This is a genomic window from Janthinobacterium sp. SUN026, assembly GCF_030397625.1.
Lineage (GTDB): Bacteria > Pseudomonadota > Gammaproteobacteria > Burkholderiales > Burkholderiaceae_D > Janthinobacterium > Janthinobacterium kumbetense.
Window position 1 is genome coordinate 285,902 of sequence record NZ_JAPQNU010000003.1, and the last position, 56,131, is coordinate 342,032.

A 56,131-nucleotide genomic window follows, 5' to 3' on the forward strand; every position below is an offset into this window, starting at 1 on the left:
CCCAGCCACATGCATGATCAAACACACTGATGCGGTTAGGCGCTAGTCTGATTTGGTTTCAATCAGACGGTGGCTGAAAACGAAAAACCCGTCAAACAGAATTTGACAGGCAAGAACAGCCGGGCAGTATAACCGTTTCCGGCTCCCTGCTCCAGCGTTTTCACACAACTGTACTGAGTTACAACAGACAGCAAAGCAGCTGGCGCCGAAGCGCCCTCTGCAACACTATCTTAGATACGACGACGTTTCGGTGGACGGCAACCGTTGTGCGGTACCGGCGTCACGTCCTGGATCTCGGTGATCTTGATGCCCAGGTTGTTCAGCGCGCGAACGGCGGATTCACGACCAGGACCTGGGCCCTTGATACGTACTTCCAGGTTCTTCACGCCACACTCAACAGCCACTTTACCAGCGGCTTCCGCGGCGACCTGCGCTGCGAATGGGGTCGATTTACGCGAACCCTTGAAGCCTGCACCGCCGGAGGTAGCCCACGACAAGGCATTGCCTTGACGATCGGTGATGGTAATGATGGTGTTATTGAACGAAGCGTGGACATGTGCGATGCCTTCAGCGACGTTCTTTTTAACTTTTTTACGCACGCGTGCTGATGCGGCGTTATTTTGCGACTTAGCCATAATTATTCCCTAGCGGATTATTTTTTCAGCGATTGAGCGGCTTTACGCGGTCCCTTGCGGGTACGTGCGTTCGTACGCGTACGCTGGCCACGGCAAGGCAGACCCTTACGATGACGCATGCCGCGGTAGCAACCCAGATCCATCAAACGCTTGATGTTCATGGACAGTTCACGACGCAGATCGCCTTCGACGATGAATTTACCTACTTCATCGCGCAGCTTTTCCAGTTCGCTGTCATCCAGATCTTTGATCTTTTTGTTGGTTGCTACACCGGTCGATGCACAGATTTTCTCTGCGCGTGGACGGCCCACACCGTAGATGGCCGTCAGGCCGATAACGGTATGCTGATGATTTGGGATATTAACCCCTGCAATACGTGCCATTTGTTATTCCTCGATTAACCTTGACGCTGCTTGTGACGTGGTTCCACGCAGATAACGCGGACTACGCCTTTGCGCTTGATGATCTTGCAGTTGCGGCAGATCCGCTTGACTGATGCGAGAACTTTCATTTTTGGGCTCTTTCTTTCGCTTCTTTGGTTTGATTCAGTGTGTTACTTGGTACGGAACACAATGCGGGCTCGGCTCAGGTCGTACGGCGTTAACTCCACCGTCACCTTGTCTCCAGGGAGAATGCGAATATAGTTCATCCGCATTTTACCTGAAATATGCCCGAGCACCACGTGTCCGTTCTCCAGCTTCACTCGAAATGTTGCATTTGGGAGATTCTCAAGAATCTCGCCCTGCATCTGTATGACGTCGTCTTTTGCCATTCGGTATGTTTACCGCGCTTAACGCGTCGGAATTCCGCCCTTGAAATTTGCTTTGCGCAGCAGTGAATCATATTGCTGCGACATCACGTAGTTCTGTACTTGCGCCATGAAATCCATGGTGACAACTACAATAATCAATAAAGAAGTACCGCCGAAATAGAATGGTACTTTCCACTGGGCTTGCATAAATTCCGGCAATAAACACACCAGGGTGATGTAGACTGCGCCGGCAAGTGTCAAGCGTGTCAGGATCTTGTCGATGTAACGGGCTGTCTGTTCGCCTGGACGGATCCCGGGAATGAACGCACCGCTTTTCTTCAAGTTATCCGCTGTTTCCTTGCTGTTAAAGACCAGCGCTGTATAGAAGAAACAGAAAAACACGATCGCCACTGCGTACAACAGCGCATGGATAGGCTCACCAGGCCCCATCGATGCTGCCAAATCTTTCAAGAACCGCACCGCAGGGTTAGCGTTGTCGGCGCCCTTTGAAAACCAGTCCACGATAGTGGCCGGGAACAAGATGATCGAAGAAGCAAAGATCGGCGGGATCACGCCGGCCATGTTCAGCTTCAACGGCAAATGGCTGGTTTGACCGCCATAAATCTTGTTGCCTACCTGGCGCTTCGCGTAATTGACCAATATTTTGCGCTGACCACGTTCGACGAATACAACGAAGTACGTTACCAGTGCTACCAGGATCACGATGAAAATCGCGCTGAAGCTGCCGATCGAACCATTCGACACCTGAGTGAACAAGCCACCCAACGCCGACGGCAGACCTGCTGCAATCCCGGCAAAAATGATGATCGAGATGCCATTACCCAAACCACGCTCGGTAATTTGCTCACCCAACCACATCAAAAACATTGTTCCGGTCAACAAAGTGACGACCGTCACGAAGCGGAATGCAAGACCAGGTTCCAACACCAGACCAGCTTGCGACTCCAGTGCGACTGCAATGCCTAACGCTTGGAACAGTGCCAGGGCAACCGTGAAATACCGGGTGTACTGGGTGATCTTGCGACGACCTGCTTCGCCTTCTTTTTTCAACGCTTCCATCTGCGGTGACACGATCGACAGCAATTGCATGATGATCGAGGCCGAGATATAAGGCATGATACCCAGCGCAAACACTGTAAAACGAGACAAGGCACCGCCCGAGAACATGTTGAACATGCCCAGGACGCCGCCTTCGTGCTCCTTGAACAGCGAGGCTAATTGTGTCGGGTCAATCCCGGGAACCGGGACGTGAGCACCGATACGATAAACCACCAATGCGCCAAGCAAAAACCAGAGCCGTCCCCAAGGGAAACCGGCCGCTGCACTTTTAGCAAGTTGTGGATTAGTCGCCAATTTTCGCTCCGATCAAGCTGTTAGCGGTCAACTCAGGCTACCGAGCCGCCGGCTGCTTCGATGGCTGCTTTCGCGCCAGCGGACACTTTCAAGCCCTTCAAATTCACCGCTTTGGTGATTTCGCCGGACAAGATCACGCGCACGTCACGGGCCAACACGCCCAGAACGCCAGCTTGCTTCAAGACCAGAATGTCGACATCGCCAACAGCCAGGTTGTTCAGATCGGACAGGCGCACTTCAGCTTTGAAGGTTGCGTGCATCGATTTGAAACCGCGCTTAGGCAGACGGCGTTGCAGAGGCATCTGACCGCCTTCGAAACCGACTTTATGAAAGCCGCCCGAACGCGATTTCTGACCTTTGTGACCACGACCCGAGGTTTTACCCAGGCCGGAGCCGATACCGCGACCGACGCGACGCTTGTAGTGCTTAGCGCCTTCGGCTGGTGCAATAGTATTCAATTCCATGATTTGCTCCGTTCGTGTAAGCCCGAAGGCTTACCCGACAACTTTAACGAGATACGATACTTTATTGATCATGCCGCGTACGGATGGGGTGTCTTGCAATTCGGAAACCGAATTTACACGACGCAGACCCAGACCGCGCACGGTAGCGCGATGCGATTCGCGCGTACCGATCAAGCCCTTGACCAATTGCACTTTGACTGTGTTTGTCATTTTGTCCACCTTAAGCCAGAATGTCTTCGACCGACTTGCCGCGTTTGGCAGCGATATCGGAAGCAGTGCTCATTTTCGACAGGCCGTCCAGCGTAGCGCGTACCAGGTTGTATGGGTTGTTCGAACCGGTGGATTTCGCCACCACGTCCGTCACGCCCATCACTTCGAAGATAGCGCGCATTGCGCCACCAGCGATAACGCCAGTACCAGGCTTAGCTGGGTTCATCAGGACCTTGGAGGCGCCGTGACGACCAACAACCGTGTGATGCAAGGTACCGTTTTTGAGCGGTACTTTGATCAGGTTGCGACGGGCTTCTTCCATTGCCTTCTGCACGCCAACTGGCACTTCTTTCGATTTGCCCTTGCCCATGCCGACGCGGCCATCGCCATCACCAACTACGGTCAGCGCGGCGAAACCCATGATACGACCACCCTTGACCACTTTGGTCACGCGGTTGATCGCGATCATTTTTTCGCGCATGCCATCATCCGGCTTGTCGCTTTGCATTTTTGCTTGCATTTTTGCCATGATTGATCCTTAGAACTTCAGACCGGCTTCGCGTGCGGCTTCTGCCAACGCTTTCACACGGCCGTGGTAACGGAAACCGGAGCGGTCAAACGCAACTTCGGTAATCCCTGCTTTCAACGCTTTTTCAGCGACGCGCTTGCCGATCAAGGCTGCAGCAGCGGCATTGCCGCCTTTGCCGGATTGGCCTGCCAGTTCAGCGCGAACTTCCGCTTCAGCCGTCGAGGCCGAAACCAGGACTTTAGCGTCCGGGCTGATCAGGTTGGCGTAAATGTGCAGGTTGGTGCGATGCACCGACAAGCGATTTACTTTCAATTCCGCAATCTTGATGCGGGTTTGGCGTCCGCGGCGAAGCCGTGATTCTTTCTTATCCATCGTCAGCCCCTAATTACTTCTTCTTGGTTTCTTTAAGCTTAACCACTTCGTCCGCATAGCGAACGCCCTTGCCTTTATAAGGCTCAGGAGCGCGGTAAGCACGAACTTCAGCGGCTACCTGGCCAACCTGTTGACGGTCGATACCTTTAATCAGGATCTCGGTCGGGGTTGGTGTTGCGCAGGTAACGCCAGCTGGCATGTCATGCACTACAGGGTGCGAAAAACCCAGGGACAGATTCAGCTTGTCGCCTTGAGCTTGCGCCTTGTAACCCACGCCTACCAGGTTCAGCTTTTTCTCGAAACCCTTGGTGACGCCAACAACCATGTTGTTGACCAGTGCGCGCAGCGTGCCGGACATGGCATTGGCTTCGCGGCTGTCGTTCGCCACGTCGAAACTCAGGGTTCCTGCATTGTTTTCCACTTTGACCTGGCCGGTGAGGGCCTGGGAAAGTACGCCCAGCGGGCCTTTTACGGTGATCGCTTGTGCGGAGATGGCGACTTCGGCGCCAGCTGGCACTACGATAGGCATTTTAGCTACTCGAGACATGTGTAACTCCTTAAGCCACGTAGCAAATAACTTCGCCGCCGACACCGGTAGCGCGTGCTTTGCGGTCAGTCATGACGCCTTGCGGAGTCGACACGATCGCCACACCCAAGCCATTCATCACAACAGGGATCTCGTCTTTACCCTTGTAGACGCGCAGACCCGGACGGGACACGCGCTCCAAGCGCTCAATGACGGGACGGCCAACATAATACTTCAAACCGATTTTCAGTTCCGCTTTGCCACCAGCTTCGGCAACAGCGAAATCTTCAATGTAACCCTCGTCCTTCAGGACGCTGGCAATCGCAATTTTGACTTTCGACGATGGCATGGCCACGGTCGTCTTTTGCACGCCTTGTGCATTGCGAATGCGGGTCAGCATATCGGCGATAGGATCGCTCATACTCATTGCATATTCTCCTATTACCAGCTTGCTTTTGTCATACCCGGAATTTCACCACGCATGGCGAATTCACGGAGCTTGATACGACCCAGACCGAATTTACGGAATGTGCCGCGCGGACGACCAGTGATGGCGCAACGGTTACGTTGACGCGTCGGGTTCGAGTTACGTGGCAGCGCCTGCAGTTTCAGGCGAGCTTCGTAGCGCTCTTCTTCCGATTTCGATTGGTCATCGACGATGGCCTTGAGAGCTTCGCGCTTAGGGGCGAATTTCGCCACCAGGTCAGCACGCTTGATCTCACGATTAATCAGTGACAGTTTGGCCATGATCAGTTCCTGAAAGGGAATTTAAAGGCGGCGAGCAAAGCTTTGGCTTCGTCATCGGTCTTAGCGGTTGTCGTGATGCTGATATTCATACCGCGCAACGCGTCAATCTTGTCGTATTCGATTTCAGGGAAAATGATCTGTTCCTTGACACCGATGTTGTAGTTGCCACGACCATCAAATGCACGGCCATTCACACCACGGAAATCGCGTACGCGCGGCAGAGCCACGGTAATGAAGCGATCCAGGAACTCGTACATGCGAGCGCCGCGCAGGGTGACCATCGTACCGATCGGGTAACCTTCACGGATTTTGAAGCCTGCGATCGCTTTGCGGGACTTGGTGGTCACTGGCTTCTGGCCGGCGATCTTGGTCAAGTCAGCAACTGCGTGCTCGAGAACTTTTTTATCCGCGATAGCCTCACCAACACCCATGTTCAGGGTGATCTTGGTCAGGCGTGGAACTTCCATTACCGACTTGTAACCAAACTTGCTGGTCAGGTCGGCAACGACTTTTTCTTTATAGAATTCTTGGAGACGTGCCATGATTTCTTAAGCCTTCACTACTTCGCCGGAGGATTTAAAGATGCGAACTTTCTTGCCGTCCACTTCTTTGAAACCCACGCGATCTGCCTTGCCAGTCGCTGCATTAAACAATGCAACGTTGGACACGTGAATTGGCATGGTCTTATCGACGATACCACCAGTTACGCCAGTCATCGGGTTTGGCTTAGTCGCTTTTTTTGCGATGTTAATGCCGTCAACCACGATATGTTCAGCATCGATACGCTGCTGTACCACACCACGTTTGCCCTTGTCTTTCCCGGTCAGAACGATGACTTCGTCGTTTTTACGAATCTTATCCATTACGACTCCTTACAGGACTTCCGGTGCCAGGGACACGATTTTCATGAACTTCTCAGTGCGCAGTTCGCGCGTGACAGGTCCAAAAATACGGGTACCGATCGGTTCCAGCTTGGCGTTCAACAGAACGGCGGCATTGCCGTCGAACTTCACCAGGGAACCGTCTTGGCGGCGAACACCTTTAGCGGTGCGCACAACCACGGCGTTATAAATTTCACCTTTTTTGACACGGCCACGTGGCGCAGCAACCTTAACGGTTACCTTGATCACATCGCCAATGCCAGCATAACGGCGCTTGGAGCCGCCCAATACCTTGATGCACATTACTTCTTTAGCACCGGTATTGTCAGCCACTTCGAGCCGGCTTTCAGTTTGAATCATAGTATTCTCTTTCCCAACTTAAGCCGAAGAATCCACACAATGTAGACCCACGGTCAGTCTTGGTCCCGCCAGAGCCGCCCTGCTGGGCTTCACTGTTTGGGTGCATGACCTTCATACATCAACTGACCGCGAATGCTACTGTCTGTGGCCAGACACTTTGCGGCGTTACATGAACGAAGCCCGCAAGTATTACATACAATTTGCGGGCCTGCAAGTACTAATTAAAAGCCACCGCCGAAACGGTGGTTTTTATTTAAACGGTTGGTGCGGCTTGAACCACACGTGTCACCGTCCATGCCTTCGTTTTGGAGATCGGGCGACCTTCCTGGATCTCGACCGTGTCACCGGCCTTGACTTGGTTGGTCTCGTCATGCGCGTGATACTTGTTCGAACGCATGATGATCTTGCCATACAAAGGATGTTTTACGTGGCGCTCGATCAGAACGGTAACGGTCTTGTCCATCTTGTCCGAAACCACTTTACCGATCAGCGTGCGCTTGAGCGACTGTTTCACTGGTTCGTTCATTTGGCTTCCTTCAGATTCATTACCGTCTTCACACGCGCGATATCGCGGCGTACCTTCTTGAGCTGCGAAGTGTTGCTCAGCTGCTGCGTAGCGATTTGCATGCGCAGGCCGAACTGTGCCTTCAACAGGTCATTCAGCTCTTTTTGCAGAGCTGGCTGGTCCTTGCCGCGGAGTTCAGATGCTTTCATATACAACTCCAATTATTGGCCGACTTGGCGGATGACAAACGTCGTCGCCAGTGGCAGTTTAGCGGCGGCAAGACGGAATGCTTCCCGTGCCAGCGCTTCATCAACGCCATCCATTTCGTACAGTACTTTGCCTGGCTGAATTTCAGCGACGTAGTACTCAGGATTACCTTTACCGTTACCCATACGGACTTCAGCCGGTTTGTTCGAAATCGGTTTGTCCGGGAAAATACGGATCCAGATACGGCCACCGCGCTTGATGTGACGCGTCATTGCACGACGCGCCGCTTCAATTTGACGCGCAGTGATACGACCGCGCGCAACTGCCTTCAGACCGAATTCGCCAAACGACACGGCGGTGCCGCGGCTGTGCGAAATACCGGTATTACGGCCTTTCTGCTCTTTACGATACTTTCTGCGTGCTGGTTGCAGCATGATTATTCTCCTGCTTTCTCAGCTGGTGCTGCTGCGGCGGCCGGTTTAGCGGCGGTACGCACACGTGCACCTGGTGCTGTGGATGGTTTCGCACCGGCACCGGCTGGACGTGGACGGCCAGCTGGCTTGCCATCGTCACGGCGTGGGCCGCGGCTTTTCTTCTCGTCAGCTGGGGTATCGATGACTGGTGCATCGCCGTTAGGCGCGCGGTCACCTTTGTATACCCACACCTTGACACCGATGATGCCGTAGGTGGTCGACGCTTCGCTGGTACCGTAGTCGATATCGGCGCGCAGGGTATGCAGAGGCACGCGGCCTTCGCGGTACCACTCTTTACGTGCGATTTCGATACCGTTCAAACGGCCGGACGACATGATCTTGATACCGAGAGCACCCAGGCGCATTGCATTTTGCATTGCACGCTTCATGGCGCGGCGGAACATGATCCGTTTTTCCAGCTGCTGAGCGATCGAGTCGGCGATCAGTTGCGAGTCGATTTCTGGCTTGCGAATTTCTTCGATGTTCACGTGAACAGGCACGCCCATGATCTTGGTCAGCGCGGACTTCAGTACTTCGATGTCTTCGCCTTTTTTACCAATGACCACGCCTGGACGCGAGCTGTAGATCGTGAAGCGCGCGTTCTTGGCTGGGCGCTCGATAACGATGCGGCCAACGGAAGCGTTCTTCAGTTTCTTTTTCAGGTAAGCACGTGCTTTCAAGTCTTCGTTCAGCATGGCAGCGAAATTACCGTTGCCTGCATACCAGCGCGAAGCCCAGTTACGGGTGACCGCCAGACGGAAACCGGTTGGATGAATTTTCTGACCCATCGTGGCTCCTTAGTTACCGACAGTCACGTAAACGTGACAGGATTGTTTCGAAATACGGTCGCCACGGCCTTTTGCACGCGCGGTGAAGCGCTTCAGGACGGGGCCCTTTTCGACGTAGATCGTTTTCACGAACAATTCGTCGATGTCCGCGCCATCATTGTGCTCGGCATTCGCAATAGCGGATTCCAGAACGCGTTTGATGATCGCAGCACCTTTTTTCGGGCTGAATTGCAAGATGTTGAGTGCAGCGTCAACTTTCTTGCCACGGATCAGGTCAGCAACCAGGCGGCCCTTTTGGTCCGACAGGCGCACACCTTTGAGGATAGCTTTAGTTTCCATTATTTCTTAGCCTTTTTGTCAGCTGCATGGCCCTTGAACGTACGGGTCAGTGCGAATTCGCCGAGCTTGTGACCAACCATGTTTTCGGAAACATAAACCGGCACGTGCAGCTTGCCGTTATGCACCGCGATCGTCAGGCCGATGAAGTCAGGCATGATTGTCGAACGACGCGACCAGGTTTTGATTGGCTTTTTGTCTTTGGCTGCTTGCGCGGCTTCAACTTTTTTCACCAGGTGGGCGTCACAGAACGGCCCTTTTTTCAATGAACGTGTCATGTGCTACCCCTTATTTCTTGCCGCGGCGCGAGACGATCATGGAAGTAGTACGCTTGTTGCTGCGTGTCTTCTTACCCTTAGTCTGTTGGCCCCAAGGCGAAACTGGATGACGACCAGCTGCTGTTTTACCTTCACCACCACCGTGCGGGTGATCGACCGGGTTCATGACCACACCGCGAACGGTAGGACGAACACCGCGCCAGCGCATCGCACCAGCTTTACCGATTTTACGCAGGCTGTGCTCGGCATTGCCGACTTCACCAACCGTTGCACGGCACTCGATGTGCACGCGACGTACTTCGCCCGAGCGCAGACGCACTTGAGCGTAGGTACCTTCACGCGCCATCAGCACAACGCCAGCGCCGGCGGTACGTGCCATTTGGGCACCTTTACCTGGCAGCATTTCGACGCAATGCATCACGGTACCGACTGGGATGTTACGGATTGGCAAGCAGTTACCCGATTTGATCGGTGCTTCCGAACCGTTCATCACGCTGTCGCCAACGGCCATGCCTTTGGTTGCGATGATGTAGTGACGTTCGCCGTCGGCGTAGCACAACAGAGCGATATTCGCGGTGCGGTTTGGATCGTATTCGATACGTTCCACTTTCGCTGGAATACCATCTTTGGTGCGCTTGAAGTCGATCAAGCGATAGTGTTGCTTATGACCACCACCGATATGACGGGTGGTGATGTGACCGTTGTTGTTACGACCAGCGGTCTTGGATTTCTTTTCAACCAGGGCAGCGAACGGACGACCTTTGTACAGGTCGGCATTCACCACCTTTACCATGCCGCGACGGCCTGGCGAGGTTGGTTTCATCTTAACGAGTGCCATTATGCAGCCTCCTCGGAGAAGTTGATTTCCTGGCCAGGCTTCAGGCACACGAAAGCACGCTTGGTATGGTTACGACGACCGTTGAACTTGCCGGTGCGCTTTTGCTTACCTTCGCGGTTTGCAGTTTGCACGGACAGAACTTCAACCTTGAACAGCAGTTCGACCGCTGCCTTGATTTCAGGCTTGGTTGCATCCGGCAATACGCGGAATACAATTTGCTCGTTCTTTTCCGCGACCATGGTGGCCTTTTCGGAAATCACGGGCGCCAACAGCACCTTCATCAAGCGTTCTTCGCTATGTTTCAAAATCGCGCTCATGCCAGCATCTCCTCAATCTTGGCCAATGCAGCTTTGGTGACCAGGATCTTCTTGTAGAACACCAGGGACATCGGGTCTGCGTGACGTGGCTCAACGACGAGTACGTTAGGCAGGTTGCGCGATGCCAGTTCCAGGTTTTCGTTCAGAACGTCGGTGATGATCAGAACCGAATCAAAGCCCAGGCCGTTCAATTTTTGCGACAGCAGCTTGGTTTTTGGCGCGTCGATCGTCAGATCGTCGATGACGATCAGGCGCTCTTCGCGAGCCAGCTGCGACAGGATCGAGCAGATACCTGCGCGATACATTTTTTTGTTCACTTTGTGGGTGAAGTTTTCGTCAGGCGAGTTCGGGAAAATCCGACCACCGCCGCGCCACAGTGGCGACGACGACATACCAGCACGAGCGCGGCCGGTACCTTTTTGGCGCCATGGCTTTTTCGTCGTGTGATGAACTTCTTCACGGTCTTTTTGCTTGCGGTTACCACTACGTGCATTCGCTTGATAAGCGATGACGACTTGGTGGATCAGCGCTTCATTGTAGTCACGGCCGAAAATCGTATCGGCTGCAGCAACGTTCGAGGCGGCTTGACCTTGCGCATTCAGAAGCTTGAGTTCCATCGTTTAAGCTCCCTTCTTGGCTTTGGTTTTGATGGCTGGCGAGACAACTACCTGGCCATTTTTCGCACCTGGAATCGCGCCTTTGACCAGCAACAGCTGACGGTCGGCATCGATACGGGCGATCACGAGGTTCTGGATCGTACGGTTAACGTCACCCAGATGACCGGTCATGCGCTTACCAGGGAAAACGCGACCTGGATCTTGTGCCATACCGATGGAACCTGGAACGTTATGCGAACGCGAGTTACCGTGCGTTGCACGGCCAGAAGCGAAGTGGTAACGTTTGATAACGCCTGCATAGCCTTTACCGATGGTAACGCCTTGCACGTCGATCTTTTGACCGACTTCGAACAGGGAAGCAGCGACAACATCGCCAGCTTTCAGTTCAGCGGCTTTAGCAGCGTCAACGCGGAACTCTTTCAACAGAGTACCGGCTTCAACACCAGCTTTAGCGTGATGACCAGCAACAGCTTTGGTCACGCGGGAAGCGCGACGTTGACCGAATGCGACCTGAACAGCGGAGTAACCATCTGTTTCAGGGGTTTTGATTTGCGCAACACGGTTGTTCGATACGTCCAACACGGTGACAGGAATCGAATCCCCTTCATCCGTGAAAATGCGCATCATACCAACCTTGCGACCGAGAAGGCCTAGGCTCATTTTTTCTCCATTCCCACCTGCGATTGGGCGGGGCTTGTTTAACTACAAAGTAACGTAGGACTCAAAAAAGACGAATCCATACCGAAGCCGGCTAGTATATAGCACAAAAACCCTTGACGCAACAAGTTAACACGAGGTATGTCAAAGTGTTGCGCGACGCCCCTGCAGGAGTTGTCGGCGCGCCTGAAAAACCCTGCCGTAAGGCAACTTAACGGGCACAATGCACGGCGGCATGCGCCCTGGCGCACCGGGCGCCCTCGGCGGCAAGTCACTGGCAACTGCAGAAACAACAAGGGCGCATACACGGCGTACGCGCCCTCTTTCCCTCATGAATCAGGCTTGGCGCCCCCTTGTGGGCGGCTCAGCTCAGACCTTGCACTGCTCGATGCAATGCTTGTAGATCATCTCACAGATAGGGCTCGAGGCCGAACCGGGCATGCCGCCCGAGCACGTATTGGCCCGGATGGCGCACTCCAGCGTGCAATCATTGCCAGCCATGGCATACGAGGCGCTCATACCCAGCGCAAATAGGAAAGCCATCGTCTTCTTGATCATAGTTCATCTCCGTTTATCAGATGGAAGAACAACCAGGACGACACGCCACCCTCGCACCGCCCCGGGCAGGCGCCGCGGCACCGCCATTACTTAAAAAGCAATGCCAATAGAATACCGTAAACAATACCAACCAGCTACCAATTAACGGCGCCGCGTTTTTCCGGCGCCAAATAAAAAGCCAGCCCGGACATCTCTCCGTCCGGGCCGGCTGCAAGGCAACGCATGGCGCCCGAGTGGCCCTTACTCTTGCGGCGCTCCTTTGCCAATCTGATACCAGTCCACCTTGCGCGTCGCCACCATGATGACGGCCAGCACGGCGAACAGCAGGATGCTGCCCATTACCAGCGCATTGTTTTCCGAGCTCAGCAAACCATACAGGGCGCCATACAGCAAGGTCAGCGCCACGCCGAAGCCGATGCCGCGCCAGGCGTTGTGCAGCACGTGCACCAGGTAAAAGCTGGTCAGCACGATACAGGCGGCGCTGGCGATCAGATAGGCGGCCAGGAAGGCGATATGCTCGGCCAGGCCCACCAGCAGCAGGAAGAAGATCACCAGCGCCAGGCCCACCAGCAAATATTGCACCGGGTGGATCGGCAGGCTTTTCAGGATTTCAAAGATGAAGAAGGCGGCAAAGGTCAACGCCACAAACAGCAAGCCATATTTCGTGGCCCGGTCCGATTGCGAATACACATTGACCGGCTCGATGAAGCCCACGCTGAAGCGGTCAATCTGGCCCAGCGGGGCGCTGTCGGGCACCTTGAATTCCCCTTCGATCGTGCTCAGCTGCGTTTGCGCATTGGTGGCCAGCGACGAGATGTTCCACGCTACATTGAAACCCTGGGCATCGATCTGGCGATTCTTCGGCGACGGCAGGAAGCGCCCGCCAAACTGCGGATGGGGCCAGTTCGACTTGATCTGGATCTGGCTGTTCTTGGCCACCGGCACGAAATGCTGGCGTTCGATGCCATCGAGGCCCAGGTCAAAGCTGAAGCGCACCTGCTGCGGTGCCGCCAGAGGCATGGCGCCCAACGGCGCATGCAAGCCGCTGCGGAAGGCAAACAGGTCGGTACCCTGCTCGAACTCGATCTTTTGTCCGCCCCAGTCGATTTTCGGGATATTGCGGATGCCGCGCACGTCCTCGATGGAGAGGGCGACGAAAGGCTGACCCAGGGTCACGCGCGAGTCCGGCGACTTGCGCGGCAACTGGCTGCTGGCCGGCACCGTGAAGTCGCCCTTGAACGCATGCTGGCCGCTGTAGACCAGCACTTGGTGGATGCCGCGGTAACGGCGGTCCGTCTCGATGTTGCCGTTGATCTGCAAATCGTTCGGGTACACGATAAGGCGGCGCTGCACCAAGCGGCGCAGCAACTCCGTGCGCACAGGCGCTTTCGCTTCCTTGTCATCGCCCTTGGCCACTTCCACGCGCTCGTCGTACTGCTCCGTGTAGGGAATCACGAGGATGGGGCCGATAATGGTTTGTTCGCGCACCGAATCGGCGGCGATGCTATTGACGGCTTCCTGGCGGAATTCCATCCGCTCCTTGATCGTTTCCTGAATCATCAGCAAAGGCAGGCCGATCAGCAACATCAGGCCGAACACGATCAACGCTTTGACTAAGAGAGTTTTTTGCATGGCGCATCCTTGAAGTAAGGCGGCCAGTGTAGGGAAGCTGTATGCGCTGACGATGCAGTCTGTGTGAAGCCTGTAAATAAAGTGCGCTAAGCCAGCGGCAGACACAGGCGCGCGCAGGCACCGCCTTCCACATGATTGAGCACCTCGACCGTGCCGCCATGCAGGGAAGCGACCTCGCGCACGAAGGGCAGGCCCAGGCCCGTGCTCTTGCCGGCGCTCGGGCGCGGCAGGGAGTAAAAGCGCTCGAAGACGCGTTCGAGCGCATATGCGGGGATGCCCGCGCCGCGGTCACGCACGGCAATTTCCACCTGGCTACCCTGGCGCCGCGCCGTCAGGTCGATGCAGCTGCCGGGCGGGGCAAAGCCGGCCGCGTTATCGAGCAAGTTGCCCAGCGCCTGGCGCAGCAACAGGAGGTCGCCCGCCACGCTCGCCTCGTCGTGCTGCAATTGCAGACGCACGCCGCGCGCCGCTAAGGTGGCAGCCACATCCTGCGCCACTTGCGCCAGCAGGGGCGCCAGCGCGATACGCTCGGGGTTATCCAGGCGCTGCTGCTTTTCCACGCGCACCAGGGCCAGCAGCTTGTCGATCAGTTGCCGCTGGCGCGCATTCTGCTCCAGGATGCTGGCGAGGAACTGGCGACGTTCGGCCGGCAGCATGTCTTCCTGCAGCAACTCGGCCGAGGCCTGGATGGCGGCGATCGGGCTCTTCAATTCATGCGCCAGCGTGTGCATCAGCTGCTCCACATACTCCTTGCCCTCCAGGCGCGTGCGCATCGCCTCCAGCGCCCGCCCCAGGGTGCCGATCTCGTTCTGGCCCAGCGCCGGCAGCGCCACCTTGCGCCCTGCTTCCACATCGCCGATGTAATGCATCAGCTTGCCCAGCGCATGGTGCAGCCACCAGGCGAATGCCAGGCCGATCAGCAGCGACAGCAGCAACAGCACGGCACCGCGCTGCAGTATCTTGCGCTGGCTGCGCTCGACAAACGCCTGCACGCTGGCATTCGGCTTGGCCACCGTCAGCACGCCGATCACCTCATTGCCGTCGCGAATCGGCGCGGCCACGTGCATGACCGTCGACATTTCGTCGTCTGGCCGGCTGCGCGTGCTGCGCGCGCCATACTTGCCCTGCAAGGTGAGGTACACGTCATTCCAGCGCGAATAGTCGCGCCCCACGTCGCGCCCGCTGGAATCGAACAGCACGATGCCATGCCGGTCCGTGATGGTGATGCGGTAATCGAGCGTGCGCTTGCGCACACCGTTGATATTGACGTCCACGCCATGGCGCGCGTAATCCTGCATGCGTTCTGCCACGGGCGACTGCGCCAGGCTGCCCGCCTTCATGTCAGGCGCCACCAGGCTGGCCAGCAGTTGCGAGGTATCGACCAGGGTGTCTTCCAGGGTCGAGCGCACACCGGGCTTGACCTGCTCCATGAAGACGTTCAGCAGGAACCATGCGGCCAGCCCGACGATCAGGAAGTAGCCGAGCAGGATGCGCAGGCCGATCTTCATGCGCCGGCCAGGCTGTAGCCGAGGCCACGGTGGGTGTGGATGGGGTCGACTTGCGCATCGATGGCGCGCAGCTTGGCGCGCAGCGATTTGACGTGCGCGTCGACGGTACGCTCGAGCGTGTCCGGCGCCCCGCTCCACACGCGCTCCATCAGCTGCGCGCGCGACAGCACGTGACCGGGATGCGCAAGCAGGGTTTTCAGCAACAGGTATTCATAGCGGGTCAGGTCCAGCGGCTGGCCGTGAAAGAGCACCTTCGCCTCCAGCGCGCGCAATTCGAAGCGCGCCGGCGCGGCGACAGGCGCGACTATCGTCATGCCAGTCTCGCGGGGAGCTTGCGCGACACCTGCGCGGCGCAGGATGACGCGGATGCGCGCCACCAGTTCGCGTGGCGAAAACGGTTTCGTGACGTAATCGTCGGCGCCGATTTCCAGGCCGACGATACGGTCGATCTCATCGCTGCGGGCCGTCAGGAAGATCACCGGCACCTCGGAAAACTGGCGCAGCCGGCGGCACACTTCCAGCCCGCTCATGTCGGGCAAGCCCACGTCGAGCACCACCAGAACGGGCATCTGCGCGGCTTCGCCGGGCGTTGGACGCAGCGCGGCCAGGGCTTGCTCGCCCAACATCACATGGCGCGGCGCAAAGCCGTCCGTGCGCAAGGCATAGGCGATGCTGTCGGCAATCGCCTGTTCATCTTCCACGATCAGGACAGTCTTGGACATGGCGGCGGCACGCAGTAGTGGACAGACCCGGAGTATCCCTGAAGCACGCAAGCGGCGTCAATCGCGCGCCTTGCCGCGCGCCGGCAAAAAGCCACCCGTCCCAAAAAACTTATAGTATATTTATCGCAGCATGACTCCACCGATACACCGTGTTTGACACCCGTCCGAGGAGACTATGAAGAACCATACCATCAGCCTGCTATGCGCTATCAGCCTGCTGGCCGCCTGCGCGGCGCCAGCGACGATCACCACCTCCAACGCACAACAAGACGCCTGCAACGCGGCCGAGCTCAAGGGCCAGTTTGGCGAAGCGGAACTGGCTTGCGTACAGGCGCTGCGCAGCGCCGAGCAGGCCGGAGCCAGCGCGGACATCCTCTCGCAGCGCCAATACAACCTGGGCCGCATCAAGCGCTTGCAGGGCAAGAATGCCGAAGCGGAGCAACTGTACCGGCAAGCGCTGGCCACGGAAGAAGCGGCGCAGCCACGCAGCGATGCGCGCGTCGGCCGCCGCATGGTGGAACTGGCGTCGGCCCTGGCCGCGCAAGGCAAGTGGCAGGAAGGCACAGGCTATCTGGAACGCGTGCTGCCGTTGCTGCCGAAGCTGTCGTCCGCATCGCGCACGTATTCCGCGGAAGTGCTGCGCCAGTACGCCAGGCAGCTGCAAGGCGGTCCGCAGGCCGCACTGGGCGCGCGCTTCGACGCGGTGGCGGCCAGCCTGCAATAAGAGATGCCCGGAGCCCGGCCTAGGGCTGGGCGACGTGGATGCTGGCCTTGATGTGCTTGAGGTGGGCCACGATGGTGAACGTCATCACCACCAGCAGCGACCAGGAGCTCCATTTGCTGACATGCACCACCGACCAGGCGCCAAGCTGGTTCGGATAGCGCCACACGCCCCAGAAGGTGCTGATGTTTTCAGCCAGCCAGATAAAGAAGCCGACCAGCACGAAACCGAGCAGCAAGGGCATGCTGCGGTCGCGGTCGAGCGGACGGAACACCACGGTGGTGCGCGCATACAAGCCCAGCGCGCAGGCGGCCAGGTACCAGCGATAGTCGCCGATGTAATGGTGAGTAAAGAAGTTGGCGTAGATCAGCACAGCGATCAGCACCGCCATCCAGTATGGCGGATGGTGGCGAATCCGCATGTCGAGCAGGCGCCAGGTCTGGATGATGTAGCTGCCGACCGCCGCATACATGAATCCCGAAAACAGGGGAACGCCGAACACTTTGGTATAGGCAAAGTCGGGATAGCTCCACGACTGGATCGCCCCCGATACCTTGAATACTTCCAGCGCAAAGCCGACCGCATGGAACAGGCAAATGGCTTTCAGCTCATCCCACGTTTCCAGTCCGCTCCAGACCATTGCGGCCTGGATCGCCAGCGCCACCAGCAGCAGCACGTCATAGCGCGGCAGGCCGAACAGGCCGGCGCTCGGCACCAGGAACACGGCAGCAAAAAACAGCCCCACGAACAGGCACGACCTCGCCTCCTTGATGCCGAAATACAGGAATTCGGTCAGGAAGCGCGGCCAGCCGCGCAAGCGCTGGCGTGGAGTCGCATTTAACAGGTGGGTATCGAGGGCATTGAGCATGCAGCAACTTTATCGACGGGCTGCAGCACTGTAAAGCGATTTTGCACGCAGGCAGGTGGCGCCAGTACTGGGCAGGCACCAATAGCAATGGGGCCGGGCGCACTCACGATCGTGAGCAGGCCCGGCCCCATCATCAGGCAGCGGGACACCCCGCCGGCCTGGAACAGCTGTCAATACCTGATGCTACGGTGTTGTCAGCTGCCCCTGAAAACTCTTATTGCAGCTTGATTTCGACATCAACACCAGCTGGCAGGTCCAGCTTCATCAGCGCGTCAACGGTTTTGTCCGTTGGGTCAACGATGTCCATCAGGCGTTGGTGCGTACGGATCTCGAACTGATCGCGCGAAGTTTTGTTGACGTGCGGGGAACGCAGCACATCGAAACGTTGAATACGGGTAGGCAGTGGTACTGGGCCTTTGACGACAGCGCCGGTGCGCTTCGCGGTTTCAACGATTTCCAGAGCGGACTGGTCGATCAGCTTGTAATCGAAAGCTTTCAGGCGGATACGGATTTTTTGGTTTGGTGCCGACATGATATTTCCTTAAAAGAACGAACCGCGCGGTCTGCACGGCAATGAGGTCATACGGGAATTTCTGACGCTACAACCGTCAGGGTCGACATGATAGCACCAAAATGCTTGCCAACCCCGGCAGTTGAATAAAAAGAAGGGCGCCGGGCGACGACGCGTCTTCTTTTCTATCGCTTAATAATTAAGCGATGATTTTGGCAACAACACCAGCGCCGACGGTACGGCCGCCTTCGCGGATAGCGAAGCGCAGACCTTCTTCCATCGCGATCGGGTTGATCAGCTTGACGGTGATCGACACGTTATCGCCTGGCATGACCATTTCTTTGTCTGCTGGCAACTCGATCGAACCGGTTACGTCCGTCGTACGGAAGTAGAACTGTGGACGATAGTTGTTGAAGAATGGCGTATGACGGCCGCCTTCGTCTTTCGACAGAACATAGATCTCGCCGGTGAAGTGAGCATGCGGCTTGATCGAGCCTGGTTTTGCCAGAACTTGACCACGTTGCACGTCTTCACGCTTGGTGCCGCGCAGCAGCAGACCAACGTTGTCGCCTGCTTGACCTTGGTCCAGCAGTTTGCGGAACATTTCCACGCCGGTGCAAGTCGTTTTGACGGTATCGGTGATACCGACGATTTCGATCTCTTCGCCGACTTTAACAATGCCGCGCTCGATACGACCGGTCACAACGGTACCGCGACCCGAGATCGAGAACACATCTTCTACTGGCATCAGGAACGCACCGTCAACAGCGCGCTCTGGCGTTGGGATGTATGCATCCAGCGCATCGGCCAGACGCAGCACTGCGTCAACGCCCATTTCGCCTTCTTTGCCTTCCAGCGCCATACGTGCCGAACCTTTGATGATTGGCAGGTCGTCGCCTGGGAATTCGTACTTCGACAACAGCTCGCGCACTTCCATTTCAACCAGTTCCAGCAGCTCTGCGTCGTCTACCAGGTCGCACTTGTTCAGGAACACGATGATGTATGGAACGCCAACTTGGCGGGCCAGCAGGATGTGTTCGCGGGTCTGTGGCATTGGGCCGTCAGCTGCGGAGCACACCAGGATCGCGCCGTCCATCTGGGCAGCACCGGTAATCATGTTTTTGATGTAATCGGCGTGGCCTGGGCAGTCAACGTGCGCGTAGTGACGCGTTTCCGTTTCGTACTCGACGTGGGCGGTGTTAATCGTGATACCGCGCGCTTTTTCTTCTGGAGCTGCATCGATCTGGTCGTATGCTTTAGCTTCGCCGCCGAATTTCTTCGACAGAACCGTTGCGATTGCAGCGGTCAGCGTGGTTTTACCGTGGTCGACGTGGCCGATGGTGCCGACGTTGACGTGCGGCTTGGTCCGTTCGAATTTACCTTTTGCCATTTTATTCTTCCTTAGAACAATGATTTAAATGTAGGGACCGGCATTCTCGTGAAAGCCGGCCCGGAACTTCTATTACTTAGCTTTCGAGCTTACGATTGCTTCAGTCACATGCTTAGGTGCTTCAGCATAGTGCTTGAATTCCATCGTGTAAGTCGCACGACCTTGGGTCGACGAACGCAACGACGTAGCGTAGCCGAACATTTCCGACAGAGGCACTTCGGCCTTGATGATCTTGCCGCCACCGCCAGCAATTTCATCCATACCTTGCACCATGCCGCGACGCGACGACAGATCGCCCATCACGGTACCGGCGTAGTCTTCCGGCGTTTCCACTTCCACGGCCATCATCGGCTCCAGGATGACTGGCGATGCTTTGCGGCAGCCATCTTTGAATGCCATCGAAGCGGCCATGCGGAATGCATTTTCGTTCGAGTCAACATCATGGTACGAACCGAAGAACAGCGTGACTTTCACGTCAACGACTGGGTAGCCAGCCATCACGCCCGAAGTCAGCGTGTCGCGCACACCTTTTTCAACTGCAGGGATGTATTCGCGAGGAACGGTACCGCCCTTGATCGCGTCAACGAATTCAAAGCCCTTGCCCGGTTCTTGCGGTTCGATCTTCAGAACCACGTGACCGTATTGACCACGACCACCCGATTGCTTGACGAATTTGCCTTCCGACTCTTCGCACACTTTACGGATCGTTTCGCGGTAAGCCACTTGTGGCTTGCCGACGGTGGCTTCAACGTTGAATTCGCGCTTCATGCGGTCAACGATGATGTCCAGATGCAACTCGCCCATACCGGCGATGATGGTCTGGCCCGATTCTTCATCGGTACGCACGCGGAACGATGGATCTTCTGCTGCCAGACGGTTCAGCGCCAAGCCCATTTTTTCCTGGTCGGCCTTGGTTTTTGGCTCAACCGCTTGCGAAATCACTGGCTCAGGGAAGACCATGCGCTCCAGAACCACGCTTGCCTTGTCGTCGCAAAGCGTATCGCCAGTGGTGGTGTCTTTCAGACCCACAACGGCGGCGATGTCGCCAGCGCGCATTTCCTTGATTTCTTCGCGTTCGTTCGCTTGCATCTGCACGATACGGCCGATACGCTCTTTCTTCTGCTTCACGGAGTTCAACACCGAGTCGCCCGAATTCAGGGTACCCGAGTAGCAACGGATGAAGCACAGCTGACCCACGAACGGATCGGTTGCGATCTTGAACGCCAGCGCCGAGAATTTCTCGTCGTCGTCAGCTTTACGCTCGACAGGCTGCTCATCTTCATCCAGACCAGGTACTGGCGGAATGTCGATTGGCGATGGCAGGTACTCGATGACCGCGTCCAACATGGCTTGTACGCCCTTGTTTTTAAAGGCGGTACCGCACAGCATTGGAACGATTTCGCTGGCGATGGTACGTTGACGCAGAGCAGCCTTGATCTCGGCTTCCGACAGGTCGCCTTCTTCCAGGTACTTGTTCATCAGGTCTTCCGACGCTTCAGCAGCGGCTTCAACCATGTTCTCGCGCCACTTGGCAGCATCAGCGGCCAGGTGTGCAGGAATGTCTTCGTATTCAAACTTCATGCCTTGCGAAGCGTCGTCCCAGATAACCGCTTTCATCTTGACCAGATCGATAACACCGGTGAAGACGTCTTCAGCGCCGATAGGCATCTGAATAGGTACTGGGTTGGCTTTCAGACGCGAACGCATCTGATCGTAGACCTTGAAGAAGTTGGCGCCGGTACGGTCCATCTTGTTCACGAAGGCCAGACGTGGCACTTTGTACTTGTTAGCCTGACGCCATACCGTTTCCGATTGTGGCTGCACGCCGCCGACTGCACAGTAAACCATGCAGGCGCCATCCAACACGCGCATCGAACGTTCCACTTCAATGGTGAAGTCAACGTGGCCTGGGGTGTCGATGATGTTGATGTGGTGAGCTGGGAAGTTGTTAGCCATGCCTTTCCAGAAGCACGTAACAGCAGCCGAGGTAATCGTGATACCGCGCTCTTGCTCCTGTGCCATCCAGTCGGTGGTGGCAGCGCCATCATGGACTTCGCCCAGCTTGTGGTTCACGCCTGTGTAGAACAGGACGCGCTCGGTCGTGGTCGTCTTACCTGCATCGATGTGAGCGGAGATACCGATATTACGATAGCGCTCAATGGGGGTCTTGCGGGCCATAATTAATCCTAAATGAATGGACAAAACCGAGCAGCATTTTTTTGCAAAAATGAGCCCGGCCTCGAACAACAGATGCTTGACAGCCGCCTTGCGGTAGCTGGCTTTATATTAGAAGCGGAAATGCGAGAACGCTTTGTTCGCTTCAGCCATACGATGGACTTCGTCGCGTTTTTTCATCGCGCCGCCGCGGCTTTCAGCCGCTTCCATCAGCTCACCGCCGAGGCGTTGTGGCATCGATTTTTCGCTGCGCTTGTTAGCAGCTTCACGCAACCAACGCATGGACAGAGCCATACGACGGACTGGGCGAACTTCGACCGGCACCTGGTAGTTTGCACCACCGACGCGACGGGATTTCACCTCAACCAACGGCTTGGCGTTGTTGATTGCGGTAGCAAAAACTTCGAGTGGATCTTTACCCGATTTTGCTGCGATGTGCTCGAAAGCACCGTAGATGATGTTTTCTGCAACCGATTTCTTACCGGACAGCATCAGCACGTTTACAAATTTAGCGACATCAGTGTTGCCGAATTTTGGATCTGGCAAAATTTCGCGCTTGGGTACTTCACGACGACGTGGCATATCAATTCCTTTCAATCTTCAGTTGAGCGCGCGTTCTTCGCACACTCGCGGACGACCATCATAGTCCTCCACTTACTCGACCAGATGCGGTCGACTACATTCACTTAGCTAGTTGCCACTGAGCGAAACTTGGGTTTGCTGCGTACAACTTATTACTTCTTGCCTGCTTTAGCGCGCTTGGTACCGTACTTCGAACGCGATTGCTTACGGTCTTTAACGCCTTGGGTATCCAGGGCACCGCGAACCATGTGGTAACGCACACCCGGCAAATCCTTAACGCGGCCGCCGCGCAACAGCACAACACTATGCTCTTGCAGGTTATGGCCTTCACCGCCAATGTACGAAATGACTTCGAAACCATTGGTCAGACGAACTTTAGCGACTTTACGCAGAGCCGAGTTAGGCTTCTTTGGAGTCGTGGTGTAAACACGTGTGCAGACGCCACGTTTTTGCGGGCTGTTTTCCAGCGCCGGCGATTTGCTCTTCACGGTCAAAGCGACGCGTGGATTGCGAATCAATTGATTGATGGTTGGCATCGTTATAAATCCAACAAAAAACTACGATTAATAACCCGGGCAAGATGCCCGGCGACTAAAACCTCGTCCCGCTTTCATCTACTGCGCACCGGAGGCGCCCGCAGCCACTCGATAAGGAGCGGCCATGAAATGCCAAGCAATACGTAAACGATGAGCAGAATAAAATCGAGAACTCGCTAGTTTAGACCTTGTGTTACAGGGGGTCAATCAGTTTACCGCTTTTTGCTATAAAAAAAGGCAAAAAAGCGGCACTTTTGTGGCATTTTGACTAATCTTTGGCCACGGCGCGCGGGTGCCGTCACCTCGCGGGGCTTGATGATTTAACATTCTTTCTCTGCAACCAAGCATCGGGGCCGCACATTCTTGTATGACCGCAAGACAACAAAAGGATTGATAATAGCGGACATTTTTCGCTGCCCTCCTTTATGCGCTCCTTGCTTCGCCCCGCCACTCTGTTCCTGCTGCTGACCTACGCCTTGCTGACGGCCGTGCCCTTCATCCCCGCGCTGCTGGGACGTCCGCTCGAGCATCCCTGGCAGATGCTCACGTTCGAACTGCTGGCCTGGCTGGCCGTCTGGAGCGTGTTCAAGCGCCCCGCATATTTCCACTGGCTGCTGGTGCCCGCCTTCCTGGCCCTACCAACAGAAATCTACCTGTTCATCTTCTATGGCCAGGGCATTTCCACGCACCACCTGGGTATCATCTTCGAAACCAGCCCCAAGGAAGCGATGGAATTCCTCGGGCAAAAAGTATGGCTGATGGGCGCCGTCATGCTGGGCGTGATCGCCTGGTGCGCTGCCAGCTGGTTTGCGACCGCGCGCACGCGCGACCTCGACTGGCGCGGCAAGACGCGCCCGGCCACCTTCGTGCTGTTGCTCCTGCTGGGCGGTTTCTGGTGGTATGGCTACGAATTCGGTTTCGACGCCAAAGTCCTGCACAGCGCCCCCGTATCGGCCAAGGCCGGCAACTCGGCGGCCAGCGGCAAGGCGGGCGCCTCCGGCTTCGGCGACGCCAGCTCGGCCGATGACGAAACGGCCGAGGAAGACGACGAAAGCAGCAAGCCGGAAAACGCCAGCATCGCCGGCGCCGACGAGACGGGCCTGGGCTGGCCCAGCCTGCCCCACTGGGCGCGCCTGCCCTACGCCTTCGACACCGTCAGCAATTCCTGGCCCTTCGGCCTGGCCGCGCGCGGCTTCGATTTCTACAAGGAGCGCAAATACCTGGCCGAACTGGGACAGAAAAGCAGCAGCTTCCGTTTCGGCGCGCACCAGCAACAGCCCGATCCCCATCCGGAAGTGGTGGTCATGGTGATCGGCGAATCGTCGCGCTACGACCGCTGGAGCCTGAACGGTTACGAGCGCGACACGAATCCCCTGCTGAAACAGGAAAGCAACCTGGTGCCGCTGGTCGACGTCATCACGGCCGTTTCCGCCACGCGCCTGTCCGTGCCCGTCATCATCTCGCGCAAGCCGGCCACGCAAAGCCTCAAGGATGGCTTCTCGGAAAAATCCTTCCTCACCGCCTACAAGGAAGCGGGCTTCAAGACCTACTGGCTGTCGAACCAGATTTCCTTCGGCCAGTTTGACACGCCCGTTTCCGTGTTTGCCAAGGAAGCGGACGTGGTGCAATTCCTGAACCTGGGCGGCTTTACCAACAATTCGAACTTCGACCAGATCCTGTTCGATCCGTTCAAGAACGCGCTGGCCGACCCGGCGCCGAAAAAACTCATCGTGCTGCACACGCTGGGCAGCCACTGGAACTACAGCCAGCGCTATCCCAAACAATTCGACAAGTGGCAGCCGTCGCTGTTCGGCGTCGACAAGCCCGTCTACACGGACACGGCCATCAAGCCCCAGCTGAACAACAGCTACGACAGCTCCATCCTGTACACGGACTGGTTCCTGTCGAACGTGATCGGCATGCTGAAGGACGATGGCCAGCGCACCGCCCTGCGCAGCTCGCTCGTCTACGTCGCCGATCACGGCCAGACCCTGTACGACGGCACCTGCCGCCTGGCCTTCCATGGCCACAACACGCAGTTCGAATTCCACGTGCCCGCCTTCGTCTGGTATTCGCCGCAATTCCAGCAGCATTATCCGGACAAGGTGACGCAGCTGCGGCGCCATCAAAAGGCGCGCCTGTCGACGGAAAACATGTTCCACACCCTGCTCGACCTGGGCGACATCCGTTTTGCCGGCGAACAGCCCGAATGGAGCATCGCCAGCCCCCGCTTCAAACAGCACAAGCGCTACGTCGACAGCTATGGCTGGACCAACTACGACAACGCCATCATCCGCGGCGATTGCCGCGAAGTGATCGACAAGAGCACGCCGGAGAAACAGGAAAAGTAAGCGCGGCCATCAGGTCCGTTCGAGCACGCCGCCGCAGTTGGCCGGCTGCGCCATATGCGTGCTGAGCCAGTCGAAGACGCGCCCGGCCTTGTCCGCGATGCCGGCGTCAAACCCGCGCTCCGCCAGCAGGGCGATGCCATTCGTGGCCTGCAGCACGCCGAGCGCCAGCAGCAGCGCGCCCTTGTCATCACGGCGCACGCACCATGACGCCAGACAGTCTTCCAGCAAAGGTCCCAACACGAGGTTGTGCGACGAGACGATCACCAGGTGCTCAGCGGCCAGGCTGTGCAGCACGGCGGCCGCCGCCGCCACCGACTCGAGGTGGTTCGTGCCGCGGAAGATTTCATCGATCAGGAACAAGACCGGCGTGCCCGCCCCGGCCAACGCCAGCAATTCGCGCGCGCGCCGCAGTTCGGCAATGTACAAACTTTCGCCGCCATCGAGCGAGTCTTCATTCTGCATGCTCGAATACAGGGGCAGCATGGGCACCCGGGCCGCCTGCGCATAGCAAAAGCCGAAGGCGCGCGCACTGATCAGATTGAGCCCCACGCCGCGCAACAAAGTACTTTTGCCCACCGCATTCTGCCCCGAAATGAAGGCGCCGCGGCCATCGAGCCGCAGCGACAGGGGCTTGGCATCATCCAGCAGCGGATGCACCATGGCATCGAGCGACAACTGCCGCGCATCGCTTTCCTGCGCCCAGCAGAACTGCGCACGGCCGCGCAGGTGGCGCGCCAGGGCCAGGTCTGCTTCCAGCTGGGCCACCCGGGTAAAGCTGTCGCGCAAAAAGGGGAGCTGCCGCGCCACCAGCTGGCGCGTGCGGAAATAGCGCTTGACGTTTTTCAGCAGGAGCCAGTCGCCATATTCGACCAGTACCGTATCGATGAAAGGCACGTAATGCAACAGCGAACGCTCGATGGCGCGCGTCAGTTTTGCCGCCTGCGCGCCCTCCGCAGCCAATGGCAAGGATGCCGGCACATCGAGCCGCGCCAGCGCGGCGCGGGTTTTCAGCAGATAGCGCAAGGTATCGAGCGTGCGCTCCCACGCCTTGGCGCTTTCGTAAAAACGCACCTGCACGGTCATCAGCGCCACACAGGCGGCCAGCATGCCAAACAGGGCCGGCCACCCTACCAGCCAGGTGGCGGCGATGGCCAGCAACAAGGCCAGCGGCACCAGCCAGAGCCAGACACTCCACCAGGGCGCCGGCGCCAGCGCCGCGCCAAACAGGGTCTCGCTCACTTCCGTGTCGGCCTGACGCAAGGGCAGACAGGCACGCTGCAGGCTGGCCGCCTGGGCCGGATCGCCCAGCAATCGCCGGACGCGGGCAATGGAGGCCGGATCGGCCTGGCCGCCGCTCAGGCGCCGGTGCAGCTCCTGCTGGCCGAAGATACTGGTCTCGCACGCCAGCTGCGCCGCATACTGGTCGAGCAGCAGTTCGTCCCAGGTCTGGCCGTCCAGCGCTGGCGCCTCGCCCGCCAGCCGCTGCAGCATTGCCACGTCGCTGCGCGCAAAAGGATAATCGAGCGCCGGCGCGAAGACACGGGCAGGGAAAAGTTGCTGGAAGAACGGATGCATGGCGCCTGGGGAGGAGTCTATGAAAGGTATGTACCAGCAGATGCAGGCGATTGCCAATTTATCAAGTGCGACCTGCGCGGACGGACATGCTGGACAACGCGGACACGGCGGACAGCCGGACGCAAAATATTTTTCCCATTCAAATCAACGGCTTAACAAATGGCACGGATTGTGCATTGAGAAAGGTATCCTTCACGAGACCTGACCATGATCCGCGATACTTCCTCCCAAGACGCCGTCCTGTCCGCCCCGCCGGGCCAGCGCCACAAGCAACGCGCCCTGCTGCTGGCCGGCGCCGTCATCATCATCGGCGCCGGCATCGCTGTCGTTGCCGGCTGGCGCAACAGCGAACATTCCGTCAACAGCAGCCGCCTGCGCATGGCCGACGTCACGCGCGGCACCCTGATCCGCGACGCGGCCGTCACTGGCCGCGTGGTCGCCTCGATCAGCCCGACCTTGTATTCGACCACCGTGGCCACCGTCACGCTGAAGGCAAAGGCGGGCGACACGGTGAAAAAGGGCGACATCCTGGCCGTGCTGGAGTCGCCCGACCTGTCCGACGCCCTCAAGCGCGAACAATCGAGCGTGCAGCAGCTGGAAGCGGAAGTGGCGCGCCAGCAGATCCTGGCCAAGAAGCAGAAACTGCTGGCGCGCCGTGAAGCCGATACGGCCGAAATCGAGCGCCTGTCCGCACAGCGCACGCTGGAGCGCTATGAAAGCGTGGCGCAGGTGGGCATCATCGCCAAGATCGATTACCAGAAGGCCAAGGATGCCTTGAATTCGGCCGACATCCGCAGCAAGCACGCGTCCCAGGCGGCAGGCCTGGAAAGCGAAGACGTAACCCTGGCCCTGAAAACAAAAAGCAATGAACTCGAACGCCAGCGCCTGGTGCGCGACAACGCCCAGCGCAGGGTCGATGAATTGACCGTGCGCGCGCCCGTCAACGGCTTTATCGGCACCCTGTCGGTGGCCAACCGCAGCGTGGTGCAAGCCAATACGGCCCTGATGACCCTGGTCGACCTGTCGCAGCTGGAAGTCGAGCTCGAGGTGCCTGAAACCTATGTGGCCGACATGGGCCTGGGCATGCGCGCCGAGATCGAAACGGGCGTCATCCGGGCGACCGGCAAGCTGTCGGCGCTGTCGCCAGAGGTGGTCAAAAACCAGGTGCTGGCGCGCGTGCGTTTCGATGGCGCGCAACCGGCCGGCCTGCGCCAGAACCAGCGCGTGGCAGCACGCTTGCTGATCGATGAAAAACCGAATGTGCTGATGCTGGCGCGCGGCTCCTTCGTCGAAGCCGAAGGTGGCCGCTTCGCCTACGTCGTGCGCGACGGCGTGGCTATCCGCACGCCGATCAAACTGGGTGCGACCAGCATCGCGGCAGTGGAAATCCTCGACGGCTTGAAACTGGGCGACAAGGTGGTGGTCGCCGGCACGGAAAACTTCGAGAACGCTGCCCGCGTCTCGCTCAACTGACACATCATTCAACTTATATCCTGAGAGGCCCCGCCATGCTGCGCATGCAAAACCTGAGCAAAGTCTACCGCACCCACATGATCGAAACCCACGCGCTGCGCGGCTTCGACATCCATGTACAACAAGGTGAATTCGTCACCGTCACCGGGCCGTCCGGTTCGGGCAAGACGAGCTTCCTGAACATCGCCGGCCTGCTTGAGGAATTCACCGACGGTGAATACATCCTTGACGGCGTCAACGTCAGGGGCATGGACGACAATGCCCGCTCGCGCCTGCGCAATGAAAAACTCGGCTTCATCTTCCAGGGTTTTAATCTGATTCCCGACCTGTCTCTGTTCGACAACGTCGACGTGCCGCTGCGCTACCGCGGTTTCAACCGCGCCGAGCGCAAGGAGCGCATCGAGGAAGCGCTGGCCAAGGTCGGCCTGGCATCGCGCATGAAGCATTATCCGGCCGAATTGTCGGGCGGCCAGCAGCAGCGCGTGGCGATCGCGCGCGCGCTGGCCGGCTCGCCCAAGCTGCTGCTGGCCGATGAACCGACGGGCAACCTGGACACCCAGATGGCGCGTGGCGTGATGGAGCTGCTGGAAGAGATCAATGCACAAGGCACCACCATCCTGATGGTCACGCACGATCCGGAACTGGCGCTGCGCAGCCAGCGCAATGTGCACATCATCGACGGCCAGGTGTCGGATTTGGTGCAGCACCGCGCCTCGCTGTCGGCCAAGCCGCAGCACCCCGTGACCGCGTAAGGAGAGAACATGTTCCGCTACTATTTCACGCTGGGCCTGCGCAACCTGCGCCGCAACCGCGCCCTGACCGCACTGATGGTGCTGACCCTGGCCGTCGGCGTGGCCGCCAGCGTCTCCACCGTCACCATCCTGCACGCCATGTCGGGCGATCCGCTGCCGCACAAGAGCGACCGCATGTTCGTGCCGATGATCGACATCCTGCCCGTCAAAGGCTACGTGCCAGGGGAAAAACCCGGCTTCGCGCAAGTCCAGATGAGCTATATCGATGCGCGCAATTTCATGGCCAGCAAGGTGGGCGTGCGCCGCACCGTCATGTACGGCGTGGCCGGTCCCGTCGAGCCGGCGCGCAAGGATATCGGGTCGTTCAACTCCCAGGGCATGGCGCCCACGCGCGACTTCTTCAGCATGTTCGACGCCCCCTTCCTGTACGGCCAGCCATGGAGCGAAGCCGATGACGCCAGCGGCGCCGACGTGATTGTCCTAAGCCGGGCGCTGGCCGAAAAACTGGTGGGCACGAACAACCCCGTCGGCCAGCGTGTCACGGTACTGGGCCGGCCCTACATGGTGACGGGCGTGCTGGCGACCTGGGACGTGGTGCCCCGCCCGCACCACATCATCGGCAGCAAGGGTGCCTTCGGCGCGGAAGACGAATTCTTCATCCCGTTTGCCAGCGCGATTCGCCACGAGGCGGAGCATGACGGCGGCATGAGCTGCCATGGCGACCAGACAGCCCCCGGCTTCCAGGGCCGGCTCGACTCCAGCTGCACCTGGCTGCAGTTCTGGTTCGAAATGGCCAGCAGCGGCGAACGTGGCCAGCTGCAGCAATACCTGGACGCTTACGCGGGCGAGCAGCGCAAGCTGGGACGCATGATGCGCAATGCGCCCAACAAGTTGTACGACCTGAACGAATGGATGGCCTTCCTGAAGGTGGTCGACAACGACAACAAACTGGCAGCCTGGCTAGCCTTCGGCTTTCTGCTGCTGTGCCTGGTGAACACCATCGGCCTGCTGCTGGCGAAGTTTTCCGTGCGTGCCAGCGAGGTCGGTATCCGCCGTGCGCTGGGCGCCACACGGCGCGACATCTTCCGCCAGTTCCTGATCGAAAGCGGCGTGATCGGCCTGGCCGGCGGCGTGATCGGCCTGCTGCTGGCGTTTGGTGCCCTGGCCGTGGTCAGCAAGCAGTCGGAGGAACTGGGCACCGTGGCGCACATGGATGTGCCGATGCTGCTGCTGACGTTTGCCATGTCGGTGCTGGCGGCCCTGCTGGCCGGCCTGTTGCCCACCTGGCGCGCCTGCCAGGTGACGCCGGCGATCCAGCTCAAGTCCCAATGACATCCACTTATTCACTATGAGGTCCAGCATGGAAATCCGTCCCATCCTGTCGGCGCTGATGCGCAGCAAAACCGGCGCCATCCTGGTGGCCGTGCAGATCGCCATCAGCCTGGCCATCCTGGCCAATGCCCTGCACATCGTCAACCTGCGCCAAGCCGTGGCCGCACGGCCCACCGGCGTGGCCGCTGAAAACGACATTTTTTATGTCAATATCCAGAATATGGACCGCGGCAGCCACCAACGCCAACTGGCCGAGCAGAAGCGCCAGGCGGCCCTGCTGCGCGCCTTGCCGGGCGTGCTGTCGGTGGCGCAAACGTCGCAGGCGGTGCTGTCGCGCTCCGGCAACTCCACCAGCGTGTCGGCCAAGCGCAGCCAGGTCACGCCCAGCGCCAACATATCGACCTACGTCACCCCCGATGCCCTGGTCAAGACCTATGGCTTGAAGCTGGTGGAAGGACGCGACTTCCTGCCGGAGGAGGTACCCGAGATCGATGAAGATGTCGACGACAGCTACCCCAAGGTGGCCATCGTGACGCTCGCCGCAGCGCAAAAAATCTGGCCCGGCGAAACGAGCTTTGTCGGCAAGACGCTGTACAAGGGCACCGGCGCCGATGATCCAGAGCTGCGCGTGGTCGGCGTCGTCGAGCGTCTGCAAACGCAGGTCGGCCAGGTCAGGGCCGAAGGCGAATACTCGATCCTGCTGCCGGCGCGACTGACGGGAGGACGCGATACACTGCTCTACGCGGTACGCGCCGAACCGGGCCAGCGCGACCGCTTGATCAGGGAAGCGGAACAGGCCATCCGCAGCGCCAGTAGCGACCGCCTGCTGGTGCGTATCGACACTCTAGAACAGCACCGCCAGTTGCGCTATCGCGCCGACCGCGGCCTGTCATGGATGCTGATCGCCGTGTCGACCTTGCTGCTGCTGGTGACGGCCAGCGGCATCGTCGGCATCGCCAGCCTGTGGGTGACGCAGCGCAGGAAGCAGATCGGCGTGCGGCGCGCGCTCGGTGCCCGCCGCATCGACATCCTGCGCTATTTCCTGACCGAGAATTTCATGATCACCAGCGTCGGCGTGGCATGCGGCGTGCTGCTGGCATTGGGCCTGAACCAGCTGCTGGTAAGCCAGCTGGAAATGGCGCGCCTGCCGCACGGCTATCTGCTGGCCGGCGCGCTGGTATTCTGGCTGCTGGGCGTGGGCGCCGTGTACGGCCCGGCATGGCGCGCGGCCAGTATTTCACCGGCCACTGCCACCCGCAGTACCTGAGCCGGCACCTGAGTGATATGCTGCGCGCATGCCTACCGTACTGATTATTGACGACAATGCCGCCGTGGCCATCGCGCTGGACGTGCTGTTCTCCCTGCACGAGATCGACGCCGTGCGCGCCGCCTCGCCCGAGGAAGGCCTGCAGCTGCTCGAACGCCACGCCATCGACCTGGTGGTGCAGGACATGAACTTCACGGCCGATACCACCTCGGGCGAGGAAGGCAGCGCGCTGTTCCACGCCATCCGCGCACGCCATCCGGACCTGCCCGTGATCCTGTTGACGGCCTGGACCCAGCTTGATGCGGCCGTCGACCTGATCAAGTCCGGCGCGGCCGACTACCTGGCCAAGCCATGGGATGACCGGCGCCTGATCGCCAGCGTGCAAAACCTGCTGGAACTGGGACAGGCCAACCGCGCGCTGCGCCAGCGCGTGGTGGCCGAGCAGCGCCAGCGCCACGCGCTGGAACACGACTTCGACCTGCGCGGCATGGTGTGGCAAGACCCGGCCACCGAACGCGTGGTGCACCTGGCCTGCCAGGTGGCGCGCGCCGACGTGCCCGTGCTCATTTCGGGGCCGAACGGCAGCGGCAAGGAACGCATCGCCGCCATCGTGCAAGCCAATTCCCAGGTCGCCGGCGGTCCCTTCGTCGTGCTCAATTGCGGTGCCGTGCCGGTCGAACTGATCGAGGCGGAACTGTTCGGCGCGGAGGCCGGCGCCTATACTGGCATCACGCGCGCGCGCGATGGCAAGTTCGACGCGGCCGACGGCGGCACGCTGTTCCTCGACGAGATCGGCAACCTGCCGCTGGCAGGACAAATGAAACTGCTGCGCGTGCTGGAAACGGGACGCTTCGAGCGTCTCGGCTCGAACCGCGAGCGGCAAGTGAAAGTGCGCGTCATCAGCGCCAGCAACGCCGACCTGCCGGCGATGATCAAGGCCGGCACGTTTCGCGAAGACCTGTTCTACCGCCTGAACGTGATCGAACTGCGCCTGCCGCCGCTGGCCCAGCGCCCGCTTGACATCCTGGTGCTGGCGCAGCATTTCCTGGGCAGTGAAAAAACCCTGGACGCCCAGGCGCAGGCCACCCTGCTGGCGCACGGCTGGCCAGGCAATGTGCGCGAACTGAAAAACGTCATGCAGCGCGCCAGCCTGCTGACGGCCGGTCCGCTGATCCGCGCACAGGAAACGGGCTTGCCGCTGGCGGGACTGCCATCGCTGCGCGCGCCGCAGGATGCCGCCGCGACGGAACCGGATCGCGACAGCGTCACCGCAGCGCTCGCACGTGCGCACGGCGTGGTGGCGCAGGCGGCGCAGGAACTGGGGCTGTCGCGCCAGGCGCTGTACCGGCGCATGGAACGCCTGGGCATCGCGCGCGGCTGATGGCCTACCGTCCCATGCGCCTCTCCCTGCTCACGCGCTGGACGGCGCTGATCGTTACCTTGCTGGTGCTGGGCATCGTCATCGCCCTGCTGCTCGCGCATTTTTTACCCGACCAGCCGCTGCTGGTACTGGCGGGGACCCTGCTGTGCGTGCTGCCGGTCGCCGTCATTACCATCCGCGCCCAGCTGCAGGCGATGCTATCGCTGTTTCGCGCCTTGAGCGGCACGGTCGCCAGCTACCAGGACGGCGACTTCGGCTTCAGCTTGCGCTGGCCGCAGAACGATGAACTGGCCGACCTGGTGGCGGCCCACAATGCGCTCGGCGACGTGCTGCGCAAGCAGCGCCTGGACCTGGTGCAGCGCGAACTACTGCTCGACACCATGGTGCAAAACACGCCGGTGGCCATGCTGCTGGTGGCCGAGGGCAGCGCCATCGTCTACGCCAACCTGGCCGCGCGCCAGTTGCTGCACCACGGCCGCCGGCTCGAAGGGCATCACCTGGCCGACATCGTGCAGCAGGCGGCACCGGCCCTGGCCGAAGCGCTCGCGCGCCGCAACGACGGCTTGTTTACCAGCGGCGAGGGGGAACAGGAAGAGGTGTATCACCTGGCGCGGCGCAGCTTCAGCCTGAACGGGCGCAAGCACGAACTGCTGCTGTTGCGCCAGCTGACCCTGGAACTGCGTCGCCAGGAAGTGCAGACCTGGAAAAAAGTCATCCGCGTCATCAGCCATGAACTCAACAACTCGCTGGCACCGCTGGCCTCGCTGGCTCATTCCGGTGCCGAGCTGGTACGCCGCGGCCAGACGGAACGCCTGCCGCAAATCCTCGCCACCATCGAAGAGCGCACGCGCCACCTGGAAACCTTCATCCTCGGCTATGCGCGCTTTGCCAAGCTGCCCGCACCGCGCCTGGCGCCGTGCGAGTGGCAGCCTTTCCTCGATGGCCTGGCCTCGCAGGCGCCCTTCAGGCTCGACTGCCCGCCGCCCGCGCAGGCGGCCGTGTTCGATGCGGCGCAAATGCAGCAGGCACTGCTGAACCTGCTCAAGAATGCGCTGGAATCGGGCTCGCGGGAAGAGCACATCGGCCTGCACGTCAGCCAGGCGCAAGGGCAGTTGCGCATCGAAGTGCGCGACCGCGGGCCGGGCATGAGCGGCGCCGTGCTGGAAAACGCGCTGGTGCCGTTTTATTCCACCAAGCGCAGCGGCACGGGACTTGGCCTGGCGCTGGCGCGCGAAATCGCCGAAGCCCATGGCGGGCGCATCACGCTGGCCAACCGCGAGGACGGCGGCCTGGCGGTAACCTTGATTCTTCCCTTGCTGGACAGAAATTAGTTACTGGCGCAACGATTTTTCCATCACATGCTGCGCAATTATTTTTCAGTATTATATTGATAATTAGAGTTTTTAATATTGCAACATAACGAGCGCCATGCCCGTGTGTTAGAAATAAGCTATTTAAGTTTGCATAATGATATAAAAATAGCTCATTGACAATGAAATGTCCTGGCGATAATTTATCTGAGCGGTACGGTTTTTTTGAAACATTAATCGTTTTTTCGCGGGGATAAAAATGAAACTGAAATCACTCATCGCAGTAGCACTCTTGAGCGCGGCTTCCATCGGCGTAGCGCAGGCGACAGCGTACAACGTGGACCTGACCAACACCACCGGCAACCTGTGGACGGGCGGCTTCAACGCCACACCCAGTCCGCTCGGCGCCTTTACCGACACCTTCACCTTCACGCCCGACGCCACTTTCGGTTCGACCGCGCAAGCCTTCCTGGCCAACCTGTCGGTCACGGGCAGCGATGCTTCGTCCATCAACTTCAGCAGTGCCAACCTGAACGGCATCGCCCTGACGGGCTTTGGCGGACCCACCGTCTTCGGCTATGCCCAGGGCGAAGTGCTAGCGCCAACCAACCTGCTGTTCAACGGCCCGATGGTCCTCACCGTGATGGGCAACAGCAATGGCGGCAGCTATGGCGGCACCTTCAACCTGAACCTGGCCCCCGTTCCTGAACCAGAAACCTATGGCATGCTGCTGGCCGGCCTGGGCGTACTGGGCTTCCTGGCACGACGCCGCAAGCAATCTTGAGCTCCCCACCAAAAAGACGCTGCGGCGTCTTTTTTTCTTCCGGCTGCTAAACTGGCGCCATGACGACCGACTTCACCTCCACCAGCCATACCGCTTTCAGCCACCCGGGCCACCCGCCTGCCACCACCACCGAACACCGCGGCATCCGCTACCTTCACCTGGGGACCAAATGGGTGCAGGGCGCCATGCGCCTGGACAAACCCGATGCCATCGAGCTCGAATACGTGCAGATGATGATGATGTGGATGCTGTTCAAGACGCAGCCCAAACGCATCGTGCAGCTGGGCCTGGGCAGCGCCGCGCTGACCAAATTCAGCTACCGCCGCTTCCCCGACGCCACGGTCACGGCCATCGAACTCAATCCGAACGTGATCGCCATCTGCGGCGCCCAGTTCGCGCTGCCGCCGAACGACGCGCGCCTCGACGTGCGCGAAATGAATGCGCTCGACTTCGTGCTCGATCCGGCCAACCACGGCACCGTCGATGCGCTGCAAGTGGACCTGTACGACGAAGACGCGCGCGGCCCCGTGCTCGACACGCCCGAGTTCTACCAGGCTTGCTTCGACTGCCTGACGGACGACGGCATCATGTGCACGAATGTCTTCGGCGACTTCCCCAACTACGACAAGAATCTGCAGGCGATGGAACTGGTTTTCGACGCCGTCGTCTGGGTGCCGGAAATGGAAGATGAAAACATCGTCGTGCTGGCCTTCAAAAAATCGCCGTCGCTCGACTTCAGCGATTTATACGAACGCGCCGGCACCATCAAGAAGCAGTTCAACCTGCCCGCCAAGAACTGGGTCAACGGCTTGAAGCAGTGGATGCAGGACCAGCAATAAGGTAGCTGCATCACGCCGGCAGCAGTCCACCCAGGCGGCGCGCCAGGCCATCCATGTTCTCGGCCGGCACCTGGGCATAACCGAGCAGGAAACCATTCCAGCCCACCCCGTCTCCCGTACCATGCGCGGACAGGGCCAGCGCCACGATGCCGTCCTGCGCGGCGCTGCGGCTCAGCGCCAGGTCATCCCATGCGCGATCGTGAAAACGCAGCGCCAGGTGCATGCCGGCCGTGCCGCCATGGATGGCCGCGCCGCCGCACGCATGACGCTGCAAGGCCTCGCCCAAGGCGTCGCGGCGCTGGCGATACAGGCGGCGCATGCGCCGCACATGGCGCGCAAACAGGCCGCTGCGCAGGAACTCGGCCAGCGCCAGCTGTTCCGCCACCCTCCCCCGCGCGGCGCCCTGCGCCTGCATCTGCGCGAAGGCCCCGGCCAGCGCGGCCGGCACGACGATAAAGGCGATGCGCAAGGCGGGAAACATGGTCTTGCTGAAGGTTCCCAGGTACACGACGGGCGCGTCGGCCACCAGTCCCTGCATCGCTGCCAGGGGTGGGCCGCCATGGCGAAATTCGCTGTCGTAATCGTCTTCGATAATCAGGGCGCCGGCCACGCGGGCGCGTTCGAGCAGCGCCATGCGGCGCGCGGGACTGAGCACGCTGCCCGTCGGATACTGGTGCGACGGCGTGGTGTAGACGAGGCGCGGCGGCGTGTCGCGCCAGTCGTCATCCGTCGGTGCGATGCCGTCCATGTCGACCGCTATACCTGTCACCTGCAAGCCCGCGCCACGGCCTGCCGCCAGAGCGCCGCCATAGCCTGGATGCTCGATCCACAAGGTGTCGCCCTGGTCGGCAAAGGCGCGCAGGCAGACATCGAGGCTGCTTTGCGTGCCGTCCGTGATGAACACCTGGCCCGCATCGCAGACGACGCCGCGCGCGGCGCGCAAATGCTCGGCAATGGCCATGCGCAACGACGGCTCGCCGGCCGGGTCGCCGTAATTGAGCTGGCGCGGCGTCAGCGCGCGCCAGGCGCGGTCCAGCATGCGCCGCCACTGCGCCAGTGGAAACTCATCGAGCGCCGGCACGCCAGGCGCAAACGCGCCCATGGCGTCGGCGGGAAACACTACCGAGGCATTCACATCCTGTCCCGCCACGCCGCGCAAATGCTGCGCGCGGCGCGACAAGCCACCGTTGCCCCCTGCCGCAGGCGCGGCCGCCGGCACACCGGCGCTGCCGGCGACGACGGTGCCGCGCCGGTCCGGCAAGACAAATCCTTCGCTGGCCAGCTGCTCGTAGGCATACAGCACGGTATTGCGCGCCAGTCCCAGTTCGGCCGCCAGCACGCGCGTGGCGGCCAGCCGCGTGCCGGGCGCCAACTGGCCGCCGCGGATCGCCGCGCGCAGGCATTCATGCAGCAGGCGCTGGCGCGACCAGCCCCGCCCGCGGTGCGGGCGCTCGAACGCGTTCAGCAGCAAAGCGAAGTCCATGCTCCCCCTTCATTGTGGCTCTAAATTATTTGTCGGTTCTGGATCTTTTTTCAGGGCCAGATGCCGATTATAGTGCGGCCTGCTTCTTCAACCAACGGGACTTCCACCATGACCGCGACCGCCCTGCCCCCCAGCCTCCGTACCCGCGTGCGCCGCGTCGCCGAACTGGCCAGCTATGAACAGACCACCCTGTACGCCATCCTCGATGCCGCCTATCTGTGCCATATCGCTTTTCGCGACGACAAGGGCAGCCATTGCATCCCGACCGCCTGCTGGCGCATCGGCGACCACCTGTACATCCATGGCTCGAACGGCAGCCGCATGCTCAAGCAGCTCTTGCTCGACAGCGACGCGTGCGTGACGGTCAGCCATCTCGACGGCCTGGTGCTGGCGCGCTCCGCCTTCAATCACACCATGAACTACCGCTCGGCGATGGTGTATGGGCAGTTTGAGAAAGTAAGCGACATCGGCCAGCAACATGTGGCCATGGATGCGCTGATGGAGAAGCTGGCACCGGGACGTCTGGCGCACGTGCGCGGCGGCAGCGCCAAGGAATACGCGGCCACCACCGTGCTGCGCATCGCGCTCGACGAATGCGCCGTCAAGCAGCGCACGGGCGGCCCGCTCGACGATGCGGGCGATATGGCGCATGCCGTCTGGACGGGCGAACTGCCCTTTTCGCACGGCCGTGGCGCGGCCATCGCCGATGCGCTCAACACCTGCGACATACCCGCGTATGCCGCAACCTGGGGTACGGAATCCGCTTGACCGGCCAGCGTGCTTGCCCGATGATCGGCGTTGATGGCGATCGCCACCAATTGACCAACCGATCCAATCACGCATGGAGCATATGATGATGAAGCGAGTATCCCTGGCCGCGGCCCTGACGGTCATGCTGGCCTGCGGCGGCAGCGACGCGGCGCTGGCCGCCGATGCGGGCGACGCGGCCCTGAAGGCGGCCATCACCGGCAGTGCGCGCACGCCGGCCAACGCGCTGCGCGACAGCGCCCGCCACCCGTATGAAACGCTGACGTTTTTCGGCATCAAGCCGACCATGACGGTGGTGGAGCTGGCGCCCGGCGGCGGCTGGTACACGGAAATCCTGGCGCCCTACCTGCGCGACCACGGCAAGCTGATCGCCGCCGGCAACGACCCGCAGTCAAGCAGCGAAGGTGCACGCCGTGGCGCGGCGCGCTTCCAGCAAAAACTCGACGCCAACCCGAGCGCTTTCGGCAAGGTGGAACTCGGCGCCTTCGCGCCCCCCACCACCTACCGCATCGCGCCCAAGGGCACGGCCGACATGGTGCTCACCTTCCGCAATATCCACAACTGGATACCCATCGGCGACGAGGGCATGAAAACCCTGTTCAAGGAAGTGTATGACAGCCTGAAACCGGGCGGCGTGTTCGGCGTCGTCGAACACCGCCTGCCGGCGAACAAGGCGCAGGATACCACGGCCAGCAGCGGCTACATGCACGAAGCGTATGTGATCAAGCTGGCCGAAGGCGCAGGCTTCAGACTGGCGGCCAAGTCGGAAATCAACGCCAATCCCAAGGATACGGCGGACCATGAGGGCGGCGTCTGGGCACTGCCGCCCACCTACGCCAACAAGGATGTGGATCGGGCCAAGTACACGGCCATCGGCGAGAGCGACCGCATGACCCTGAAGTTCGTCAAGCCGTAAAAAAACGGCGGCGGGCCGATCCGGCGCGCCGCCTGCCAGCCGGGTTGACTGCCGCCTTACAGGTAGATGCCGTACACGCCGCACAGGCGCTTGACCAGCGTGCAGGCGCCGGCATCGCCGTCCGTCACGCACGAGGTATAGGCTTCCTCGCAGGTTTCGCGCGTTGGCAGCGCATATGCGGAAGAACTGATGGCGCCGGCAAAACCGACGGCGGCGCAAAAGACAAAGACGGCTTTTTTCACATTGATCATTTTTATCCCATTCCCAAGAGTTGAGTCGTTATAAAAACCACTGAAGACACAGCCTTCAGCCGCCGGAAACCGCCTGTCGACAGACGAATTCTATGGCGCCCAGAAATAGTAGCACCTTGAAGAGTTATTAAATACGCAAACAAGAAAACAAGATAACGTTTCTTTTTCATTCCATTTCAGGGAATAAAAACCGGCTCGCCGCTTTCCTGCCGCGCATTTGCATGGAAACAGGCGAAAAAAAACCGCAGCACAGGCTGCGATTTTTGTATCGACACCTTATTTCTTCGCTTCCTTCGGTTTCACCGGCACCAGGCTCAAGTCCTGGAAGTCATAGCTGAAATCCGTCTCGGCCGACACGGGCACCATCTTCACGCGGTCGATGCTGCCATCGGGATTGAGCGAGAACGTCACGTAGGCATCGGCGTTGAAGTTGCGCTCTTTCCAGCGCACGATGAAGGTGTCGTGCTGCCAGTGTTCCAGCTCGCCCGTCAGGTCCGGCGTGCGCGTGAAGCTGAGGATGTGTTTTTTTCCTTCCGGCTTGATCACGACCTTGCCATACCAGGCATCCTCGTACTCGCCGTCGTACGCCGCCAGCGGCAGCGATGGCTGCGATTTCGCCGCGCGCGCGCTCGACGCCTTGCCCTGCTTCTTGACTTCCTCGGCATGCTGGTCCTGCTCCACCTTGGCCACCAGCGCCAGCCAATCCGACGGCGCCGCCTGCAGATAATGGTCGAGGATGCGCCATTGCAGCGCCGTCATGGAACCGCCATTTTCCGCATTGGTCAGAATGGCCACGCCCAGCTTTGCTTCCGGCACCATCACCACGCGCGAATAAAATCCCTGCAGCGCACCGCCGTGCATGGCCACTTTCATGCCCTTGTAGTCGCGCAGCTGGAAGCCCAGGCCATATGCGCTGAAGTTCGGCTTGGTCGCGGCCAGCGCCGGCTTCGGCTCGGAAATCTTGATCGGCGTTTGCGCCGTCCACATTTCGCGGCCCTGCTTTTCGCTGAACAAACGCGCCTCCTTGCCGTCCTTGTCCTTCACGCCGGCGATCTTGCCGCCGTCGAGCAGCACCATCATCCACTTGGCGATATCTTCCGCATTCGTGTTGATGCCGACGGCGCCCACGGCGTTCGGCACAGGCATCGACTTGACGGCAGCGATCTTGCCGTCGATCTTGCTGTGCGCACTGGCGACGTCGGACTTGCCCGCGTTTTCAAGCAGGCTGGTGGTGGTGCCCGTCATGCCCAGCGGCGCCAGGATGCGCTCATGCATGGCCTCGCCCCAGCTCATGCCCGCCTTGTCGGCGATGATCTTGCCGGCCACGATATACAGCAGGTTATCGTAGGCATAGCTGTTGCGAAAACTCGTGGCCGGGCGGATGTAGCGCAGCTTCTCGATGATCTCGTCGGTGCTGAAGGTGGTGGTCGGCCACCACAGCAAGTCGCCCGCGCCCAGACCCAGGCCGCTGCGGTGCGTCAGCAGGTCGCGCACGGTCATGGCGCCCGTCACGTAGGAATCGTGCATCTGGAAGCCGGGCAGGTGCTTGGTGACGGGATCGTCCCAGGCCAGCTTGCCATCGTCGACCAGCATGGCCAGCGCGGCGGCCGTGAAACCCTTCGAGTTCGATGCTACCTCGAACAGGGTCTGCGCATCGACAGCGGCCGGCTCGCCGAGTTTACGCACGCCAAAGCCCCTGGCGGTGACGACCTTGCCGTCCTTGACGATGGCGATCGCCATGCCGGGCACGTCGAACACTTTCAAGGCGGTGGCGACGTCGCGGTCAAGGTCGAAGGCGGGCGCCGGCGCGGATGCGGCGGAAGCGACGGGTGCGGCGTCAAGAGCCAGCGCCGGCACGGTGATGCTGGAAAACGCCAGCACGATGGCGGCGGCGAGACGGTTCATGGTATGCATGGTCAGGATTTCCCAATAAGGTTCAATGCGCTTGCGCGGCCATCAATTTATCGACGCTTTCCTGCGTCACCGGGTGGTAGCGTTCGCGCGCCTGCGCATACACGTCCTTGGCCCAGACATGGCCTTGCGGCGTCTTCATCAAGGCGCTGTACAGGGGCACGACGAACTTCTGGCGGCCCACGCTCATCAGGAACGCTTGCAGCGGCTGGCGCACATCGTAGCCGGCGTTCACGGAGGCCAGATAAAAGCGGTACGCCACTTCGTTGTTGCCGCTCTTGCCCACACCGTAGGCCTGGTCCAGCTCACGCAATTGCGCCGCGCTGGCCTTGTTGTTGATATCGTTCAGGAAGTGCATCGATTCGATGGCGATCCACTTGTCCATGCCCAGGTCCTTCGTCGCCAGCTCGCCCTTGAGCCAGGCGTCGCGGTGCTGGTCGAGCAGCGCCAGGCGCGGCGAGACGACGCGCTGCGCGCTGGCCGGCACGCCGGTGCCATACAGCCATTCATCGAGTTCCGCTTCCGGCATCACGTCCGGATGCTGCGCCAGCAGGTTCTTGCGCAGGTAGGCGATGAACTGCTCCGTCGTCACGCTCTGGAACGCATGCTGGTCGAACCAGCCGCGCAGGAAGGGGTCGAATACGGCGCGGCCGGCACGGCGCTCCATGGTGGCCAGGAACCAGGCGCCTTTCGGGTAGATGATGCCGTCGTCCGTGTACGTTTCCGCCGGATTGGCGTCCGCATCGCGCGTGATCAATGCCGTCTTCGCTGCCGGCAATTCCTTGATCGAGGCGGCCAGTTCTTCCTGGTCGACCTGCACTCCCATCTGCGCCACTTCGCTGCCATACAGCTGCTCGACGATGCGCGTCGTGACGTAGGTGGTAAAGCCTTCGTTGAGCCACATGTGCTTCCACGACGCGTTGGTGACCAGGTTGCCCGACCACGAGTGGGCCAGTTCATGCGCGATCAGGTCGACCAGGCTGCGGTCGCCCGCGATCATGGTCGGCGTGAGGAAGGTCAGGCGCGGGTTTTCCATGCCGCCGTAGGGGAACGATGGCGGCAGCACGATCATGTCGTAGCGGCCCCAGCCATATGGGCCGTACAGCGCTTCGGCCGCCTGGATCATCTTTTCCGTGTCGGCCAGCTCGTATTCGGCGGCCTTGATGCGCGGCGGTTCGGCATACACGGCCGAACGGGGGCCGAGCTTGCGCACTTCCAGTTCGCCGATGGCGATGGCCAGCAGGTACGAGGGAATCGGCTGCGGCATCCTGAATTTCCAGCCGCCCTTGCCCGTCGCCTTTTCGTCATTCTCGGCGCTCATCACGACGCGCATGCCCGCTGGCGCATCGATGCGCGCGCTGTACGTAAAGCGCACGGCCGGCGTATCCTGCGACGGCACCCACGAGCGGGCGTTGATGCTTTGCGACTGGCTGAACATGAAAGGCAGCTTGCCCGACATGGTCTGCTGCGGCGTGAGCCACTGCAGCGCGATGGCATTGGGGGACGTGTGATAGTAGACGCGCACTTTGCCCGGCTGGCCCGTGGTGGTGATGCGCAGCGCCTGGCCCTTTTCCGGGTCGGCCTTGTCCAGCTGGTACGGCGCCATCTGCCATGCGCCGCGCTTGTCCTGTACCTGCACCTTCGCGATCGACAGGTCGCGCGTGTCGAGCACCAGGGTGCGCGCCGCCGGGTCGATCCAGTTCAAGGACAACTCGGCATAGCCGGACAGGGTCTTTTGCTTGAAATCCGCTTTCAGGTCCAGCTGCAGGTCGCGCGTGCGCACCTGGTCGTAGCGCGCATAGCTGAGGGGATCGGCGTGCGCGGCCAGGGTCACCTGGCAAAGTAGCGCACAGCCCAGCGCGCGCAGGAAGGTCAAAGTTTGCATGGTCGTCTTTTGAATGATTTGCGAAAGCCCCGGTCCGTGTGCGCCGGGGCGTCGCGCAGAATAGCACTTCCGGCGCGGACCTGGCAGAAAAAGCGCCGGACTGGCCGGCGCTGTTTCCCTATTTTGCTTCCGGCCTGGCTTCGGCCTTGGCCTCGGGTGCCTTCAGCGGCACATTAAAATCCTTCATCAGGTTGTTCTTGTCGCGGTCCTGCTTGAACAGCTCCAGGCGCGATGGCGTGATTTTTCTCGGCCACGCGTTATTGCTGGTGTCGATGTCGGCCGTCTCCCAGTACGGGTCCTGCACCAGCCCCACCATCGGCTCGTCCGTGATGATGACCTTGCTGATCTTGTGCGGCGAGTAGCGCCACACTTCGGCCGGCACCCGCTCGATGATCTTCTTGCCGCTTTTCAGTTCGATTTCCAGGATCAGCGGCATCACCAGGCCGCCGAGATTCGAAAAATCGACCAGGTACAGATGCTTTCCCATGTTGTGCTGTTCCAGCAGCTTTCTCTCCCATGGCTCCAGCGTTTCCTGCTCCTCTGCATAGCTGTTGCGGTCCTTGTTGGTGACCGTGAATTCATCGTGCCGGTTATAGAAATCCTTGAGCGCGGGGTCGAGGTCGACCTTCTTCGGCAGCGCCTTGTTGCGCTGGTCCGAGATCGAGATCGGTTGCGCGGCCTTCTGCGCCTTCTTCCACGCTTTCTCGACTTCCGGATTCTTCGTGCTCACGCCATATTCGCTGATGCCGTCGATGCTGATGTCGACCGCGTCGGTGGTATAGAACCAGCCGCGCCAGAACCAGTCCAGGTCGGTGCCGGACGCGTCTTCCATGGTGCGGAAAAAGTCGGCGGGAGTCGGGCGTTTGAACTTCCAGCGCAAGGCGTACTGCTTGAAGGCGAAGTCGAACAGCTCGCGCCCTAAAATGGTTTCGCGCAGGATGTTGAGGGCGGTGGCCGGCTTGTCGTAGGCGTTCGCCGTGAACTGCAGCAGGGACTCGGAATTGGTCATGATGGGCACCTGGTTCTGGCTGCGCATGTAGTCGACGATCTTGCGCGGCTCGCCATTCCAGGACGGAAAATGCTCTTCCCACGCCTGCTCGGCCAGGTACTGCAGGAAGGAATTCAAACCCTCGTCCATCCATGTCCACTGGCGCTCGTCCGAGTTGACGATCATGGGAAAATAATTATGGCCCACTTCGTGGATGATCACGCCGATCAAGTCATACTTGGTCGTCTTTGAATACGTGCGTTCCCCCGTTTTCTTGTCCTTCACGGGGCGCCCGCCATTGAACGAAATCATCGGATACTCCATGCCGCCCACGGCGCCATTGACGGACATCGCGTTCGGATACGGATAGTCGAAACTGTACTTGTTGTACTGCTCGATCGCGTGCACGACGGCGCGCGTGCTGTACTGCTGCCACAGCGGATTGCCCTCGTTCGGATAGTAGGACATGGCCATCACGCGCTTGCCGCCGCTATTCAAACCCTGCGCATCCCAGATGAACTTGCGGCTCGAAGCCCACGCCACGTCGCGTACATTGGCCGCCTTGAAGTGCCAGGTTTTCATGCCCGTGGCTTTGCCCTTTTCCGCCGCCAGCGCCTCTTCCGGCGTGATCACCAGCAGCGGCGTATCGCTGTTTTTCGCCCGCGCCAGGCGCTCGCGCTGCGCCGCGCTCAAGACGGCGGCAGGATTTTGCAGCTCGCCCGTGGCGGCCACCACATGGTCGCCCGGTACGGTCAGATACAGCTCGTAGTCGCCAAACTCCAGCGTGAATTCACCGGAGCCGAGGAATTGCTTGTGCTGCCAGCCGACGGCGTCGTAATACGCGGCCATGCGCGGAAACCACTGCGCGATCTGGAAAATCGCGTTCTTGTCGTCCTCAAAATACTCGTAGCCGGAGCGTTCGACCAGCACCTTCTGGTCATTGATCTGATACGACCAGTCGATGTTGAACGTGATGCTCTGGCCTGGGGTCAGCGCCACAGGCAAATCGATGCGCAGCATGGTCTGGTTGACCATATACGGCAGCGGCTTGCCACTGGCCGCTTTCACGGCGGTGAGCTTGAAGCCGCCGTCAAATTCGCGGCCCGCATGGATGGCGCGCAAGTCCTCGAATTTCAGCGCCTCCTCTTCGCTGCTGCTGAGCCAGGCCTGGCGCGACGGCGCGCTCAGGACGCGGCGCTGGTCGGCGTCCTTGCGCAAGCCATTCTGGTCCAGCTGCAGCCACAGATACGCAAGGCTGTCGGGCGAGCGGTTGTGATAGGTGATCTGCTCGCTGGCCGTGATTTCGCGGCGCGCTTCGTCCAGGGTAGCGCGGATTACGTAATCGGCACGCTGCTGCCAGTAGGCGTGGCCCGGCGCGCCGGACGCCGTGCGGTAGCTATTCGGCGTGGGCAGCAATTCTTCGAGCTGGCGGAACTTGTCGTCGAAGGACGCGGCGGCGCACAGGCCGGACAAGGGAGCAAACAAGGTCAAACACAAGGCAAGCAAGCGGACAAGGACCGGCATGGCGCATTCCATCTGGGAGTCGTGGACAGACTGCATTCTAAGTCGAGTCTGTTTGCAAATCGATCATTGTTGTCGAAGTCCCACACACCAGGCCGCAGCATCCCCCGCCGGCACTGGCGCCGGCGCGGGCATTGGCGTATGATGCGCCTCGAACATTGGGGAGTAGTCGTCCTGCGGTCTTGCCGCGGGAACCTGTATCAACATAATTGGCCCGCAGGCCATGGTGCAGGTGGTTGCAAAACTTGACGAGACCATTGATCCAGGGCGGCCGCATGGGCCGGAGTCGCCCGTGGATCATTGGTTAATTCGTCCGGCCCGCGTACCTCTTGCAATCTCATGGAAGCATTCCTCATCTCCACCGGCATCGTCGGTCTCGCTGAAATCGGCGACAAAACCCAACTCCTGGCCTTTTTGCTGACCGCCAAATTCCGCAAGCCCTTGCCCATCGTGCTGGCGATTTTCGTCGCTACCATCGCCAACCACGCATTCGCCGCCGCCGTCGGCGCCTGGATCACCAGCATGCTGGGGCCCGACGTGCTGCGCTGGGTGCTGGGCGTCTCCTTCCTGGCGATGGCTGCCTGGACCCTGATCCCCGACAAGCTCGATGAAGACGAAACCAAATTGGCCAAGTACGGCGTATTCCTGACCACCCTGATCGCCTTCTTCATGGCGGAAATGGGAGACAAGACGCAGGTCGCCACGGTGGCGCTGGCGGCGCGCTATCACGACATTGTTTCCGTCGTGCTGGGCACCACCTTCGGCATGATGCTGGCCAACGTGCCGGCCGTGTACCTCGGCGACAGGATCGCCAACCGCGTCCCGCTGCGCCTCGTGCATGGCATCGCGGCGCTGGTCTTTGCCGTGCTGGGCGTGGCCACCCTGCTGGGCGCGGGCGCGGCACTAGGGTTCTGAGGCAGCCTGATATAATTTCTCATTTACAATATTCATGCTCATAATTACAATGTCGGCGACATGAGTACCGGCGCGCCCATCCCGAGCGGGCAGCGCGCCTTCTTGAGGAATGTATGCAGTTAAACAGAAAAGTGGCGGCGCTGTGCCTGGCCGCTTGCGCCAGCCAGCCTATCGCCGCCATGGCGATACCCTTGAACTACCACCGCCAGACAGCAGCGCAGTCCGCGCCCGAAGTACGCACGCGCGACCTGCTGCTGTTCGGCGCCGGCTTGATCCTGCTGGCTGGCCGGCGCCGGCCCGAACACGACACCTGGACAATACTAGAGCAGCAGTAGCACCGCATACTCGCGGCCCTCGTCGCGCAAGGCAATGCTGTTGCCGCCCTGCGCGACGCCATCGAGCGACAATCCCGCAGGCCGCCCCTGCGCCTGCTCCACCGTGATGGCATAACTGCTGGCACCGAAGCGGTAATGCAGCTTGAAGCTGTCCCATTCGGCCGGCATGGTGGGCGCCATGCGCAGCACGTTCGCTTCACGCGTCAAGCCCAGCAGGGATTCGACGATCAGCCGGTACAGCCAGCCCGACGATCCCGTGTACCAGCTCCAGCCGCCGCGTCCCACGTGCGGCGCGACGGCATACACATCGGCCGTCACCACATACGGTTCCACCTTGTAGCGCGCCACCGCCTGTGCGTCCATGCCATGGCGCACGGGATTGATCATGCGCAGCAGTTCCCACGCCTTTTCGCCGTCACCCAGGCGCGCAAACGCCATCGCCGTCCAGATGGCCGCATGCGTGTACTGGCCGCCGTTCTCGCGCACGCCCGGCACATAGCCGCGGATATAGCCAGGATTGAGATCGGCTTTGTCGAATGGCGGATCGAGCAGCTGGATCACGCCGGAATCACGGCGCACCAGGCGCGCATCGACCTGGCGCATGGCGCCGGCAACCCGCTCCTTGTTGGCCGCGCCCGACAGCACGCCCCAGCTTTGCGAAATCGAATCGATCTGGCACTCCTCGTTCGTGTGCGAACCCAATGGCGTGCCGTCGTCGAAATACGCGCGCCGGTACCACTCGCCATCCCACGCATGTTCCTCGACGCTGGCCGCCAGTTTCACGGCTTCGTCGCGGCAGAACTGGGCAAACGCAGAATCGCCGCGCAGCACGGCCACCTCGGCAAAGCGCTGCAGCACTTCGTACAGGAAGAAGGCCAGCCACACGCTCTCGCCCTTGCCATGTTCGCCCACCTTGTCCATGCCGTCGTTCCAGTCGCAGGAACCGATCAACGGCAAGCCGTGCACGCCCAGGCGCAAGCCATGGCGGATGGCGCGCACGCAGTGCTCGTACAGGTCGGCCGACTCGCCCGAACGCACGGGCAAGTCGTAATACGAATCCTCTTCCGGCTTGACGGCGCGGCCCTCGATGAAGGGCGCCACTTCCGACAGCACGTTGACGTCGCCCGTGGCGATCACATAGCGGCAGGCGGCCAGCGGCAGCCACAGGTAATCGTCGGAGCAATGCGTGCGCACGCCGCGGTCCGATGGCGGATGCCACCAGTGCTGCACGTCGCCTTCGACAAACTGGTGCGCCGCACACAGCAGCAAGTGATTGCGCAGCAGCTGCGGCGCCGTGTGGATCATGGCCATCGCATCTTGCAGCTGGTCGCGGAAACCGTAGGCGCCGCCCGACTGGTAGTAGCCGCTGCGCGCCCACAGGCGGCAGGCGATGGTCTGGTACATCAGCCAGCCATTGGCGATCACGTCCAGCGATGGATCGGGCGTTTCGATGCGCACGGCGCCCAGGGTATTTTCCCAATGCGCGCGCACCGCGTCGAGCGCACTGCGGGCCCCATCCTTGCCCGCATGGCGCTGCACCATGGTGCTGGCGTCGGCATTGCGGCGCCCGCCCACGCCGAGCAGGAAGACGATTTCACGTTCCTGCCCCGGCTGCAATTCAAACGGGACCTGGATGGCCGCGCACGGATCCAGTCCCGTGCCCGCCTTGCCGGACAGGCGCACGCGGCGCAAGGCGGCCGGCTGCGCCAGGCTGCCATTGCGGCCGATGAATTCATTGCGGTCGCAAGTGATGGAGCGGATGCTGGCATCCGTATTGAAGAAGCCGACCCGGCCCGAAAACTCCGTATTGTAGTTATTGCGCGCAAACAGGGCGCCGCTGATCGTGTCGACCTCCGTGGCCACATGCATGCCGGACTTGGCGCGCAGGTCGGCCATCACCCATTCCACATAGCCCGTGACGGACAGGCGGCGCGGCACACCGCTGTCGTTGCGCACCTTGATGACCGAATATTTGACGGCCGCATCGAGCGCCACATAGGTGCACAGTTCCGTGGCGATGCCGCCCTCGCTGTGTTCAAACACGCTGTAGCCGAAGCCGTGGCGCGTGACGTAGTCGCCGCTGCCGCGCGCGGGCAGGGACGAGGGTGACCAGAACTGGCCCGTTTGCTCATCGCGCACATAGAACGCTTCGCCGGACAGGTCGGACACGGGGTCGTTCTGCCATGGCGTGAGGCGGAATTCATGCGCATTCTCGCTCCACGTATACGCCTGGCCGGCTTCGGACACCACCGTGCCGAATTGCGCATTGGCCAGCACGTTCGACCAGGGCGCTGGCGTCTGTTTATTTTCTCCCGTCGTGATCACATATTCACGTCCGTCGGGCGTGAAACCGCCCAGGCCATTTTCCAGGATCAGCTCGCGCCTTGGCGCCCGGTGCGGCACGCCGCCGTGGTCGCGGGCCGGGTCCTGCAGCAGCGGCGGCATGCGCAGCACGGGGCTGGGCGGACGCTTGACCTGATCGGCCAGGGTGCCGCGCAAGTCGCTGATGATGGCGCGTGCCACCGATTGCAGCAAGATGCGGTCCTCGTTGGCGATCTGCTCGGCCAGGCGCACGAAGATGCCGCCCGGGCGGTCGATCGCCTGCGCGTCGATGCCCGAGGCGATCAAGCCCATGATCTGGTCGTGCAGCAGCTGGCGGTAGCCCGACTGCTCTTCATACCAGATCACCAGGTCGACGATCAGGCCTTTCAAGCGCCAGTAGGCATGCGCCTGCACCATCTGGCGCGCCAGTTCGATATTGGCCGAATCGCGTATCTGCAGCAGCACGATGGGCAGGTCGCCCGAGATGGCATACGCCCACAGGCCGGACTGGCCGCGCTGGTTCTTGATCAGGATGCTGGCCTCCGCACGCAGGGCCGCATTCGGATAGATCACGGCATTGGCCAGGCGTGCATACAGCTGCGCGTCCGCTTCGCTGGCATTCAACTGGCGCAGCACCACCTGGCTGTGCGTCCAGGCCAGCTCGAACACGCGGTCGGCCAGGTGGCGGTCCTGGTATTTGTCGATCAGGTGCAGCGCCGCATCGCGCTGCTCCACCATGCCGGTCACGCTGTCGACCGTCACGGCCTGGTCGGGGGCCAGCGTGATGACGTAGCGGATGGCCACGATGGGGTCCAGCACGGAGCCGTGGCCGCCGCTCAATGGACCGCTTTCCTGCAGCGCCTGCGGCAGCTGCGCCGTGTTGCCGCGGCCGATGAAGCGCGCGCGGTCCGTCTCGAACGAGACTTCGTAGCGCTCGATATCGTGCACGGTCATCACATGCAGCAGCCACGGCATCTGCTCGTCCTTCGAGCGGGGCCGGCGCGTGCATAAAATCGCCTTCTCATGCGCGAGGATTTCCGTCTGCACGAACAGCTTGCTGAACGCGGGGTGGGCCGCATCGGCCGCCGCCGGCGCCATCACCACTTCGGCGAAACTGGTGATCTCGATGCGCCGCTGGCGGTTCGAATTATTGCTGATGCGCGTGCGCCGGATTTCAATGTCGTCCTCGGGCGAGACGACGATTTCCGTGTACAGGTCCAGGCCGTGATCGGCGCGGCGGAACTCAGCCCGCCCCTCCGAAAAAATCACTTCATATTTCTTCGGTTCGGCCAGGGTCGGCTGGTACATGGTGGACCAGACGACGCCGTCGTCAAGGTCGCGCAGATAGCAGAAATTGCCCCAGTTATCGCGCGTGCTGTCTTCGCGCCAGCGCGTCACGGACAAGTCTTTCCAGCGGCTGTAGCTGCCGCCCGCATTGCTCACCATGACGTGGTAGCGGCCATTCGACAGCAGCTGCGTTTCGGGCACGGCGCTGTTGGCTTGCGTGAGGATGCGCATCGGCATGGCCTGTTCGGGCGCGCCGCTGCGCAGCACCGCCAGTTCGGCCGTGTTCGAGTAAAACGCGCCGGCCTGCGGCGTGCGTTCCTGCAGCACCAGCAAGGCCGATTGCAGCAGCGGATCGGACTCGAAACGGCGCTGCATCGGGCGGTCGTGCAGCAGGTAACTGAGGGCCAAAAAGCCCATGCCCTGGTGGTGCACCATGAAGGAGCGGATGATGGCGCTGCCCTGCCCGCGCGGCAGGCGCGCCGTGGTGAAATCGATGGCTTCAAAGAAGCCGTAGCGGCCCATGTAGCCGGCCGCCTGCATGCGCTGCAGGTTCTGACACGACGCCTCCGGCTGCACCATCAGGCCCATCATGCTGGCATACGGCGCCACCACCAGGTCGTCGGCCAGGCCCCGTTTCAAACCCAGCCCCGGCACGCCAAACGCGCGATACTGGTAATTCAGGCTGGCGTCGACCGTGTTGTAGCCGGACTCGGAAATCCCCCACGGCACATCGCGCTGACGTCCGTAATCGATCTGCGCCTCGATGACGGAGTGGTACGTCTGGTCGAGCAAGGTGTTCGGATAATTCGGCATCACCAGCAGCGGCATCAGGTACTCGAACATCGAGCCGCTCCACGACAGCAGCACGGGCTGGCCGGCCACCATGCACAACTGGCGGCCCAGGGCGAACCAGTGCTCCTGCGGCAGCTGGCCCTGGGCGATGGCGATGAAGCTGGCCAGGCGCACTTCGGAGGCCAATAAATCGTAGTAGCTGGGGTCCAGGCGCCGTTCGCTGACGTTGTAGCCGATGGCCAGCAGTTTTGTCGACGGGTTGTACAGGAACGCGTATTCGATCTGCGCGAAGTCGCGCGCCTGGCCCGCCGCGTGGGCGATGTCGCGCATGTGGCGTCCCGCCTGGTCGCGGCCCTGCGCCAGCAAGGCGGCCAACTCGGCAGGCAGGCCTTCCGGTGTTTCCAGGTTGACCAGTTCACGCAGGGTCGGCACGCGCATCAGCACTGCATCGACGCCCGCCTGCCCCGCCCACGGCGCCAGTTGCAGCAATTCGGCCAGCGCCGCGCGGCACTGGCGCGCCAGCGCACCCGCCCACATGGCCAGTTCGCCATCCTCGCTTTGCAGTGTCAGCGACAGCAGCGCGTCGGCCGCGCCATTCACCGCGCCCAGGTAGGCATGCCATTCGCCCAGAGTGGTGGGATTTGCCGCTACCTGCAGCAGGCTCATGCTGTCGCGCATGGCCTTGCCCTCGCCTTCGGCGGCGATGAATTCCTGCAGCACCTGCGCCGTCGTGCAGATGCCCTGCACCACCTGCACACCGATGATGGGCGCGTCGTACAGCTCCACCAGTCCCGGCTGCAAGGTCAGCAGATGGCCGGCCAGGTTGCCGCTGTCGACCGTCGAAATGTACATCGGTTGCAGCGCCTTGAGCGTTTGCGTGTCGTACCAGTTATAGAAGTGGCCCTGGAAGCGTTCCAGTTCGCCCATGCTGTGCAGGGTGGCGCGGCTGCGCTCGATCAACTGCCCCAGGGTGAGGTAACCGAAATCGTAGGCCGTCAAATTCGCCAGCAGCGCCAGGCCGATATTCGTCGGCGAGGTGCGGTGCGCCACCACCAGGTTCGGATGCTCCTGCATGTTATCGGGCGGCAGCCAGTGGTCGTCGGGACCGACGAAGGTATCGAAGTACGCCCAGGTCTTGCGCGCCACGCCGTGCAGGAAACGACCCTGCTCGGCCGACAGGCGCGCCACGGCCCGCTCGATGGGGCGGCTGATCCACCAGGCGATGGTGGGTGCGACAAGCCACAACAGCAGTACCACGGCGGCGGCCGGCAAGGCTTGCGGGCGCCAGGCCAGCAAGCCGCCAAAGGTAGCCAGCGCCAGTGCGGGCGAGCACCACATGGCGCGCCAGCTGTCGGCCTGCGAACCTGACGATGTGTGCAGGTTCGAGGCGCGCCAGTCGAGCAAGTGCTTGTGCGAGACGCCCAGGCGCCACAGGGTGCGCGCGATGGCGTCCAGGCTGATCCACGCTTCGTACGGCAGGAAGACGAGGGTCAGCATGGCGTGCGAAAACTGCACGCCGCAGCGACGCTCGAACGCGGCCAGGTGCTGGCGCCACAGGGTGTCGCGGGGTTTGCGCAGCAAATCGTACAGGGCGGAAAACACGGGCGGCAGGAAGATGATGGCCAGCACCGCTGCGCTCCAGAAGGCCACGTGCGGCAAAAAGCCCCACACCAGCAGCAGCGACAAGGTGGTGGCCGGCGCCACGACGCTGCGGCGCAGGTTGTCGAACAGCTTCCAGCGCGACAGCATCGACAGGGGATTGCGTTCGCGCTTGCCGGCGCGGCCCGGCACCCGGCCCAGCAGCCAGCCGAGCAGCTGCCAGTCGCCGCGGATCCAGCGTTGGCGGCGGCTCACGTCGGCGTCGTAGCGGGCCGGGTATTCCTCGTACAGCTGCGAGTCGCTGAGCAGCCCGGCGCGCAGGTAACAGCCTTCCAATAAATCGTGGCTGAGGATTTTATTGTCGGGCAGGCGCTGGCCCAGCACGCGCTCGAACATGTCGAGGTCATAGATGCCCTTGCCGATGAAGGAGCCTTCATAAAACACATCCTGGTACAGGTCCGACACGGTGCGCGTGTAGGGGTCGATGCCCGGCTCACCGCCGCACAGCAGCTCGTAGCGCGAAGCGTTCGCGCTGGGCAGCGCCACGGCCACGCGCGGCTGCAGGATGCCGTAACCGGCCACCACGCGCGTGCCGGCCGCGTCCAGCATGGGGCGGTTCAGCGGGTGCATCATGGTGGCGATGAATTCGCGCGCCGCATCGCGCGGCAACTGCGTATCCGTGTCGAGCGTGATCACGTATTTGATCGTGCGCAGGCCGCGCAATTCGCCTTCCACCAGCGAGAATTTGTCGCGCGCGCCGCCGCGCAAAAACGCGTGCAGGTCGGATAATTTACCGCGCTTGCGCTCCTGTCCCATCCACGCATTCTGCTGCGAATTCCACAGGCGCGGACGGTGCAGCAGCAGGAACGGCCCCACGTGGCCCAGCTCTTCGTGGTCGGCCGGATCGCCGTTTTCCTTGAACGCGACGCCCTCCACGCGGTATTTCTCGTTCAAGCCGCGGATGATGTCTTGCGCCTGGCGCAGCAGTGCGTCGTCGCCCGGCATCGTTTGCGCCTGCGCGTCGACAAAGTCCGTCAGCAGGCAAAAGCGCAGGTTCGGGTCGCGGTTGGCAAGATAGCGCACTTCCAGCGCCTCGCACAGTGCCGCCACGTTGTCCTCGCTGTAGATCAGGGTCGGCACGACGACGATGCCGCGCGCATCCGACGGAATGCCGGCCTGATAATCCATGCGCGGCAGCGGATGCGGCGACGTCATCAGGGTCGCCAGCCAGTTCACCACGGCCACGGACAGCTGGCTGCTGCCCAGCAGCGCCAGCGCGCCCAGCGCCGCCAGGGGCCAGCCCTGCACGCCATGGCGCACGGCGCGCTCGAGCAGCAAGGCGCTCGTCGCCAGGGTCAGGAACGAGATCGCGCCCAGGTAGACGGCCAGCGGCGCCGCGCGCGCCGTATGCTGCAGCGCCTCGACAAAGGGCAGCTTCGCGCCGGCCTGCTTTTCCAGCACCAGCACGCCGCGCCCCACCAGGTAAAAGCCGATGTGGCCGCGGCGTGCGTCATTGCCGTTGCCGTGCGTGTGCGCCAGCTGCACCACCATCTCGGCCACTTCCACTTCGCTGCGCGCGCTGCGCCTGGCGATGCGTTCGATGGCGTGGCGGTAGCTGTCGCGCGTGGCGAAATCCATCAAGCCATAGGTGCCGGCCGGATCGAGGCGCAAGGTCTGCTCGACCACGCTCATGGTCTCGACGAATTCCTGCCAATCCATGGTGCCGAGAAACCGCAGGCTGCCGATGCTGTTGGCGATCGACACCTGGTCGGCCGCCTGTTGCCCGATTTCGGACTGGATCTGCTGCTCGATCGTGAGGCCCGACTCGGCCAGCTTATGCGTCAGCCACGACAGCGCCAGGGTCAGCGACGAACTTTGCCCCTGCAGGCGGCGCGACAATTCGGCCACGAAGGCGCTGGTCATGGGCGGGTTCGAACGGGCCATGTCGGCCACCAGCAGGATCAAGCCGCTGGGATTGCGCTCGGCGATCTCCGTCATCTGGTCGGCCCAGGTATTGGCCAGGTCGCGCTGCATGCGGTCGTCAGCCACGCGCGCGGCGACGCGGCGCAGGTTTTCGATCAGGGCCAGGCGCAGCATGATGGGCACGGCCCACAGTTCACCCAGGGTCAAGGTGGCAACGTCCTGGTAAGCCTCGACGAAGTGGCACAGGTTTTCCAGGTCGACGCGGCCATCGCCGTGCGAGATGATTTCCAGCGCGATCTTGTACACGCGCGGGCAGCCAGCGTCCGCGCCGGAAGTCAGGCGTGGCAACTCCTTGCTGTAGTTCTTCGGCAGGTGGCGCCGCGTGGTGCGGATCTGCTCTTCGATCAGGTAAAAATTATCGAGCAGCCATTCCGAGGCGGGTGTGACCTGGCGTCCGCTCTTGACGGTCGCCGTCAGCTCGTTGACGGTGGCCGTGATCAGGGCCGCATTGTCGGCCAGGCGCGCCAGCAGGCGGTCGCGCCCATGATGCCGTCCCACCGCATGGCCGGCGGCCACATGCTTGCCGTGGGCAGCCATCTGCATGGCGCTGAATAATTCGGAACGCAAGGGCAAGGCATCGTCGCGCGCGGCGTCGAAGGTTTCCGGTGCAAGGGAATGGTCGCGGAAGATTTCTTTAACTTTGGAAATCTGTTCCTTGATCTGCTGCGTGACAACTGCTGTGTACTCTTTCAACTTGGCCTCGCTAGGTGCGCGCAGGCAGCCAGCGGCCGCCGTCACGCTGGCCCAGTCTGGAAGAACACGATCGGACACTGGCGAAGACGGAAAGCGAAGCGCCGGAGCGTTGCGACGAATCTCAGGGTGTAGGGAGATTTTCTCAGCTTCATCGTAGGGGCGCCCTGCGCGCAAGACCGTGCGCTAGCGTACATACCCGGCGCTTTAGGGGCGTGCCGGCAAAGAAATCAGCGAGTGAAACGGGAGAAAGATTCCTGGAGGAAATGAATAGAGGGAAGGGAGTAGCGGCACCGTGCCAATGATGGCACGGTGCAATATTTCACGGAAGAAAGTTCAAGCCGCTCAGGCTG

The 56,131-nt window shown here is 60.8% G+C and carries 57 protein-coding genes and 1 riboswitch (1 of these 58 only partly in view); of the genes, 14 read left to right on the forward strand and 43 right to left on the reverse strand.

The genetic code is table 11. The features are described 5' to 3' along the window. Positions 1 to 230 precede the first annotated feature (230 nt). The 29 genes from rpsK to creB all read right to left on the reverse strand — a co-directional run bounded on the left by rpsK (position 231) and on the right by creB (position 16,285). Positions 231 to 635 (reverse strand): 30S ribosomal protein S11, encoded by a 405-nt coding sequence (rpsK, locus tag OX459_RS15995; protein ID WP_010394475.1) that lies wholly within the window; start codon positions 633 to 635, stop codon positions 231 to 233. Between the two features lie 17 nt (positions 636 to 652). After that, positions 653 to 1,018: a 30S ribosomal protein S13 gene (gene rpsM, locus OX459_RS16000; protein ID WP_046681666.1), complete on the reverse strand. Its 366-nt coding sequence runs from the start codon at positions 1,016 to 1,018 to the stop codon at positions 653 to 655. Positions 1,019 to 1,032: 14 nt separating this feature from the next. Then, entirely contained in the window at positions 1,033 to 1,146 is a 114-nt protein-coding gene (rpmJ, locus tag OX459_RS16005) for a 50S ribosomal protein L36 (protein WP_010394471.1), read from the reverse strand. A gap of 42 nt (positions 1,147 to 1,188) precedes the next feature. Then, entirely contained in the window at positions 1,189 to 1,407 is a 219-nt protein-coding gene (gene infA, locus OX459_RS16010) for a translation initiation factor IF-1 (protein ID WP_005663428.1), read from the reverse strand. Between the two features lie 18 nt (positions 1,408 to 1,425). Further along, on the reverse strand, positions 1,426 to 2,760 hold the full coding sequence (gene secY, locus OX459_RS16015) for a preprotein translocase subunit SecY (protein ID WP_010394438.1): 1,335 nt from the start codon (positions 2,758 to 2,760) through the stop codon (positions 1,426 to 1,428). Positions 2,761 to 2,792: 32 nt separating this feature from the next. After that, positions 2,793 to 3,224, reverse strand: coding sequence for a 50S ribosomal protein L15 (rplO, locus tag OX459_RS16020; protein WP_034753211.1), 432 nt, complete (start codon positions 3,222 to 3,224; stop codon positions 2,793 to 2,795). Positions 3,225 to 3,254: 30 nt separating this feature from the next. Next, positions 3,255 to 3,434 (reverse strand): 50S ribosomal protein L30, encoded by a 180-nt coding sequence (gene rpmD / locus OX459_RS16025; RefSeq protein WP_010394435.1) that lies wholly within the window; start codon positions 3,432 to 3,434, stop codon positions 3,255 to 3,257. A 10-nt stretch (positions 3,435 to 3,444) separates the two neighbouring features. Further along, on the reverse strand, positions 3,445 to 3,963 hold the full coding sequence (rpsE, locus tag OX459_RS16030) for a 30S ribosomal protein S5 (protein ID WP_010394433.1): 519 nt from the start codon (positions 3,961 to 3,963) through the stop codon (positions 3,445 to 3,447). Positions 3,964 to 3,972: 9 nt separating this feature from the next. Next, complete coding sequence (rplR, locus tag OX459_RS16035; protein ID WP_010394431.1) at positions 3,973 to 4,335, reverse strand: 50S ribosomal protein L18; 363 nt, start codon at positions 4,333 to 4,335, stop codon at positions 3,973 to 3,975. A gap of 13 nt (positions 4,336 to 4,348) precedes the next feature. Next, positions 4,349 to 4,882: a 50S ribosomal protein L6 gene (rplF, locus tag OX459_RS16040; protein ID WP_034778281.1), complete on the reverse strand. Its 534-nt coding sequence runs from the start codon at positions 4,880 to 4,882 to the stop codon at positions 4,349 to 4,351. Between the two features lie 10 nt (positions 4,883 to 4,892). Continuing rightward, entirely contained in the window at positions 4,893 to 5,288 is a 396-nt protein-coding gene (rpsH, locus tag OX459_RS16045; protein ID WP_034753208.1) for a 30S ribosomal protein S8, read from the reverse strand. Between the two features lie 14 nt (positions 5,289 to 5,302). Then, complete coding sequence (gene rpsN, locus OX459_RS16050; protein WP_010394423.1) at positions 5,303 to 5,608, reverse strand: 30S ribosomal protein S14; 306 nt, start codon at positions 5,606 to 5,608, stop codon at positions 5,303 to 5,305. Positions 5,609 to 5,610: 2 nt separating this feature from the next. After that, positions 5,611 to 6,150, reverse strand: coding sequence for a 50S ribosomal protein L5 (gene rplE / locus OX459_RS16055; protein WP_010394421.1), 540 nt, complete (start codon positions 6,148 to 6,150; stop codon positions 5,611 to 5,613). Positions 6,151 to 6,156: 6 nt separating this feature from the next. After that, complete coding sequence (gene rplX / locus OX459_RS16060; protein WP_034753204.1) at positions 6,157 to 6,471, reverse strand: 50S ribosomal protein L24; 315 nt, start codon at positions 6,469 to 6,471, stop codon at positions 6,157 to 6,159. A gap of 9 nt (positions 6,472 to 6,480) precedes the next feature. After that, positions 6,481 to 6,849 carry a 50S ribosomal protein L14 gene (gene rplN / locus OX459_RS16065; protein ID WP_008444317.1) on the reverse strand — a complete coding sequence of 123 codons (369 nt, stop codon included), beginning with the start codon at positions 6,847 to 6,849 and terminating at the stop codon, positions 6,481 to 6,483. A gap of 253 nt (positions 6,850 to 7,102) precedes the next feature. Beyond that, complete coding sequence (gene rpsQ / locus OX459_RS16070) at positions 7,103 to 7,375, reverse strand: 30S ribosomal protein S17 (RefSeq protein ID WP_010394415.1); 273 nt, start codon at positions 7,373 to 7,375, stop codon at positions 7,103 to 7,105. Further along, a complete protein-coding gene (gene rpmC / locus OX459_RS16075) occupies positions 7,372 to 7,563 on the reverse strand; it encodes a 50S ribosomal protein L29 (protein ID WP_010394412.1) in 192 nt (63 codons plus the stop codon). The genes rpsQ and rpmC overlap by 4 nt, the downstream gene beginning before the upstream one ends. A 12-nt stretch (positions 7,564 to 7,575) precedes the next feature. After that, entirely contained in the window at positions 7,576 to 7,995 is a 420-nt protein-coding gene (gene rplP / locus OX459_RS16080) for a 50S ribosomal protein L16 (protein WP_034753201.1), read from the reverse strand. 2 nt (positions 7,996 to 7,997) lie between these two features. Then, positions 7,998 to 8,822, reverse strand: coding sequence for a 30S ribosomal protein S3 (rpsC, locus tag OX459_RS16085; protein WP_034753199.1), 825 nt, complete (start codon positions 8,820 to 8,822; stop codon positions 7,998 to 8,000). Positions 8,823 to 8,831: 9 nt separating this feature from the next. After that, on the reverse strand, positions 8,832 to 9,164 hold the full coding sequence (gene rplV, locus OX459_RS16090) for a 50S ribosomal protein L22 (RefSeq protein ID WP_170840583.1): 333 nt from the start codon (positions 9,162 to 9,164) through the stop codon (positions 8,832 to 8,834). Further along, complete coding sequence (rpsS, locus tag OX459_RS16095) at positions 9,161 to 9,436, reverse strand: 30S ribosomal protein S19 (RefSeq protein ID WP_008444295.1); 276 nt, start codon at positions 9,434 to 9,436, stop codon at positions 9,161 to 9,163. The genes rplV and rpsS overlap by 4 nt, the downstream gene beginning before the upstream one ends. A gap of 10 nt (positions 9,437 to 9,446) precedes the next feature. Next, positions 9,447 to 10,274 carry a 50S ribosomal protein L2 gene (gene rplB, locus OX459_RS16100; protein ID WP_034753198.1) on the reverse strand — a complete coding sequence of 276 codons (828 nt, stop codon included), beginning with the start codon at positions 10,272 to 10,274 and terminating at the stop codon, positions 9,447 to 9,449. Continuing rightward, positions 10,274 to 10,591, reverse strand: coding sequence for a 50S ribosomal protein L23 (rplW, locus tag OX459_RS16105; protein WP_010394398.1), 318 nt, complete (start codon positions 10,589 to 10,591; stop codon positions 10,274 to 10,276). Before rplW ends, rplB begins: the two co-directional genes overlap by 1 nt. Next, on the reverse strand, positions 10,588 to 11,208 hold the full coding sequence (rplD, locus tag OX459_RS16110) for a 50S ribosomal protein L4 (RefSeq protein WP_034753197.1): 621 nt from the start codon (positions 11,206 to 11,208) through the stop codon (positions 10,588 to 10,590). The genes rplW and rplD overlap by 4 nt, the downstream gene beginning before the upstream one ends. A gap of 3 nt (positions 11,209 to 11,211) precedes the next feature. Further along, positions 11,212 to 11,868: a 50S ribosomal protein L3 gene (rplC, locus tag OX459_RS16115; protein ID WP_010394393.1), complete on the reverse strand. Its 657-nt coding sequence runs from the start codon at positions 11,866 to 11,868 to the stop codon at positions 11,212 to 11,214. 366 nt (positions 11,869 to 12,234) lie between these two features. Beyond that, positions 12,235 to 12,423: a hypothetical protein gene (locus OX459_RS16120; RefSeq protein WP_289905794.1), complete on the reverse strand. Its 189-nt coding sequence runs from the start codon at positions 12,421 to 12,423 to the stop codon at positions 12,235 to 12,237. Positions 12,424 to 12,663: 240 nt separating this feature from the next. Continuing rightward, entirely contained in the window at positions 12,664 to 14,055 is a 1,392-nt protein-coding gene (gene creD, locus OX459_RS16125) for a cell envelope integrity protein CreD (protein ID WP_289905795.1), read from the reverse strand. 86 nt (positions 14,056 to 14,141) lie between these two features. Next, positions 14,142 to 15,563: a two-component system sensor histidine kinase CreC gene (gene creC / locus OX459_RS16130; protein WP_289905796.1), complete on the reverse strand. Its 1,422-nt coding sequence runs from the start codon at positions 15,561 to 15,563 to the stop codon at positions 14,142 to 14,144. Next, positions 15,560 to 16,285: a two-component system response regulator CreB gene (gene creB, locus OX459_RS16135; RefSeq protein WP_289905797.1), complete on the reverse strand. Its 726-nt coding sequence runs from the start codon at positions 16,283 to 16,285 to the stop codon at positions 15,560 to 15,562. The genes creC and creB overlap by 4 nt, the downstream gene beginning before the upstream one ends. A gap of 175 nt (positions 16,286 to 16,460) precedes the next feature. On the opposite strand from creB, the gene OX459_RS16140 reads away from it, so the two are divergent. After that, on the forward strand, positions 16,461 to 17,009 hold the full coding sequence (locus tag OX459_RS16140; protein ID WP_289905798.1) for a tetratricopeptide repeat protein: 549 nt from the start codon (positions 16,461 to 16,463) through the stop codon (positions 17,007 to 17,009). 19 nt (positions 17,010 to 17,028) lie between these two features. Here the strand turns inward: OX459_RS16140 and OX459_RS16145 are convergent, their stop codons facing one another. The 6 genes from OX459_RS16145 to rpsL all read right to left on the reverse strand — a co-directional run bounded on the left by OX459_RS16145 (position 17,029) and on the right by rpsL (position 23,068). After that, positions 17,029 to 17,874, reverse strand: a complete 846-nt coding sequence (locus OX459_RS16145) for a DUF817 domain-containing protein (protein ID WP_289905799.1) — start codon at positions 17,872 to 17,874, stop codon at positions 17,029 to 17,031. A gap of 214 nt (positions 17,875 to 18,088) precedes the next feature. Continuing rightward, a complete protein-coding gene (gene rpsJ / locus OX459_RS16150) occupies positions 18,089 to 18,406 on the reverse strand; it encodes a 30S ribosomal protein S10 (protein WP_010394389.1) in 318 nt (105 codons plus the stop codon). 178 nt (positions 18,407 to 18,584) lie between these two features. Then, positions 18,585 to 19,775 carry an elongation factor Tu gene (tuf, locus tag OX459_RS16155; protein WP_077398776.1) on the reverse strand — a complete coding sequence of 397 codons (1,191 nt, stop codon included), beginning with the start codon at positions 19,773 to 19,775 and terminating at the stop codon, positions 18,585 to 18,587. A gap of 72 nt (positions 19,776 to 19,847) precedes the next feature. Then, positions 19,848 to 21,953, reverse strand: a complete 2,106-nt coding sequence (gene fusA, locus OX459_RS16160; protein ID WP_077398827.1) for an elongation factor G — start codon at positions 21,951 to 21,953, stop codon at positions 19,848 to 19,850. Between the two features lie 108 nt (positions 21,954 to 22,061). Next, on the reverse strand, positions 22,062 to 22,532 hold the full coding sequence (gene rpsG / locus OX459_RS16165; protein WP_010394377.1) for a 30S ribosomal protein S7: 471 nt from the start codon (positions 22,530 to 22,532) through the stop codon (positions 22,062 to 22,064). 152 nt (positions 22,533 to 22,684) lie between these two features. Then, positions 22,685 to 23,068 carry a 30S ribosomal protein S12 gene (rpsL, locus tag OX459_RS16170; protein ID WP_010394376.1) on the reverse strand — a complete coding sequence of 128 codons (384 nt, stop codon included), beginning with the start codon at positions 23,066 to 23,068 and terminating at the stop codon, positions 22,685 to 22,687. 425 nt (positions 23,069 to 23,493) lie between these two features. Here rpsL and OX459_RS16175 point away from each other — a divergent pair, with 425 nt between their 5' ends. Then, complete coding sequence (locus OX459_RS16175) at positions 23,494 to 25,419, forward strand: phosphoethanolamine transferase (protein WP_289905800.1); 1,926 nt, start codon at positions 23,494 to 23,496, stop codon at positions 25,417 to 25,419. Positions 25,420 to 25,428: 9 nt separating this feature from the next. Here OX459_RS16175 and OX459_RS16180 read toward each other — a convergent pair whose 3' ends face one another. Beyond that, a complete protein-coding gene (locus tag OX459_RS16180) occupies positions 25,429 to 26,994 on the reverse strand; it encodes a DNA mismatch repair protein MutS (RefSeq protein ID WP_289905801.1) in 1,566 nt (521 codons plus the stop codon). A 207-nt stretch (positions 26,995 to 27,201) separates the two neighbouring features. Here OX459_RS16180 and OX459_RS16185 point away from each other — a divergent pair, with 207 nt between their 5' ends. The 8 genes from OX459_RS16185 to OX459_RS16220 all read left to right on the forward strand — a co-directional run bounded on the left by OX459_RS16185 (position 27,202) and on the right by OX459_RS16220 (position 36,132). Next, positions 27,202 to 28,467 carry an efflux RND transporter periplasmic adaptor subunit gene (locus tag OX459_RS16185; RefSeq protein ID WP_289905802.1) on the forward strand — a complete coding sequence of 422 codons (1,266 nt, stop codon included), beginning with the start codon at positions 27,202 to 27,204 and terminating at the stop codon, positions 28,465 to 28,467. A 35-nt stretch (positions 28,468 to 28,502) separates the two neighbouring features. Next, positions 28,503 to 29,219: an ABC transporter ATP-binding protein gene (locus OX459_RS16190; RefSeq protein WP_077398823.1), complete on the forward strand. Its 717-nt coding sequence runs from the start codon at positions 28,503 to 28,505 to the stop codon at positions 29,217 to 29,219. A 9-nt stretch (positions 29,220 to 29,228) separates the two neighbouring features. After that, a complete protein-coding gene (locus OX459_RS16195) occupies positions 29,229 to 30,551 on the forward strand; it encodes an ABC transporter permease (protein ID WP_289905803.1) in 1,323 nt (440 codons plus the stop codon). Between the two features lie 28 nt (positions 30,552 to 30,579). Next, positions 30,580 to 31,818: an FtsX-like permease family protein gene (locus OX459_RS16200; RefSeq protein WP_289905804.1), complete on the forward strand. Its 1,239-nt coding sequence runs from the start codon at positions 30,580 to 30,582 to the stop codon at positions 31,816 to 31,818. A 28-nt stretch (positions 31,819 to 31,846) separates the two neighbouring features. Then, complete coding sequence (locus tag OX459_RS16205) at positions 31,847 to 33,199, forward strand: sigma-54 dependent transcriptional regulator (RefSeq protein ID WP_289905805.1); 1,353 nt, start codon at positions 31,847 to 31,849, stop codon at positions 33,197 to 33,199. 14 nt (positions 33,200 to 33,213) lie between these two features. Next, the gene (locus OX459_RS16210; RefSeq protein WP_289905807.1) at positions 33,214 to 34,530 is read left to right on the forward strand and encodes an ATP-binding protein; all 1,317 of its coding nucleotides are present in this window, start codon (positions 33,214 to 33,216) and stop codon (positions 34,528 to 34,530) included. A gap of 238 nt (positions 34,531 to 34,768) precedes the next feature. After that, the gene (locus OX459_RS16215; RefSeq protein ID WP_289905808.1) at positions 34,769 to 35,293 is read left to right on the forward strand and encodes an FxDxF family PEP-CTERM protein; all 525 of its coding nucleotides are present in this window, start codon (positions 34,769 to 34,771) and stop codon (positions 35,291 to 35,293) included. A 59-nt stretch (positions 35,294 to 35,352) separates the two neighbouring features. Beyond that, positions 35,353 to 36,132: a spermidine synthase gene (locus tag OX459_RS16220; RefSeq protein ID WP_099665751.1), complete on the forward strand. Its 780-nt coding sequence runs from the start codon at positions 35,353 to 35,355 to the stop codon at positions 36,130 to 36,132. Positions 36,133 to 36,142: 10 nt separating this feature from the next. Here OX459_RS16220 and OX459_RS16225 read toward each other — a convergent pair whose 3' ends face one another. Next, on the reverse strand, positions 36,143 to 37,615 hold the full coding sequence (locus OX459_RS16225) for a PLP-dependent aminotransferase family protein (protein ID WP_289905810.1): 1,473 nt from the start codon (positions 37,613 to 37,615) through the stop codon (positions 36,143 to 36,145). A 108-nt stretch (positions 37,616 to 37,723) separates the two neighbouring features. Here OX459_RS16225 and OX459_RS16230 point away from each other — a divergent pair, with 108 nt between their 5' ends. Together OX459_RS16230 and OX459_RS16235 are read left to right on the forward strand one after the other, a co-directional pair. Then, entirely contained in the window at positions 37,724 to 38,383 is a 660-nt protein-coding gene (locus OX459_RS16230) for a pyridoxamine 5'-phosphate oxidase family protein (RefSeq protein ID WP_289905811.1), read from the forward strand. Positions 38,384 to 38,471: 88 nt separating this feature from the next. Further along, a complete protein-coding gene (locus tag OX459_RS16235; RefSeq protein ID WP_289905812.1) occupies positions 38,472 to 39,299 on the forward strand; it encodes a methyltransferase in 828 nt (275 codons plus the stop codon). A 56-nt stretch (positions 39,300 to 39,355) separates the two neighbouring features. On the opposite strand, the gene OX459_RS16240 is transcribed toward OX459_RS16235, so the two are convergent. The 4 genes from OX459_RS16240 to OX459_RS16255 form a co-directional block, all read right to left on the reverse strand. After that, positions 39,356 to 39,550 (reverse strand): hypothetical protein, encoded by a 195-nt coding sequence (locus OX459_RS16240; RefSeq protein WP_289905813.1) that lies wholly within the window; start codon positions 39,548 to 39,550, stop codon positions 39,356 to 39,358. 276 nt (positions 39,551 to 39,826) lie between these two features. Further along, positions 39,827 to 41,464 carry a serine hydrolase gene (locus OX459_RS16245; protein WP_289905814.1) on the reverse strand — a complete coding sequence of 546 codons (1,638 nt, stop codon included), beginning with the start codon at positions 41,462 to 41,464 and terminating at the stop codon, positions 39,827 to 39,829. A gap of 22 nt (positions 41,465 to 41,486) precedes the next feature. After that, positions 41,487 to 43,346 (reverse strand): M1 family metallopeptidase, encoded by a 1,860-nt coding sequence (locus OX459_RS16250; protein ID WP_289905815.1) that lies wholly within the window; start codon positions 43,344 to 43,346, stop codon positions 41,487 to 41,489. A gap of 118 nt (positions 43,347 to 43,464) precedes the next feature. After that, positions 43,465 to 45,858, reverse strand: a complete 2,394-nt coding sequence (locus tag OX459_RS16255) for a M1 family metallopeptidase (RefSeq protein WP_289905816.1) — start codon at positions 45,856 to 45,858, stop codon at positions 43,465 to 43,467. A gap of 145 nt (positions 45,859 to 46,003) precedes the next feature. Next, a riboswitch (yybP-ykoY riboswitch) is annotated at positions 46,004 to 46,185 on the forward strand. Positions 46,186 to 46,194: 9 nt separating this feature from the next. On the opposite strand from OX459_RS16255, the gene OX459_RS16260 reads away from it, so the two are divergent. After that, positions 46,195 to 46,770, forward strand: coding sequence for a TMEM165/GDT1 family protein (locus tag OX459_RS16260; protein ID WP_289905817.1), 576 nt, complete (start codon positions 46,195 to 46,197; stop codon positions 46,768 to 46,770). A 113-nt stretch (positions 46,771 to 46,883) separates the two neighbouring features. Beyond that, positions 46,884 to 47,105 carry a hypothetical protein gene (locus OX459_RS16265; protein ID WP_289905819.1) on the forward strand — a complete coding sequence of 74 codons (222 nt, stop codon included), beginning with the start codon at positions 46,884 to 46,886 and terminating at the stop codon, positions 47,103 to 47,105. Here the strand turns inward: OX459_RS16265 and OX459_RS16270 are convergent. Then, positions 47,091 to 55,781, reverse strand: a complete 8,691-nt coding sequence (locus OX459_RS16270) for a glucoamylase family protein (RefSeq protein ID WP_354669669.1) — start codon at positions 55,779 to 55,781, stop codon at positions 47,091 to 47,093. The genes OX459_RS16265 and OX459_RS16270 overlap by 15 nt on opposite strands. A 342-nt stretch (positions 55,782 to 56,123) precedes the next feature. After that, positions 56,124 to 56,131, reverse strand: the end of a protein-coding gene (locus OX459_RS16275; RefSeq protein ID WP_289905821.1) for an aminotransferase class V-fold PLP-dependent enzyme. Its footprint extends 2,020 nt past the window's final position; 8 of the gene's 2,028 nt are visible here — the last part of the coding sequence; the start codon falls outside the window, past its right edge; its stop codon occupies positions 56,124 to 56,126.

Excerpts from the sequence above, each read along its gene's own strand:
- rpsK (WP_010394475.1), bottom strand. The coding sequence starts at position 635 with ATGGCTAAGTCGCAAAATAACGCCGCATCAGCACGCGTGCGTAAAAAA.
- rpsM (WP_046681666.1), bottom strand. The coding sequence starts at position 1,018 with ATGGCACGTATTGCAGGGGTTAATATCCCAAATCATCAGCATACCGTT.
- rpmJ (WP_010394471.1), bottom strand. The coding sequence starts at position 1,146 with ATGAAAGTTCTCGCATCAGTCAAGCGGATCTGCCGCAACTGCAAGATC.
- infA (WP_005663428.1), bottom strand. The coding sequence starts at position 1,407 with ATGGCAAAAGACGACGTCATACAGATGCAGGGCGAGATTCTTGAGAAT.
- rplO (WP_034753211.1), bottom strand. The coding sequence starts at position 3,224 with ATGGAATTGAATACTATTGCACCAGCCGAAGGCGCTAAGCACTACAAG.
- rpmD (WP_010394435.1), bottom strand. The coding sequence starts at position 3,434 with ATGACAAACACAGTCAAAGTGCAATTGGTCAAGGGCTTGATCGGTACG.
- rpsE (WP_010394433.1), bottom strand. The coding sequence starts at position 3,963 with ATGGCAAAAATGCAAGCAAAAATGCAAAGCGACAAGCCGGATGATGGC.
- rplR (WP_010394431.1), bottom strand. The coding sequence starts at position 4,335 with ATGGATAAGAAAGAATCACGGCTTCGCCGCGGACGCCAAACCCGCATC.
- rplF (WP_034778281.1), bottom strand. The coding sequence starts at position 4,882 with ATGTCTCGAGTAGCTAAAATGCCTATCGTAGTGCCAGCTGGCGCCGAA.
- rpsH (WP_034753208.1), bottom strand. The coding sequence starts at position 5,288 with ATGAGTATGAGCGATCCTATCGCCGATATGCTGACCCGCATTCGCAAT.
- rpsN (WP_010394423.1), bottom strand. The coding sequence starts at position 5,608 with ATGGCCAAACTGTCACTGATTAATCGTGAGATCAAGCGTGCTGACCTG.
- rplE (WP_010394421.1), bottom strand. The coding sequence starts at position 6,150 with ATGGCACGTCTCCAAGAATTCTATAAAGAAAAAGTCGTTGCCGACCTG.
- rplX (WP_034753204.1), bottom strand. The coding sequence starts at position 6,471 with ATGGATAAGATTCGTAAAAACGACGAAGTCATCGTTCTGACCGGGAAA.
- rplN (WP_008444317.1), bottom strand. The coding sequence starts at position 6,849 with ATGATTCAAACTGAAAGCCGGCTCGAAGTGGCTGACAATACCGGTGCT.
- rpsQ (WP_010394415.1), bottom strand. The coding sequence starts at position 7,375 with ATGAACGAACCAGTGAAACAGTCGCTCAAGCGCACGCTGATCGGTAAA.
- rpmC (WP_010394412.1), bottom strand. The coding sequence starts at position 7,563 with ATGAAAGCATCTGAACTCCGCGGCAAGGACCAGCCAGCTCTGCAAAAA.
- rplP (WP_034753201.1), bottom strand. The coding sequence starts at position 7,995 with ATGCTGCAACCAGCACGCAGAAAGTATCGTAAAGAGCAGAAAGGCCGT.
- rpsC (WP_034753199.1), bottom strand. The coding sequence starts at position 8,822 with ATGGGTCAGAAAATTCATCCAACCGGTTTCCGTCTGGCGGTCACCCGT.
- rpsS (WP_008444295.1), bottom strand. The coding sequence starts at position 9,436 with ATGACACGTTCATTGAAAAAAGGGCCGTTCTGTGACGCCCACCTGGTG.
- rplB (WP_034753198.1), bottom strand. The coding sequence starts at position 10,274 with ATGGCACTCGTTAAGATGAAACCAACCTCGCCAGGCCGTCGCGGCATG.
- rplW (WP_010394398.1), bottom strand. The coding sequence starts at position 10,591 with ATGAGCGCGATTTTGAAACATAGCGAAGAACGCTTGATGAAGGTGCTG.
- rplD (WP_034753197.1), bottom strand. The coding sequence starts at position 11,208 with ATGGAACTCAAGCTTCTGAATGCGCAAGGTCAAGCCGCCTCGAACGTT.
- rplC (WP_010394393.1), bottom strand. The coding sequence starts at position 11,868 with ATGAGCCTAGGCCTTCTCGGTCGCAAGGTTGGTATGATGCGCATTTTC.
- OX459_RS16120 (WP_289905794.1), bottom strand. The coding sequence starts at position 12,423 with ATGATCAAGAAGACGATGGCTTTCCTATTTGCGCTGGGTATGAGCGCC.
- creD (WP_289905795.1), bottom strand. The coding sequence starts at position 14,055 with ATGCAAAAAACTCTCTTAGTCAAAGCGTTGATCGTGTTCGGCCTGATG.
- creC (WP_289905796.1), bottom strand. The coding sequence starts at position 15,563 with ATGAAGATCGGCCTGCGCATCCTGCTCGGCTACTTCCTGATCGTCGGG.
- creB (WP_289905797.1), bottom strand. The coding sequence starts at position 16,285 with ATGTCCAAGACTGTCCTGATCGTGGAAGATGAACAGGCGATTGCCGAC.
- OX459_RS16140 (WP_289905798.1), top strand. The coding sequence starts at position 16,461 with ATGAAGAACCATACCATCAGCCTGCTATGCGCTATCAGCCTGCTGGCC.
- OX459_RS16145 (WP_289905799.1), bottom strand. The coding sequence starts at position 17,874 with ATGCTCAATGCCCTCGATACCCACCTGTTAAATGCGACTCCACGCCAG.
- rpsJ (WP_010394389.1), bottom strand. The coding sequence starts at position 18,406 with ATGTCGGCACCAAACCAAAAAATCCGTATCCGCCTGAAAGCTTTCGAT.
- tuf (WP_077398776.1), bottom strand. The coding sequence starts at position 19,775 with ATGGCAAAAGGTAAATTCGAACGGACCAAGCCGCACGTCAACGTCGGC.
- fusA (WP_077398827.1), bottom strand. The coding sequence starts at position 21,953 with ATGGCCCGCAAGACCCCCATTGAGCGCTATCGTAATATCGGTATCTCC.
- rpsG (WP_010394377.1), bottom strand. The coding sequence starts at position 22,532 with ATGCCACGTCGTCGTGAAGTACCCAAGCGCGAAATTTTGCCAGATCCA.
- rpsL (WP_010394376.1), bottom strand. The coding sequence starts at position 23,068 with ATGCCAACCATCAATCAATTGATTCGCAATCCACGCGTCGCTTTGACC.
- OX459_RS16175 (WP_289905800.1), top strand. The coding sequence starts at position 23,494 with ATGCGCTCCTTGCTTCGCCCCGCCACTCTGTTCCTGCTGCTGACCTAC.
- OX459_RS16180 (WP_289905801.1), bottom strand. The coding sequence starts at position 26,994 with ATGCATCCGTTCTTCCAGCAACTTTTCCCTGCCCGTGTCTTCGCGCCG.
- OX459_RS16185 (WP_289905802.1), top strand. The coding sequence starts at position 27,202 with ATGATCCGCGATACTTCCTCCCAAGACGCCGTCCTGTCCGCCCCGCCG.
- OX459_RS16190 (WP_077398823.1), top strand. The coding sequence starts at position 28,503 with ATGCTGCGCATGCAAAACCTGAGCAAAGTCTACCGCACCCACATGATC.
- OX459_RS16195 (WP_289905803.1), top strand. The coding sequence starts at position 29,229 with ATGTTCCGCTACTATTTCACGCTGGGCCTGCGCAACCTGCGCCGCAAC.
- OX459_RS16200 (WP_289905804.1), top strand. The coding sequence starts at position 30,580 with ATGGAAATCCGTCCCATCCTGTCGGCGCTGATGCGCAGCAAAACCGGC.
- OX459_RS16205 (WP_289905805.1), top strand. The coding sequence starts at position 31,847 with ATGCCTACCGTACTGATTATTGACGACAATGCCGCCGTGGCCATCGCG.
- OX459_RS16210 (WP_289905807.1), top strand. The coding sequence starts at position 33,214 with ATGCGCCTCTCCCTGCTCACGCGCTGGACGGCGCTGATCGTTACCTTG.
- OX459_RS16215 (WP_289905808.1), top strand. The coding sequence starts at position 34,769 with ATGAAACTGAAATCACTCATCGCAGTAGCACTCTTGAGCGCGGCTTCC.
- OX459_RS16220 (WP_099665751.1), top strand. The coding sequence starts at position 35,353 with ATGACGACCGACTTCACCTCCACCAGCCATACCGCTTTCAGCCACCCG.
- OX459_RS16225 (WP_289905810.1), bottom strand. The coding sequence starts at position 37,615 with ATGGACTTCGCTTTGCTGCTGAACGCGTTCGAGCGCCCGCACCGCGGG.
- OX459_RS16230 (WP_289905811.1), top strand. The coding sequence starts at position 37,724 with ATGACCGCGACCGCCCTGCCCCCCAGCCTCCGTACCCGCGTGCGCCGC.
- OX459_RS16235 (WP_289905812.1), top strand. The coding sequence starts at position 38,472 with ATGAAGCGAGTATCCCTGGCCGCGGCCCTGACGGTCATGCTGGCCTGC.
- OX459_RS16240 (WP_289905813.1), bottom strand. The coding sequence starts at position 39,550 with ATGATCAATGTGAAAAAAGCCGTCTTTGTCTTTTGCGCCGCCGTCGGT.
- OX459_RS16245 (WP_289905814.1), bottom strand. The coding sequence starts at position 41,464 with ATGCATACCATGAACCGTCTCGCCGCCGCCATCGTGCTGGCGTTTTCC.
- OX459_RS16250 (WP_289905815.1), bottom strand. The coding sequence starts at position 43,346 with ATGCAAACTTTGACCTTCCTGCGCGCGCTGGGCTGTGCGCTACTTTGC.
- OX459_RS16255 (WP_289905816.1), bottom strand. The coding sequence starts at position 45,858 with ATGCCGGTCCTTGTCCGCTTGCTTGCCTTGTGTTTGACCTTGTTTGCT.
- OX459_RS16260 (WP_289905817.1), top strand. The coding sequence starts at position 46,195 with ATGGAAGCATTCCTCATCTCCACCGGCATCGTCGGTCTCGCTGAAATC.
- OX459_RS16265 (WP_289905819.1), top strand. The coding sequence starts at position 46,884 with ATGCAGTTAAACAGAAAAGTGGCGGCGCTGTGCCTGGCCGCTTGCGCC.